The sequence below is a fragment of the Acinetobacter sp. YH12227 genome, assembly GCF_013417785.1.
In the GTDB taxonomy this organism is placed as follows: domain Bacteria; phylum Pseudomonadota; class Gammaproteobacteria; order Pseudomonadales; family Moraxellaceae; genus Acinetobacter; species Acinetobacter gandensis.
The window spans coordinates 1-57,671 of the sequence record NZ_VPDH01000004.1; the positions used below are offsets into that span (position 1 = coordinate 1).

Consider the following 57,671-nt stretch of genomic DNA (forward strand, 5'->3'; position numbering starts at 1 on the left):
GTTTATTTCGCTACGGTTTGGACTATGTTCAAATGGCTATTCTACGTTTGATTGGTTTTGGAAAAAAAGAAGAATTTAAGAAAGTGCTAGCAATTTTAAGAAAGAAAAAGCCTGATAGGACAAGGATCCTATGAAATTTGTCGTGTACAGAGACTTTTTTTATAAAATTGATTAATCGTATGTAAATTAATTGGTAACGAATATACTTCATTATTATATGTTGTTTTCACACGATTAATGTAAGGGACAAATTCACCAAACTTATTAATATATTTCCATACTAGTTCATCACTTGTATGGAAAATATGTGGCCCATAGACATGCTCCATGATCCCTGTATTCTCGTCTCGTAAAGTATGACAATTTCCAGCAATATGAGAACGCTGATCAATCACCGTGATTTGATGTCCGTGTTGGGCCAACTCTCTGGCAATAACAGCACCTGTAAAACCAGCTCCAACTATAAGAAAATTCATTATTTACTCTATCAATCTAAAGGTTTACGCAACTCTATATTTAAAAAACAGTTGAAATTTAAGACTTTGCTCTTAAACTATTAAAATACTCAACCACTTCTGAAATAAACTTATTATGCTCTTTCGCAATTTGTTCAAAGCAATAAATATTTAATGCTTCTTGTTTTGCATTTTGTGCAATTTCTAATGCTTCATCTGGATGATTTATCAGATATTCAATACCATTAGCCAAGTCTTCAGGATCTCCAACTTTACTAACCCAAGCATTTTCACGATGCTTACATACTTGCATAGGTCCAATATGATCACTACTCAATACGATCTTTCCCCAGCCAAATGCATCTAAAATACCGAGTGGTTGAATATCAGTTAATGAGGTAATCGCCATCATATCTACTTGATGATAAATCTCGACTTTTTGTTGAGCATCTACCCAGCCAGGAAATTTTACTAGATGTTCAATTCCGAAGCTCTTTACCATTTCTTGATATTCTTGTTTATTCTCGCCATCACCAGCAAGAATAGCATTTATAGATATTCCTTTTTTATTAAGTATATGAATAGCTTCAATTACAACATGAACTCCCTTATTTGGAATCATTCGTGTCAGCATGCCAATAGTTGGTGGAGATTTCAAAGGAGATGGAAGTGCTGGCTCATCAGGTAAATGCATAAGATTTGAAATGACACGATGCATTTTATGTTCATCTTGCTCCTTAGTGAGCCTTGATTTAACTAAATCCTGAATATAAGGAGTAATATGAATAAATGCATCTGCACGCACTGTCCGTTTCACATTATGACTATGATTAACTGCAATAACAGGAATTTTCTTTTCCATACCAATCATAGCATTCTTGAAAAGCCATACCGCTTTTCCACTATGAGCGATTACAGCATCCGGTTGTTGCTGTTGGATAAAATTTCGAACCTTCATGGCAGCAATAATGCTATAGAATCCAGTATTTGGAATTACATGAATAGGACGTTGACCACTGCTTAAATGTTTATTTTCCTCACCACGCAATAGAACAACTTCATGTCCTCCTATCTGCTCTAAGGTATCGGCAATATTCAACATAGCTTGCCATCTACCGCCAGTTGCATCACCATATACAGTATTAATAATCTTCATTTTTTTCAAAATATAACCTTAAAACAATTTAAGCAGTGACCCTTTATCTCAATATTCTAATATTTTAAACTTATTTAATCTATTCCCCTTTCTTAAATTCCACACCCTTAGCTCATAACTAGCAGTTCTGACAAATTTAATGAATTTTGCTACTATACCAAATAGATAGATCAAACTTTCAAATATTATGAAAAGCAAACCTAGCCTTGCAGTTCTCCTGATTCATGACCAACGTGCTGGACATTTAAATCCTAGCCTTGGCGTATATGACTGCCTAGAAACAGCTTATGCAACAACTTTAAAAAATGCAGAAACTCCTGATATAAAAAAATGGCAGATCAGCCTGTTAAAAAAACTGACTTGGTATCCTTATTTATTCGATCTTTGCTCACGTATTCTTTTTAATGATTTGTCACTCAAGCAAAATATTGACTGTATTATTTGTTCAGGCATGCCGAATTTGCTCTATGGCATTTTTGTCAGTCGCAGATTAAAAGTTCCATTGTTTTACGCAGGTGATTTACGCAAAGTAAATGGACAACTGGTGAACTGTACAATTACAGCACTAAAACAAAATACTGCGTCGGACCAAGTAGTGCTAACTACCCCTCCAGTAAAAAAAGACTTTTTTACCTTACAGTATGATCAGCTTGATCAAACTACGGCTTTATTAATTTTAGGTGGTCCGACAGATGAGCATCCTTTTTCAACTGAAGATTTTGAAAAAATGATTAAAAAATTTATTGCTTTTTGTGCTCAAAATCAGTTGAAAGGATTAATTACCAATTCTCGCCGCACACCTAATTTAGAAGGCTATTTTCAAAAGACCTCTATTCCCTCAAATATTCAATTACATTTAGTTCAAACTAAAAATGCTTTATCTTTAGTGCAGCTTATTCAACAGTCCAGCTATATTTTTGTCACAGAAGATAGCACGTCTATGCTAGCTGAAACCATTCAAAGTGGGCGCTTTATCTGTTCAATTTATAGCTCCAAATCTGTTTTAGAACCTTTAAATCAGAAATACCTTCAACATAAACTCATGCAACGACAAAACTTAGCAGAAGATTTTCAATGTCCAAAATATAAAAATACCCAAGACTTAGATTTAACTGGACCGATTGGTCAAGCTTTTAAACGTAATTTAGGATATTAAAATGATTTCCGTCATCCTCACTCACTACAATAAGGGTTTATTGCTCAATAGAACAATCGACTCACTACAACCCGAAGATGAAAATTTACATGAAATTATCGTGGTGGATGACTGTTCTACAGATCCAGAATGGCCGACTAATTATCAATACTTATTGACCAATTATCCCAAAGTCAAAATTATCCAAAATACGAATAATAAAGGTCCTGCTGTTCGCCTAAACCAAGGCGCATTTACTGCAGCTGGTGATTATCTCTTTTTCATGGATTCTGATGATATTCTGGCTCCAGATCGCTTAAATATGTTTTTACAAGAGATGCAAAAACAGCAAGCGGATTTGTGCTATGCAGAAAAAGTAAAGATTCACGATGTCAATGAAATTCAAAAACATACTACTGGAATCTGGGAATCTAGTACGACTCCCTTAAGCTATGTACTTGAAAATAATATTATGCAGATGTGCGTCATGTGTACGCGAGAATTATTTTTAAAGTCTAGAGGCTGCAATGAAAATATATTTATTCAAGATGAATCTCTAGCTTTAAACTTAGCTAAATATTCAAAAAAAATAATTTCTAGTGGCTTACATAGTGTTTTTGTTATTTTAGATGAAGCCGAAACAAAATCTATCCGTGGAGAAAACCGTCTATCTCGCCATCTAGAGCAACAACACCATGATATGTTCTTCACAATTGATGATTTTATCCAAGATTACCCAGATATTACTGAACAAAATAAAAAACTACTGATCAAAAAAGCGATTTCAACCTATTGGAAAAGTATACGCCATACACCACAGAAAAATTTTACAGACTTTCTTATTTATTTAGCTGCGCACATTGATCCAATTCAGACGTGGGACAAACATCATATGAAACTCACTAGCTATTTCAATCAATTAAATCATGTAAGGAAAATTAATAGCAGGGAGAGCAATTAAGCTCTTTTCCCTAATTTCATCCGCAACTTCACCGCAAACATTGAGTCCTTACCACTAACTTTAATCCGTTGTAATTGCATAAAGTTGGGACTTAGGCCATCAATGCCCTCTTTGGTGGTCACAGCATTGCTATAACCTGCCTGCTCTGCTAAACACACATCGCGCTCAGAATAAATACCAAAAGGATAGGCAAAACTACTCACAGACATACCAATTAATTGCTCTAATTGTTTTTTCGATTCTCTAAGTTCAAACAAGCATGCTGCATCATCCAATTTATCCAAATTGGCATGTGTCAAAGTATGCGAACCAATTTCAACAAGACCACTATGTGCCAGATACTGAACTTGCTCATCATTCAGTTTAGGTTCTCGGGCTAACTCACCGCTATTGTGATGGGCTTTTTTATAGGTTGACCAATCACGGTTATGGCGATCAACCACTACATAAATCGTCGCCTTGGCTTGGTATTTTTCTAAAATTGGATAAGCATTTTCCAAGTTATCTAAATAGCCGTCATCAAAGGTAATTGCTACCGTTTTTTTAGGATGCTGCCCCCAATTTTGTTGCAACTCATGCATTGTGACAAAATGAAAACCCTCAGCTTTCATCCAAGCCACTTGCTTCTCAAACTCTTCAGGTTTAACCCGCAACTTATTAAATTTTGCACCATCGATATGCTCAGACACCATATGATACATTAAAATACGCGGTCTTTTCCAATCTACAGCGGGCTTCCACCAAGCATATTTATAACTCCACGCGAGTAAAATCATGAGTGTAAAAATACAAATATAAATCACAATATGGACCAAACCAAAGTTCCTTTCCAAATAGTGCCACAGTCCTCTTCATAAGAAAAGAAAAGTTCTCAAATTGAGCGAGCCGTATTGTGTATTTAAAATTCCATTAAAAAACTGAATTCTATATTGAATAGAAATCAGTTTTTAAGTCTCTTTTAAATTGAGTGCTGCCTTATTGTGAACATAAGGCTTTGGCTTCTTTAGCATTTACTTCTGTAAATTTACTAGAGCTATCCAGCGGTAAATTAATATTAATAAAAATTTGATCGTTATTTTCATTTGGATTAATAATTTTACGTCCAAATGAAGCAGCAACAATTTTACCCAATTCATAATTTGTCATATAACAATTTGAATATTGAAGATCATCTACCCATTTTTCAGCACCGTTGACCCCAAACATCAGAATTGGCACAGCAGCGGACTGCAAAATTGGAGTTCCATGCCCCCATAAACTATTCTCACCAAATAACTCACCATGATCTGATGTATAGAAAATAAGCGTTGGCTTAGAACTCACTCTTTGAGCTGAGGCTCTCAAGGCTTTAAAGAAGTCATCTTGAAAATGCATTGAGTTGTCATAAGTGTCGACCAATTTCGCAAACTCATCTTTACTGCCTGTATAAAAATTATAAGCTTTCGGATAGTTTTCTTCATAAGCAAAATGACTATTACGCTGATGTAAAACCATAAAATATGGTGTTTTCCCCAATGCCTCTTTTTTCTTTTCAATCAATTCGATTAATCGCATATCTGTTGTATTCTCTGGCATTTCTTTAGAGAACACATCATGGAATTGATCAATATCTTTCATGTTTACTAAAGAAGCGAGAACGCCAGACTTTTGATTAGAAAGATATAAGGTATTGCGACCAGTTTCTTTAGCAAGCGTAAATAAATTTGTTTGCATGGATAATAACTGCTCAGCATTATCTGGTTCATAAATAACATTAAGCAAAAGTGGAACACCTATACGTGTAGAAAAACCTCGACTGATGCCATAAAAATATTTAAACCCTGATTGCCCATTAAGTGAGCTCAAAAATGGAGTTGTTTGCCTTTCATAACCATATAAGCCCAAATGTTTAAATGCAGTACTTTCACCAACAACCACAATCACATTAAAGTCTTGCACTGTATCAATATTTTCAACACTGTATTTTGAATATACTTTTTTAGCTTCAGGTTCTGAAAATAAAGATTTACTGCTTCCAATTAAAAAGCTGGAAATACAATTAATGGTATTTCTCACAACTGGGTAATGTAGATTATTTTCAAAGACTTTTCCCTTTAAGGCTGGAACCATAAGTCCCATTAAACCTAATACGGCAACCATAAAAAAGAGGTATTTTTTATATCCTGCTTCTTTATTGTTTACATATTTCAAAATATAAATAGTATTTAAAACAATCAGCAGTAAATATAGACAGAGCGGAATAAGGAAAATTTTTATTCCACCAGACAATCCTCCCATAATATCGGCAAATTCATAAAAAAATTGACTAATATCATAAGGCATTAATAAACGGCCAAAATAGGTCAAAAAAACAATATTGGAACCAATAATGTAAATAATAAAGTTAGTTACAATTAAGGAAAAAGTTTTATACCCAGATAATAAACAGAGATAAAATAAAATGAAAACTAATAAGTAACTTTCAACATATTTTGAGAACTCAATACTTACTACGCCATTCTTTGTTAAAAAGTATTCTGCCCCCCCCAAAAAAAGCACTAAAAAAAATGTATAAAAAAAGTGAATTACACTCTTTTTATGTAGAAGCAATGTCATTCTTATCTCCAATAATGTTCTTGTATCAGGACTTGCTGCTATTTTCCTTAGATACAAATTTTGAACGCCACTGTACTTAAGTTTCGGCTTTTTTTCCATCATTTATTTTATTGATATTGTTCAAAAAAAGCGTAAGCGTTAGTCATTGCATTTTAGTATCTTAATTTATCTAGATGTTTATATTAAAGAATCTGTTCATTATTTGAATATTTCAACTGCAACTCGAGTTGCTTCAGCAAAATATTGTGGTTGAGCTAATTGAGACAAGGTAGTAAAACGAGTAATATACTGTTGATGAAAAAGGTGATCGACAGATGTTGTAATCCGATCTTCCTTCAACCGATCCACTTCAATCACCCCGACTTTACAACCCGCGGTGAGAGCCTCGTAAATCATTGAAACACTATCTTCAGTTACCCAAACCGCTTCGGCTTTTTGCATTTCTTCGAAAATCCAACCTTGCGGAGTGACTTCAACTGGGAAAATCTGTACTTTTTCAATATTTTTTAACTGTTTTAATTCTGCTAAAAACGCTTTTGGTGTGCGCCGTGAAGTGGTCAAAATGATTTCTGAATTTGGATTCAGCTCGACTATCTGTTGAATTGCATGAAGTACTTTAGCTGCATTCCACTGATGGCGTTTTGAAGAGCCACCCAAAGCGATTAGGATTCGACCATGCTGATGCCGTTCTTCATTTACAATAGGATTTAACGCACCTTGTGTCGTTAGTACTTTATTTGATGCTTGAATACCATCGTGCTGTGGAATCACAGCATAATCAAACCATGCAAACGGCAAGCTTGGCTTCATTAAAATAATGGTTTTGGCTTTGTTATACACTTTGCCTAACAGCCATACTCGAAAATGTGTGTGGCTACCGACGCCAAAAATATAGGTTGGCTCGTGTTCTACGGCATGAACTTGATGGCTAAACAGTACAGAAATAAGTGTCGCTATAGGCAAATCATCAATTGAAATTTCTTGAAATGTGACTGCTTCCTGAGATTGGCGCTGCATGGCCTTAAATAAACCTAGAGCCTGTGAGCGATGTCCTGCTTTACCATCACTGACATAAACAATATGCATAGTCTCGTTCCAAAAAATTCAATATCTTCAAGCCAATAAAAAAAGGCGAAACCTAGTTTCGCCTTTTCATCTTAACCGATCAGCTTATTTTACGTAAGTTAACCAGTGTGCATATTTAGGGTCTTTACCCTGAACCGCATTAAAGAATGCAGTTTGGATTTGCTCAGTGATTGGACCACGACAACCTTCACCAATTTGACGGTCATCATATTCACGGATTGGTGTTACTTCAGCTGCTGTACCTGTGAAGAATGCTTCATCTGCAATGTAGAATTCATCACGTGTAATACGACGTTCAACCACTTCAAAGCCAAGGTCTTTAGCAATTGTAATGATTGTTTGACGTGTAATACCATCAAGTGCACCACCCGCAATATCAGGGGTATGAATCACACCATCACGTACAAGGAATACGTTTTCACCTGAACCTTGGCATACATAGCCTTGCGGATCTAAAAGCATTGCTTCGTCATAACCCGCATGTGCTACTTCTTGATGTGCAAGAATCGACAAAGTGTAGTTACCAGATGCTTTTGCTTTACACATCGTCACGTTTGGATGGTGATGCGTAAATGACGATGTTTTAACGCGAATACCCTTCGCCATCGCTTCTTCGCCAAGGTATGCACCCCAGCTCCAAGCCGCAACCACTGCATGAATTGTATTATCTGTCGCAGCGATACCTAATTTTTCAGAACCGATGAAAATAATTGGACGCAAGTAACAAGACGCTAATTTATTTTCACGAACAACATCAATTTGTGCTTGTTCTAATGCTGCGTGATCAAATGGAACATTCATTTGATAGATTTTTGCAGAATTTAGAAGACGCTTAGTGTGTTCTTTTAAACGGAAAATAGCCGTTCCATTCGGAGTTTCATAGGCACGGACACCTTCAAACACACCCATGCTGTAATGCAAAGTATGTGTTAATACGTGAGTTTTCGCTTCACGCCAGTCAACCAATTGTCCATCTTGCCAAATAAAACCATCACGATCAGCCAAGTTCATGGCACACACTCCAAATTTTTATACACAGTCATTTTTATCCAGTGCCGAAATAGCAGCTGGATCAATTAATCTTTGCCATAGCTTGCAAACGACCACTCGGGTATCGTGCCAATCATCAGCTGAAACTTGCATGGATTGATTCGCAAGTGCTAGACGATGGCTCTCGGCTCGTTCACGGAGATAAGCTTGAATCAATGCTGTCGCATCGGCGCTGGATAAGCAATCCGTTCTTGCGGCATCCTCAAGGATTCGTACGTTGTCAGAGTAATGGGCGAGATCGGGATTCGACCCACTCCATGCTAATACTGCATACTGTGCCATAAATTCGATGTCAACGATACCACCTGCATCTTGTTTTAAATGAAAAATTCCATCTTTTTGCTGTTCTTTAGAAGAGCCTAAATGGTCTTTCATTTTTTGACGCATTTTCAGCACTTCTGCACGAACATTCGCCTCATCACGCGTTTGGGTCAAAATATTACAACGCAGATTTTCAATTTCAACGCGTAAACTATGTTCTCCCGCAATTGTTCTTGCACGAACTAGAGCTTGATGCTCCCATACCCAAGCATTTTTTTGTTGATATTGTTCAAAGGCTTTTAAGCTTGTGACCAATAAACCAGCTTCACCTGAAGGACGTAAGCGAGTATCCACTTCATATACACGACCATCTAAAGTTTGTGTGGTCATCAAGGACATAAATTTTTGCGCAACCCGCATAGCAAACTCAAATCCACTGATTGGCTTCTGCCCATCTGTATCTGCTTGTTCATCCATAAAGTGAATAAACACCAAATCTAAGTCTGAGCCATAACCAAGCTCAATACCACCTACCTTGCCATAGCCAATAACAGCAAAAGCGGTACGGTCGTTTGAACAGCGTTGACCTTGTGCATCGACAGGAAAGCCATGCTTTTTAGCCACAATTTGATAGGCTAAATGCAATGCCGCATTCACAGATACTTCTGCAATATCGGTCAAAGCATCAGACACTTTCATTAAAGGGCTTTCTGCCAATACGTCACTTGCAGCCACAGCCAAAACATTGGATTTTTTAAATAACCGCAGTACACGCATTTGATCTTCAACTTGATCAATCTCAATGCGCAGCAATTGTTGACGCAGTGAGTCTTCTAAGTCTTTGCGCTTGGGTAACTCAAAATCCATGGACAGGAACTCATCCAATAAAACTGGATAATGTGTTAACTCCTCGCAAATCCATGGGCTGACTGTTGCCATTTTGACTAAACGTTGCAACGCACCTTTACTTTCAATCAACATGACCAAATAAACAGTACGACGCATGACCGACTCCACCAAAGGCATCAAACGTAGCAAAGCCGTTTGTGGCTTATCTGACTGTAAAATGGCTTCAATGAGATGCGGCCAAAAGGTTTTTAACCGCTGTACCGCTTTTGCTGGCAATTTTTTTAAGGCATGGCCATACCAAAACTCATGAATTAGATTCTTAGCATCATCATCAAGGACTTCATTCAATTGTGTTTCAAGCTGGCTAAAACTCTCAACCAATGGGTCTGGTTCTTTTTCTTTAATCAAATGCTCAAATTGATAGATAACTTTTGAGCGTTTTTGATTGAGCACCTCTAAAAACTCATCCCATGTTGCAAAACCAAGTGTATCCAAGATTCGTTGACGTGGTTCATCTTCATGCGGCAAGGACTGAGTTTGCTGATCATTTAAGGCTTGAATGGCATGTTCTATCCGACGCAAGAATAAGTAGGCATCTTCCAGTTCATTGACAGCCGTTTTCTCCAGCAACCCCACTTCGCCTAGGTGATGCAAACTCACTAAACATTGGCGATCTTGTAACTCTAGTTTTGAGCCACCGTAAATTAACTGAAAGACTTGTACGATAAATTCAACTTCACGAATCCCGCCTGCCCCTAATTTAATATCATCTTCAATATTACGGCGCAGAACCTCACGTTCAATCATTGCTTTCATTTCACGCATGGCTTCAAAAGCAGTGTAATCAACGTACTTTCGGAATACAAAAGGACGTGTCATTTCAAGAAGCTCATCTCCTTCTTTACCACCCGTCACGATACGAGCTTTAATCCAAGCATAGCGTTCCCATTCGCGACCATGTTGGCTGAGATACTTTTCTAATGCAGCATGACTAATCGCTAAAGCAGAACCATCCCCCCACGGACGAAGACGCATATCCACACGGAAAACAAAACCATCAGCGGTAATGTGATCCAGTAAATAAATCAGTTTTTGTCCCCATAAAATACAGAACTGCTGTACATCAATACATTTTCGCCCATTGGTTTCGCCTTGTTCATCAAAAGCAAAAATCAGGTCAATATCACTGGACAGATTTAACTCTTGTGCACCAAGCTTACCCATCGCAACGACAATTAAATCTTGCACATTGCCTTTATAACCCACAGGTTCACCATGTTTGGCAACCAATGGAATACGCGCAAAATCTTTGGCAGCGCAAATCGATACATCCGCAAAATCAGAAAGCTCACGAGTTAAAGTAACAACATCGGTTAATTGATTGGCATCTTGCCAAATCCAACGAAACATTAAACGCGCTCGAAGTACACGAAGTTCGCGCATCCACATGGTTTCATCAGTAATTTGATCTAATGTTTGGGAAACATAATCTTGAATTTGCTGGGTACTCAATGATGTTAAGTACTGATCAATTGCATAGTCTTGTTCTAAACTTTTTTGATGGATGCCTAACACCTGTTCAGCATATTGACTGGCACGTAATGTTTTCTGCAATTGCTGCACATTCATTCCACAAACCCTAGCATGATTTTTTTCTAGTTATAACAGCTACAAATGCTCAGGGAAAAGTGTTTTTAGACTTTTATCTCATGCAAACTAACCATTCACTTGAGTTGCCAGGCATTCTTGCTCATGACAGGCCACATCCACATTCAAAACATGATGACTACTTGTTGCAGCAGGTAATAGTACTTTAAAAGTTGTCCCTTCGCCCTCTTTAGAAGTCACCGAGATTTCACCTTGATTTAAATCAACAAAACGTTTACACAGCACCAAACCAAGTCCAGTCCCACGCTCTCCAGCCGTTCCCTTAATACTTACCGTTAATTTTTGCTGGAATAAATCATCAATTTGAGCTTGAGACATACCTAAACCGGTATCTTGAATGGTCAATAAAATTTGCTGTCCAATTTGCTCTGTTGCCAAACGAACTGAGCCGCGACCATCTGTATGTGTAAATTTCAATGCATTGGAGACCAAATTTTGAATTACCGAAGTCATCATATTGATGTCCGCATTCACTTTCGTGCCAATTGCCACATCATTAATTAAGCGAATATTTTTTTTCACGGCTAAACCATTGAGTACATCACAGACAATTTTCGCCGATTGATTTAAATCGAAATTAATAGGGTGATAAACAAAACGTCCGCCTTCCGCCATGGCCCAATTCAACAGACTTTCAAGTAAGTTATAAGTCGATTGCGTGGTGTCATGTAAATAATCTGCAATATTTTGAATACTAGAATCATCTAAAGTACCACGCTCTTGTGCCAGCACTTCTGAAAAGCCCAATAGCCCATGAAACGGAGCACGTAAATCATGCGCAATAATTTGAAAAAATTTGGTTTTACTAAAATTCAGAGCTGATTGCTGTTCATACAATTCTTTTAATTCTGCATTTTCCACACGAAGTTGAATAATATTAACTAAGCTTTGCACAAACTCTTCGACAATTTTTAATTGTTTTTCCTCAAACTGTTCTGTCTGATCATCAAATAGCATGACCTTACCAATTGAAGCTTGATTATATTTCAAATCAAAAGCCACCATCCTGCGATGACCGACCCCAAGCTGCTTTAAATAAGCACTATAAGCTGGATAATTCTCTGAACAAGAGTCTATACGTGAATGGTTTTCAAAAAACGTATCAAGATAATCATCATCGGTTTGAGCAAGGAATGCTTTAAGCCCATTTTCTGAGGCATACCAAATATAAGGCTCATCTTTAAATGCCAAAATTGCGCTATCCGTACCTATCATGCCACGCGCAAATTTTAAAAAATCTTCGACACGATTATCGTCAGTGTAGACCCCCATGAGCAAAGACAAGCGGCAGGCAGCTAACAATTCAGTTTGTGATCCAATCTCAAGTAATTGAAGTACCATTCATTTGTTCTCCTAGGCTGATCTTTCAAATAAAAACCAACGACCGTGCTCAAGATTATTAGCAAAATTTATCATTCGACTCAATAACAAAAGCTAACAAAAAGACTAATGTCACTTACTTAATTTAATTCCACTTTAAAATATACCAAACGTTAAAATAATTTAATAGAAATATATCCAATATTCATTGTTAATATATTTTTTTATTCATACTAATCAATAGTATAATAAACCAAGTTAAGATGTGTTCACAATATCAAAATTGACTAGATTTTAATATCATTCAATTAACACAATCTAAATAGAAACATTCACTTACAGAACACTCAAAAAAACACATACAGAACTTTAGAGATGTATCACAAATTTTGGTGATATTTTCAAAGCATTTTTAGCCTAATGGGACAAAATCCGCCCATTTTTTATTTCTTGTAGGTTAAACACATTCTTTTAATTTGATTATTTTTTCTTAAAAATACCAATCACGACGATTTATATAAATCATTTTTTTGACATGGCATACAGAGCTAGCACAGCGATCGCTTTTACGGAGTCAATCTAATTTATTTTTCATCCATAGTATTTTTTGGATACCACGCCTAACGTCCCAAATTTCCAAATGAAGTTTTTTTACAGTGATTTATCCAGACTTCACAAAAACTGGTGAAGTTATGAACAATTGCGACGAAATGCAGGCAGCAATTAGGCATTATTTATTTGACGCTATAGCCATATTGTTTTACAAATAAATAAAGCCTGATGAGAAAACCGTATAAATACCAATAAAACTAATCACAATCTAATTGCTCAATAGTTTAAAACTATGAATGAGCCTTGATTATTCTTAATTTTCAAAATATTGCCCCATTATTGGGCAACGAGTATTTATTTTCGTGTTGTATCATTTTTCTACGAAATGTCCACATCACTGTATCTTGCGTTGACTGAAAAGCCCTGAACACCGATACTTTCAATGTTTTATTTAAGCAAATCGGTTCGTAGGGGCTGTGCCATAAGCTCGGCCCTCAAAAACATAATCCAAAGCAAGGGGCTATATATGGCTGGTGGAAAGTCAACTATCATTTACACACTGACCGACGAGGCGCCATTATTGGCGACTTACTCTCTGCTGCCGATCATTGAGACCTTTACTAAGCCTGCTGGCGTTGAAATCGTTAAACGCGACATCTCTGTAGCAGCACGCGTACTCGCTGAATTTACAGATTACTTAAGCGACGAACAAAAGGTGCCAAATACTTTGGCAGAGCTTGGACAATTAACTCAAGATCCAAGCACAAACATCATCAAACTCCCAAATATCAGTGCTTCAGTTGGCCAATTGACTGCTTGTATTAAAGAGCTTCAATCTAAAGGCTTCGCAATTCCTGACTACCCGGAAAACCCAGCGACTGAAGAAGAAAAAGCAATCAAGGTGCGTTATAGCAAATGTTTAGGTTCTGCTGTGAACCCTGTACTTCGTGAAGGTAACTCTGACCGTCGTGCGCCTGCTGCTGTTAAAAACTACGCGAAAAAACACCCGCACTCTATGAGCGAATGGAAACAGTGGTCTCAAACTCACGTTTCTCACATGGACGAAGGTGACTTCTACCACGGCGAAAAGTCGATGACTTTAGACCGCGCGCGTAACGTAAAAATGGAATTGATCACTAAGTCTGGTGAAACTGTTGTTCTTAAGCCAAAAGTTGCGCTTCAAGAAGGCGAAATCATCGACTCAATGTTCATGAGCAAAAAAGCGCTTTGCGACTTCTATGAAAAAGAGTTAGAAGATTGCCGCGAAGCTGGTATTTTGTTCTCTCTACACGTTAAAGCAACTATGATGAAGGTGTCTCACCCGATCGTATTTGGTCACTGCGTTAAGATTTACTACAAAGAAGCGTTTGAAAAACACGGCAAATTGTTTGATGAGTTAGGTATTAACATCAACAACGGTATGTCTGGTCTTTACGAAAAAATCGAAACACTTCCGACTTCTTTACGTGAAGAAATCATCCGTGATTTACACGCATGCCAAGAACACCGTCCTGCGCTTGCAATGGTTGATTCTGCTAAAGGCATCACAAACTTCCACTCACCTAACGACGTAATTGTAGATGCTTCTATGCCTGCAATGATCCGTGGTGGCGGTAAAATGTGGGGTGCTGACGGCAAACCTTACGACTGTAAAGCTGTAATGCCTGAATCTACTTTCGCACGTATTTACCAAGAAATGATCAATTTCTGTAAATGGAATGGTAACTTCGATCCACGTACGATGGGTACTGTACCTAACGTTGGTTTGATGGCGCAAAAAGCTGAAGAATACGGTTCACACGACAAAACTTTCGAAATTGCTGAAGCTGGTATTGCCAACATCACTGATATAGAAACTGGCGAAGTGTTAATGACTCAAAACGTTGAGGAAGGCGATATCTGGCGTATGTGCCAGGTGAAAGACGCACCGATCCGTGACTGGGTAAAACTTGCTGTGACTCGTGCTCGTAACTCTGGCATGCCTGCAATCTTCTGGTTAGACCCGTACCGTCCACACGAAAACGAATTAATCAAGAAAGTTGAAAAATACTTGAAAGATCACGACACTGCTGGCTTAGACATTCAAATCATGTCTCAAGTACGTGCAATGCGTTACACACTTGAACGTGTCGCTCGTGGCCTAGATACTATTTCTGTGACTGGTAACATTCTACGTGACTACCTAACAGACTTGTTCCCAATTATGGAATTGGGTACTTCAGCGAAAATGCTTTCTATCGTGCCATTAATGGCTGGTGGCGGCATGTACGAAACTGGTGCTGGTGGTTCTGCGCCTAAACACGTACAACAATTAGTTGAAGAAAACCACTTACGTTGGGATTCTCTAGGTGAGTTCTTAGCACTTGCTGTTTCTTTAGAAGAAATGGGCATCAAAGAAAATAACCCTCAAGCGAAATTACTTGCTCAAACACTTGATCAAGCAACTGGTAAACTTTTGGACAACGACAAATCTCCTTCACGCCGTACGGGTGAATTAGATAACCGTGGCAGCCATTTCTACCTCGCTAAATTCTGGGCTGAAGCGCTTGCCGCTCAAGACGAAGATGCTGCTCTTAAAGCTAAATTCGCTCCACTTGCTAAAGCACTTGCTGAAAACGAAGAAAAAATCGTTGCTGAACTTGCTGAAGTTCAAGGTCAAGCAGCTGACATCGGTGGTTACTACGCAATTGATACTGCTAAAGTAAATGCTGTAATGCGTCCAAGTGCAACTTTAAATGCTGCTCTTGAAGCTGCTCAATAAGTTGATGCCGAACTAACGCAAGTTAGTGACGTAAAAAACCAGCGCGAAAGCGCTGGTTTTTTATTTCTTAGAATATGAAATGCTATTCCATATATGCATCGCATTTTATAGATATGAATTTATAGTTTTAAAGAAAGCTTATACAAAGAAATAGCCAAATTTATAAATAGAATTATCCATTCTATTTTTATTACGCTATAAAAAACCCCAAGTCTTAATAAGCTTGGGGTTTTTAGAATTTTGGTCCCGAGGGTCGGACTCGAACCGACACATCATCTCTGATAGTGGATTTTGAATCCACCGCGTCTACCAATTTCACCACCTCGGGTAGGTGTTGAAACGTATAATAAACTTTTTCAGAGACTTGTCAACGCAAGAAATTCCCAATTGATTAAAAATAAAGCGTACAGGTTTTTTTCGATGGATAATCCATCAATTTCAACGTTAAAACCCAAAAAAGTTTATACTAAGCCAAATTTCTTTTGCTTCTTTATCAGATTTCTTGACATGCAACTCTCTGACTTTAATTTCAATCTCCCCGATGAACTCATAGCCCGCTACCCGCTTGAAACACGAAGTGCGTCTCGCCTGCTACACCTTGATCGCCAAGGCCAATATCATGATCAACATTTCACAGATATTTTAGACCTGCTTGAACCGGGTGATTTATTGGTATTGAACGATACCAAAGTGATGAAAGCACGCCTCAAAGGTAAACGTGCAACAGGTGGTGCAATTGAAGTTCTTGTTGAGCGAATTTTAGACCCACAAACAGCACATTGCCACATAAAAGCCAGTAATACACCCAAAGAAGGTGCTGAACTGTTTATTGGCCCAGATGAAGTCAAAGTTACAGTAAAAGGTCGTCATGAAAACTTATTCGTAGTTGAGTTTTCACAACCTATTTTACAAGTTTTGGATTTGTATGGTGCATTGCCTATTCCACCTTATTTTAACCGTGAAGCTGAAAGTATTGATACTGAACGCTACCAAACTGTATTTAACGACCCAACAAAATTAGCATCTGTAGCTGCGCCAACTGCAAGTTTGCATTTTGATGAAGCACTACTAGAAAAATTAGCCGCAAAAGGCATTAACAAAACATTTGTGACCCTACACGTAGGTGCTGGAACGTTCTTGCCTGTACGTACCAATGACATTGAAAATCATATCATGCACAGCGAATGGTGTGATGTATCAGAAGATTCAATGGCTTTAATTCGCGAGACCAAAGCTCGTGGCAATAAAGTCATTGCAGTCGGCACCACTGCGACTCGTGCAACAGAAAGCGCGGCGCAAGCGAATGGTGGCGAATTAAAAGCATGGACAGGTGATACTCAAATCTTTATCTATCCAGGATATGAATTCAAAGTGGTCGACCGCTTAATCACTAACTTCCACCTTCCAGAATCTACTCTTTTAATGTTGGTTTCTGCCCTTTCAAATCGCGACAATATTTTAAATGCGTATCACCATGCGGTTGAAAGTAAATATCGTTTCTTCAGTTATGGTGATGCCATGCTGATTGATAATATCAACGTAAAATAATTCGCTTATAGAAGCCACGCCCATGCCGATTGATAGTGTGAAACATTCCATCCACATTCGTCGTAAGAAAAATGAAGTGGTTTTTCGCAATATTGCTCGGTTATGGGATACTGGTCGTAACGCTGAAACACAGCAAGACATCCTTGATGGATTGCATCCTTGGAATGCACCTATCACACTCAAATTTGAAAATTTATTGCCCTTAGCTTTAGGGTTTATAGGCGCCTGCTTTGCCCTATTTATTGTGATACAACCTGACCACGCTTGGGCACAACTTTGCTTTGTAGCGGGCTTAATCATGCTGTTTTGGGCATATATCAGTTATGAAAAAGATGATCCGCTTGAAGATGTCATTGAATACTTAGAAACGCAATGTATCGCCAAAAAATATCATTTGGCCTTTAATCAACAACCTCAACATATTTCCATTCAACTGAATCATTTGCAGTTTCTTGGTCATCTCAAACGTATGTTTCCAGTATTTAATCAAGGTAGCGTGTCCAATGAGATTAGCTCTTATGCAAGTACCGTCTGGGAAGATGAAAATCAGCAGCAACATCAGGTGATGGTATTTCAATATCACTATGTCCATGAAATCCGTGTACGTGATAAAGATGGTGATGAAGTTAAAGTCAAAGAAATTCACAAAGACCTTTGGGGCGTTTTTGTGTTTGATGTCGCTATTCACGGGCTAGCTGTTTCAGCTTCAGGTAAAGATTATGCTTATCCATACAGCTTTCCATGGCATAGCAGCGATATACAAACCAATCGTAAATTAAAGTTCTTTTGCAGCGATGAATTGGCGTCGGCAAAGCTACTCACACCAAGCTTTGTACTGAAACTTTCGGATTTTTTTCAGCAACGACAAGGTGACCTGCTATTTCATCCGAACAATCAAATAATGTGCTATCTTGGTTCTCAAGATTTATTTAAAGTCAGCAGCAAAGCCAAACAGATAAACGACGTTTCGGCATTACGTGGACATTTAAGAACTTTTAAATTGGTTGCATTAGAAAACTTAAAAAGCGACCTGATACAATTTTTAAAGTGATCATGTTTTAGAACTTTAAAAATGATCAACGATATTAATGACCTTTTATCTTGAGGATAAAATTTTATGGGGCTTTTGATTTTTTTATTGCTAATTGTTGCGCTGATAATTGGGGCAATCATCATTCGCAATAATATTGTCCGCCATCACAATGCAACTATTCGCGCATGGTCTGATGTTGCCAGTTATGAACGGCAAAAAATTAAAATTTTGGATGGATTACAACCGCTTGTTGAACAGTATTCCAGTTTTGAACAAGGTACTTTGGCAAAAGTCACGGAGCTACGTCAGAACATCATGAATTTGAACATCAATTCTACCGATGTCTCACAGCTACAGCATATTGAGGCTTTAAACAAAGAGCTTATGCGCAGCTTAAATGTTGTGGTTGAAAATTATCCTGAGCTTAAAGCCAATGAAATTTATCTAAAAATGATGAATGAAATTGAAGAGCAAAATGAAAATGTCGGTGCCGCAATTACCATCTTTAACCGCAATGTAGAGTTGTTCAATAACCATATTCAGATTTTTCCGAATAATATTATTAACACCTTGTTATTAAGTAAAAAAGCGATTCGCCCTTTCCGCGACCAAGCTGCAAGTCAAAGCTTTGATTACCGTCCAAACTTTTAAGTTTGGGCAGTAATCAAAAATATTAAAAAAATAATGATGAGGTGTTTAACACCTCCATATACAAAGAATGAAAATAAAATATGCAAAACCAAACGATATATAAAGATGCGTTCGTCGCAGCATTTATGAATCTGTACCAACTGTATCAGACGGATCAAATCTATGCTTGCGCACTAGTTTTGAATAAATTCTTATTGATTGATAATTTAGCCATTTCTACACAGCGCAGTATTTTTGCCGAAGATGAAGATAGCGCTCAGTATCTTGCGGAAAATGACCGTTGGAATACTTCAAAGTGGCGGTATCGCGCAACACATATGCTTGAAAATAGCTTGAATCAGACCAAATCCATATTGTCTGACCATTTGAAGACGCCATACATGATTGATTCAGCCATACAACACGCACATTCAATCACACAGCAAAACAATCTAGCGATGCTGTTAAGTGCATTTCAGCAAGTTATAATCACATTAAAAAAGAATTTTGCCATCGAAGTAGAGCGTATTTTATTTTTTATCAGCCTACCGACACAGCCTGAAATCGAAATTTCTTCTGCACGCTATCTGAATACAACATCCCCATTGCTGCAAAACTTTTTAGATTCAAAACAACAATCCAATATCAACAGTTTGCCCAAACGTATGAAACTGACGCAAAGCGATAAAGATATGCTGATCGATTTAGCGCAAATTATCGAAATTCAGCCCTACCACTATTTGCAAGTTGCAAATGACGCTTATTTACTGACGCTAGACCGAAACTACCATGCAACCAATCCTTACATTCAAAAACTAATCGAAAGCATTGTTGCGATGACGTCAGCCCCTGATGGAACATTTGCAATGGAAAAGGATGAAATTTTACAAAGGATTAATCAGTTCTATCACAATGCCGAAGTTTCAACCGATGCCCTATTGAATTAAACATCCAATAAATTTACAGACATAACACCCGACAATGCTAGCGTTTAACAGCAGAATCAAGGAAAATAGTGCACTTTTAGCACTCTTACCATCAGCGAACTGTTTTTTCGCCTTGATCTGGATCTTGTATGAAGTTTGAAAAATTAGCACAGTCGGGGCGTGCTCGCCGCGGCCGTCTGACTTTAGAACATGGTGTTGTTGAGACACCAATGTTCATGCCTGTCGGTACTTACGGTACTGTCAAAGGTATGCTCCCGCGCGACATCAAAGAAATTAAATCCCAAGTGATTTTGGGTAATACTTTCCATCTTTACCTACGCCCAGGCCTCGATGTCATTCGTGAACACGGTGGCTTACACCAATTCATGAAATGGAATAACCCTATTCTGACTGACTCAGGTGGCTTCCAAGTTTTCAGCCTTGGTGCGATGCGTAAAATTAAAGAAGATGGCGTGACTTTCCGTTCTCCAATTGACGGTTCTAAAGTCTTTTTATCTCCTGAAATTTCGATGGATATTCAGCACACACTGAACTCTGACATCGTGATGATTTTCGATGAATGCACACCATACCCTGCAACACACGAAGAAGCACAAAAATCTTTACAGCTTTCTTTACGCTGGGCGAAGCGTTGTAAAACACAGCACCATGATGTGCTCAAAAACCGTAATGCGCTGTTTGGTATTATCCAAGGCGGCATGTATGAAGATTTACGTGATGAATCTTTAAACGGTTTAAAAGAAATTGATTTTGATGGTTATGCCATTGGCGGCTTGTCTGTCGGTGAACCAAAAGAAGAAATGATCAAAGTTTTAGATTATCTTCCTGCCAAAATGCCTGAAGATAAACCACGTTACTTAATGGGCGTGGGTAAACCTGAAGATATCGTTGAAGCGGTGCGCCGCGGTGTCGATATGTTTGACTGTGTGATGCCAACTCGAAATGCACGTAATGGTCATTATTTTGTGACCGATGGTTTGGTACGTATTCGTAATGCGAAATATCGTCACGATCAAAGTCCGTTAGACCCACATTGCGACTGTTATACCTGTACCAATTTTACAAAATCGTATCTGTTCCATCTTGAAAAATGTGGCGAGATGCTAGGTTCAATGCTCGGTACGATTCATAACTTACGTTACTACCTACGTTTGACCGAAGCGATGCGTGATGCACTCGACAACGGTACATTTGATGACTTTGTTGAAGACTTTTATCACCGTCGCGGTATGAAAGTACCACCTTGTCCACAAGATTAATTCTTTCAGTATTTGCGCTGAAGAAAAAGACAAGGTAAATTGCTGAACAAGTCCAATTTACTTATCAATAATTTGATAACCAGTTTTTTAGTTTAGGAAAATAAAATGAGCCTTTTTATTTCTACTGCTCACGCAGCAGGTGAAGCTGCACAGCAACCAAGCATGATGGCAAACCTGTTGATGATTGCTGTATTCGTGGCGATTTTCTACTTTTTGATTTGGCGTCCTCAATCAAAACGTGCAAAAGAACATCGCGCACTTGTTGACAGCCTTGGCGTTGGCAGTGAAGTTGTTTTTGCGGGCGGTTTAATGGGTAAAATCACAAAAATTGAAGGTGATTTTGCAGTCGTTGAACTGAACCGTGGCGTAGAAGTAAAAGTACAACGCGCAAGTGTGATTTCAGTTCTTCCTGAAGGCACGCTCAATAACCTTTAATCAAAAAATAAGTCGTGCACTCGCACGACTTTTTTCATTTTAAGAAGAAAACGAATGCGTTACCCAGCATGGAAATATCTGCTGATCCTAGTTGTTCTTGTGATCAGTACATTATATGCCCTGCCAAGTTTGTATCCTGATGAACCTGCTGTTCAAATTTCAGGTGCCAAAGCCGGTACCCAGATTGATCAAAGCATCGTACAAAAAGCAGAGCAAATTTTAAAATCTGAAAATATTGCCAGTCATGACAATAGCTTCACCAACAATGCCGCTTTATTGCGTGTCGATTCTAGCGAAATACAGTTAAAAGCTAAGGAAGCATTACGTCGTGGTCTAGGTGATAATTACGTCGTTGCATTGAACCTTGCCCCTACAACTCCAGAATGGCTACAAAAAATTGGTGCAAAACCAATGAAATTGGGTCTGGATTTACGTGGTGGGGTACATTTCCTACTCGAAGTGGATATGGATAAAGCCATTTCACAACGTATGGAAACCTCTGCAGCGGACTTACGCCGTCAATTACGTGATAACAAAATTAAATTCAACAGCTTAACGTTAAATAACAACACCATTACCATGCAGTTTGCAAATAATGATGATCGTTCTGCTGCTATGGATTTCCTACGTCGTAATGGTAACGAGTTTACGCAGCAAGCCGTTGCAACCACTGATGGTTCGACACTACGTTTAAACTATACTGACGCACGTCGACAAGAAATTCAGTCTTATGCCGTCAACCAAAACTTAACCACTTTACGTAACCGTATTAATGAGTTAGGTGTGGCTGAAGCATTGGTACAAACCCAAGGTAGCAACCGTATTGTGGTTGAACTTCCGGGTGTACAAGATACGGCTGAAGCAAAACGTGTTCTTGGTCGTACAGCAAACCTTGAGTTCCGCTTAGTTTCTGACTTAAGCGATCAATATATTGATCCATACACAGGTCAAGCCAAAGGTTCATTACCTCCTGGTACTGAAGCATTTGCCTATGAATCTTTAGACAGTGGTCGTCAATTACTACTCAATCGTAACCGTATCTTAACCGGTGAACGTGTACAAAACGCTTCAAGTGGTTTTAGCCAAGATACTGGCGGTGCCGAAGTAAATATTACTTTGGATACTGCGGGCGGTAAGCTCATGTCTGAAGCAACACGTAATGCAGTTGGCAAACGCATGGCTGTATTGTTCATTGAGAACAAACAAAAAATTAGCTATGTTGCAGATCCTGCAACAGGTACACAAACTGAAGTACGTACACCGTATACCGAATCTGTCATCATTAATGCAGCAACAATTCAAGCTGTATTGGGTTCTCAGTTCCGTATTACAGGTCTAGATTCACCACAAGAAGCATCTGAACTTGCATTGATGTTACGTGCGGGTGCACTTGCAGCGCCAATGTATTTCGTTGAAGAGCGTGTAATTGGTCCAAGTTTGGGTCAAGAGAACATTGATAAAGGTGTTCTTTCAGTCCAAATTGGTTTCATCTTGGTTGCAATTTGGATGGTGGTATTCTTCCGTCTATTCGGTTTAATTGCCAACTTTGCACTTGTGGTTAACCTTGCCATGATCCTAACGATTATGTCTTGGATTGGTGCTTCTCTTACCCTTCCGGGTATTGCAGGTATCGTGATTACCATTGGTATGGCGGTCGATGCCAACGTACTGATTTGCGAGCGAATACGAGAAGAAATGAAATGGGGGGCCTCACCAAAACAGGCCATTGTTGCGGGTTATGATCGTGCATATAACACCATTTTTGACTCCAACTTAACCACCTTCCTCGTTGCATTCATTCTGTTTGCAATTGGTACAGGCCCGATTAAAGGCTTCGCTGTTACCCTCATGATTGGTATCGTTTGTTCAATGTTCACTGCAATTACAGTAACACGTGCAATCGTACAGCTGATTTACGGTAAAAAGCGTAACCTGAAGAAGTTGAGCATTTAGGAGATCGATGATGACTGAAAATACTCAACCGAAACAATACGGCCGCCCGGACAATGAACGGATTATTCCGTTCATGAAAATTGCCAAGCCGGCAGCAATCATTTCAATCCTTCTAACCATTGCCAGTATCTTTTTTATTAGCACCAAAGGCTTAAACCTCGGTTTGGACTTTACTGGTGGTATTGCGGCGGAATTAAACTACAGCCAACCAGTGAAATCATCTGATGTCACTTCGGCACTGACCCAAGCTGGCTTTAAAGATCCTGTGGTACAAACCTTAGGGTCTGACCGTGACCTAATGGTTCGTATGCCGGTACAAAAAGATGTTGAAGCTGAAGACTTAACCAAGGCGATCACTTCTGCTGCCCAATTACCGGGCAATAAAGCCGAAGTGAGTAAAATGGATGTGGTTGGTGGCCAAGTGGGGAATGAACTGTATGTTCGCTCTGCGGGTGCAGTCGGCCTTGCACTGATTCTGATGCTGGTCTATGTCACCATTCGCTTTGAGTTTAAACTTGCGATGGGTGCAGTACTGTCGTTATTCCACGACATTATCGTGACCATTGGTATTTTTGCCATGATGCAATGGCCATTTGACCTCACCGTATTGGCTGCATTATTGGCAATTATTGGTTTCTCACTCAACGATAACATCGTGGTCTCGGACCGTATCCGTGAAAACTTCCGTAAGATTCGTGGGGCTGAACCACTGGAAGTTGTAAACAGTGCATTGACCGAAACGCTGCGCCGTACCATTCATACTTCGATGACTTTATTACTTGTTGTCGTGGCGATGATGGTTTTAGGTGGCGACGGTCTAAAATGGTTCTCTGTTGCCATGTTCGTCGGTGTATTTGTGGGTACCTATTCATCTATTTACATTGGTACTGCATTTGCTTTATGGCGTGGCTTGAACCGCCAAGACTTTATTGTGCAAGTGAAACCTGAATTTGAAGATGAGCAAGAGATTCCATAAGGAATTTCCCTTTCTCTTTTCCAAATAAAAACCCATCTTCGGATGGGTTCTTTATTGACTCAAATGTGCATTCGGATTCTAACGACAAATCATAAAAGCCCAATAAGTTGAAGGCTAAAGCGTTGAGAGTATACGCAGCAAATAAACTTCTTATTTATTAACCTGCTGACTCAACTCTTATTCAGTTAAAATTTAACAAGATCACCTTTTAATGCAACACCTGCAATCGCTGTACCTTTGGCACATTTGTATGTCGTCGTGCTACGGGTTTCATTTGACTTATAGAAGCTCACTAAGTTAGTGACAGCATTTGCACCATTAGCTTTTGCGGTATTTTGGAATTGAATCAATGCAGAACGTAATACATGATCACATGAAGTTTCTGCAGATTTAGCAAAACCATTAGTTTTCTTATTGGTCACAAGACCTTTTTTAATCACATTTCCACCAGATTTTGTTCCCGCCAAATAAAATTTAACAGAACCATCTAGCGTGCCATCTGCAACGGCACGATCTACAGCTTGTTTAAAATTAAAATCATGCATTTGGTCAGCTGCTTGTGCTGATGTAAATACAGCTAGCCCCAGAATAGCTGTGAAGCCAAATTGTTTAATATTCATAGTAATTGCTCTCTAATTTAATTTAACGTTTTTGAAAGTTGTGTAAATACCGAATTATCTAAACGTGCCTTCCATGCCATCGCATTTTTATGAATTTTGTTACCACGTTGATCTAAATTACGACTACCTGTAATTTGTGAACTGACTTGATTGCCTGAGATGAGATAGGTCACTTGCAAATAATGGCTACGACGGGTTAAACCCGCAACTACCTTTGTCTGATCTGCCTGTTCAACCACCCAACCAGTGCGCGCATTTTGCCCAACACCCAGTCGAATATTGTTCTCAATATCAGCGGCAGTCGCATGTTTTGCTGTCATCAATTGCCGCTGCGGATAATCGGAAATTTTTACAGTACTACAAGCTGTTAATCCCAGCATACTCACTGCTGATAAGATCAATAGTGTTTGTTTAAACCCCATTTTTTACCCTCTGTTTCAGTTATGGTCTATATTATTTTTTAAAATTAATGATGTATTAATGCCACCAAAGGCAAAATTATTCGTCATAATAATTTTTGCCGACATCGGGCGAATATTGCCACAGATATAATCTAATTCCGCACACGCAGGGTCAATGGTATCTAAATTTAAAGTTGGCACGAATTGATTACGTTGCATCATTTCAATACTGAGCCATGCTTCAATTGCACCACATGCACCTAAAGTATGACCAAAATAGCTTTTTAATGAACTGATTGGCTTTTTACCCAATATACGCGCAGTTGCTTGTGATTCAGCAATATCACCCTGATCGGTCGAAGTGCCATGTGCATTGACATAATCAATATCCGCGGCAGTAAGCTGTGCATCTTTCAGTGCCAGTTGCATACAGCGTCCCATCATCTCAGAATCTGGACGTGTTACATGCTGACCATCGGTATTGGTTCCATAACCAATAATTTCTGCATAAATGTTCGCGCCGCGTGCTTTGGCATGTTCATATTCTTCTAAAATCAGACAGCCTGCACCCTCGCCCACGACCAAGCCATCGCGTCCAGCATCAAAAGGACGCGGTGTTTTTTCGGGACTTTCGTTTTTACTACTGGTTGCCAGCAGCACATCAAACACAGCAGAACCTGCTGCACTGAGTTCTTCTGCACCACCCGCAATCATGACGGTTTGCTTCCCGTATTTAATCGCTTCGTATGCCTGACCAATTCCCATTGAGCCAGAAGTACAAGCACTAGATGTCGGTAAAGTCAGCCCTTTCAAACCAAAATACACGGTCATATTAACTGCACTGGTATGTGACATCATACGAATATAAGTCGTTGCATTTAATTGACCCATATTGTTATCTAGCAGCATGGCACCAAACTCTCGAATCGCATCGACACTGCCGGCAGATGAACCAAAAGCCACACCCGCTTCACCGCTTTGCAGAATTTCATGATTGAGTAGGCCTGCATCTTCCAACGCTTTTTCTGCGCAGACCACAGACATTAATGCCACACGGCCCATGCCGCGAGTCACCTTGCGGTTAAAGTGCTTGGGTACGGTAAACTTTTCTACAGGACCACCCAGCTTGCTACGCAAATCGGAGTGTTTTTCCCAATCTTGCATGTAGCGGATACCGCTTTTGCCTGCTGTAAATTGTTCAAAAATTTGATCTGCGGTCTCACCCAATGAAGTGATGCCTGACATACCTGTAACGACTACACGTTTCATCAAATCAGTCCTCCATTTACCGAAATCACTTGGCGGGTAATATAGCTGGCGTCATCACTGCATAAAAACTTAACCGTTTTTGCCACTTCATCCACTTGCCCCATACGTTGCATTGGAATCATTTTTAGCGCATGTTCTTTAACTTCATCTGTAACCATTTCGGTTTCAATTAAACCGGGCGCTACGCAGTTTACGGTAATTTTCCGTTTTGCTAATTCCAGCGCCAGCGCTTTGGTTGCACCAATTAAGCCTGCTTTGGCAGCGCTGTAATTGACTTGTCCACGGTTGCCCATCACGCCAGAAACTGAAGATAAAGTGACAATACGGCCGCCTTGTTTTAAGCGAATCATCGGCATCATTAATGGCTTAAGCACATTGTAAAAACCATTCAGTGAGGTCGATACCACCTCATCCCAATCGTCATCAGTCAAGGCTGGGAAAGCGCCGTCACGGGTTAAGCCCGCATTGAGCACTGCACCATAAAACGCACCATGCTCGGCCATATCCTGTTCTAAAATTGAGGCTATATTTTCACGGTCGTTTACATCAAACATCAAAACATGACTGCTTTGTCCCATGGCCTGAATTTCTTGCGCCACCTGCTCCGCTTCCTGCTGACGAGAACGCGCATGCACTGTGATATCAAAACCTGCTTTTGCCAATTCCAAAGCAATTGCCTTACCTATACCGCGGCTGGATCCTGTTACTAAAATTCTTCTGCTCACGTTCATTTCCCAATCGCGTCATTCATATTTTCTGGTTCAAATACACTCAGCATGGCGCTAAAGCGATGTTCTTTATATTCAATTTCACAATTAAACTGGCCTAGGCCTTCGTGCAGATAGCTCTGCTCAACTCGAATACGCACGGTGCTGCCCAAAGCGAAATATGGACATGGCAACTGCATTTTACGCGTACCCAATAAAAAGCCGACTTTAGGCGGCAAGCCTTTCGTTTGCCCTTTATGCCCCGCATAGGCACTGATGGTTTGCGCCATTAATTCAATGCCGCTCCATGTCGGCAAACCTTCTGCTTCGCAAAACATCAACTCAGGTCGAATCTGCAATTCTGCAATGGCATAGCTGTCATTGGCTTCAATCAAATGATCAACAAAAACCATTGGTTGTTCATGCGGAATAAACTGTACGGCATCCATCATGGCAAAACGGTTCCTAAAATTAAACTGATATTGCTGCCGCCAAAGGCAAAGGAGTTGCTCATTACATAATGCATCGGCTGCACTGCATGGTTATCCAAAACATAATTCTGCTGGGCCAAAGCAGGGTCTAGTTCAGCCGTATGATGCAAAGGCAGCCACGACTGATCCAGCAAAACCTGCTGACAGATAAAGGCTTCAATTGCACCTGCTGCACCTAAGCAGTGACCCGTTTTGTGTTTGGTGCTGCTCAGTGCAACTGGATAATCGTTAAAAACGGTCTGCACCGCTTTAATTTCCATGGCGTCATTTTGCGGAGTGGATGTGCCGTGCAAATTTAAATAACTAATTTCACTGGCTTTCAGGCCTGCACTATTCAAGGCTTTTTGCATCGCTTCTGCCGCACCTTGCCCTTCTGGATGCGGCGCAGAAATATGCCATGCATCCATCGATTCACCGCTAGACAGCAACATCACTGGAGCCAAGTCTTTAGACAATAAAAATAATGCCGCTGCTTCACCAATATTGATACCGTCACGCTGTGCACCGCAAGGCTGACAAATACTGCTGGACAGGCTTTCTAGGCTATCAAAGCCATTTAAAGTTAACTTGCACAATGTATCTACACCGCCCACCAATACAGCATCTGCCAGATCTGCATTCAGCAGGCGCTGCCCTGCTGCCATAGCTTTGGCTGCCGAAGAGCATGCCGTAGAAATGGTATATGCAGGGCCATTCCAGCCCAAATACTGCTGCAATGATTTGGCTATGCAGCCCATTTCCTGTTTCTGATGGCTAATCGGCTCCGCAGAACACTGCTGGAAATGTGCCTTTAATACTGGCTCATTATCAACAATACCTGACGTAGATGTCCCGACAATAACCGCAAGGCGCTGCTTTGCAAATTGCGCGGTATAGGCGCGAATATCTGCCTCTATTTGCCGCAAAGCCGTTAAAGCAAATCGTAAATTACGCGAATCTGCAGACTGTAAATATTCAGGTATGTTTTGCACTAAGGATGCAGCAGAAGCCCCCACCCAAACCGTGCGCTCTGCGATTAAATCTTGACGCTGCGTTAATGTATTGTCTGCTGTGCACAGTGCATTTTTCAATTCACTGGCATTTTCCCCCAAAGCAGACAAAGCCGCGCTGAACTGTATCCCCACAGCAGAATGGCGCATGATATTGTTATTGGTCACTCTCGCCTCGATCATCTTCCAAAGTATTGCTCACCGCGCTGATTACCATTTGATACGGTACTTGCAGGTTATTCAGTTCAACTGCTCCCTCTAGCGGCTGAATGTTTAACACGGGCTGCTGATTGATATATACCACACCATCTTTTTGCGTCACAGCGGTTTGCCCTGCATGTAATGACATAAACTGTGGATAGGTTGCGTACAAAATATCCCGCACGACATAGTCAAATGGCAAGTATTTCATGGCATCAATACGCTGCTCCACCCGAACCTGCTGTCCATCAAAACTCAGTTTAAACAGCTGCTGCCCAGTCAAGCTCAGCGCCAGCATGTCCAATTGCTGACCGCTTTGCTGCTGATACAGTAAAAAACTGAAGCCATGTTCTTTCCATTGCACTTCAATTTGATCTTGGCGCTGATAGCTTTGCGCTGTCCATTGCGGCGTAGATAAGCCTTGCGCCTTAGGCAGAATTTTAGGCGCCAAGCTTTGACAGCCGCTGCACAAGACAGCACCAGCCAAAACTAAAGCAGTGATTTTAGCATTTACATTAAGTGCCATCTGTCATAGTTTCCCGCATTTTCGCTTCGCGGCAATATTCCGCCAATGTACTCAAACGCTGCTTGGCATTGTGATAAATCGGGTTTGTTTCATCCCACGCATAGCCTGCCAAAAGCGAAGCAATCATACAGCGGATTTTTTCATCTTGGTTCTTTGAAAATACCACATCTTGAAATTCGCCTGTATACCAAGACTCCACATAGGCGCGGAACACTTGAATACCTTTGCGAAGTGGTTTTTCATACTGCGCCATCCAATCCACAGGCTGTCCTTGCAATACTTGATCAACCAAAGGAATGGCCAAGCTGGAAGATTTCAGCGCAATGGTCACCCCTGATGAGAACACAGGATCTAAAAACTCGCCCGCATTGCCGAGCAAAGCATAATTATGTGAAGCTAGCTGTTTAACATTGGCAGAATAACCGACCAATGTACGTACAGGCGTATCATGTTTCGCATTGCGCAGCACTTTAGACAAACTCACATCATCCGCCAAAATGCGTTTTTGCAATGCTTCTAAATCATAATCTGGACTGCCGTCATAACCGTATTTTTCAAAAAAGTCTTGTTCTGCAACCACACCAAAAGATGAACGTCCATCAGCAAAAGGAATCAGCCAATACCATGCACGATGATCTTTTTCATGTACCGCAATCAAGATTTTTTCACGGTCAAATTCTGGATCATCCAAAATACCGTCTTCAATATGCGTAAATACGGCGCGGCGTACAGGGAAATCTGACGGGCTTTCTAAATCTAAAAATTTAGGCAAAATTCGGCCAAAGCCGCTGGCATCCAGCAGGAACTTGCCTTGAATTTGATAAGGCTGACCTTGTTCATCTTTAACCGTTAAAATAGGATGAGCGCTGTCTACATCGACAGCGGTCACTTCATGACCAAAGCGGATGTCTGCACCCATTTTGCCAGCTTGCTGCGCCAGCAGATGGTCAAAATTGGCACGGCGCACTTGCCAAGTAGTGCCCGGGCCTTCACTAAATTTTTGAGTAAAATCGTAGAAACTGCACTGCGGGCCTTTTAAGAAAGCGGCGCCGTTTTTAAATTGAAATGCATATTCTTCGACATGCTCACGCACCGTCTCCAGCAAACCAGCTTCCTCTAGAAACACCATAGACTGCGGCAGTAGAGATTCCCCAATTGAAAAGCGCGGAAAATATTGTTTTTCGATCACCGTCACTTGATAGCCTTTTTGACGCAGCAAGGCTGCTGCCGAACTGCCCGAAGGCCCCGCGCCAATAATTAAGACATCTGTGTGCTGTAGTGTGCTCATTGCACTATTACCTTTTTACTCAGCTCTTTGGCTGATATTGCTGAACCACAACATGTTCTGCATCGGAAGATGTAAACAATGTTGCATAAATAAATGAAAAAATGACCCCCAGCAGTACCGTCAAGCCAAAGCTGTGAATGGCATAGGTATGGCTAAAGGACAAAAGTCCAAATCCAAAGAAAGTCGACATCATACAGAGAAACAGCGCCATGCCGACCACTTGCGGATGGTCGTGCCCATGACGGTAGAAAATCGCATAGTCCACGCCAATGCCGATAATCAGGAAGGTACCCATAATGCTGAACAGATTAATTTCTACGCCTAACCAAGCTTGTATGGCAAAGGTCGTCATCAGCGCCATGGTCACCGGCAGCACCAGCGGCAAGATGGATTTTTTCCCATATAGCAGGCCTAAGCCAATGGCTAAAATTGCCAAAGCGCTCAGCAGCAGCCACTGCGCTTGTATACGATGCTGCTGAAATAGCTCAGACAGCTGATTAACTGGCCGCAGCAGTTGCACATTGTGATTGCTTAATTTTTGAAAAGCGGCCACATCTTGTACATTTTGCAGCATGACTAAACGCTGGGTAGAACTCATCTGTAAAAAATGCAGCGGATGATCTTGAAGCACAGCATCACTCAGCAGCGGCTGATGCTTCAAGTTTGCCTGCCAATTCAGAACGTCAGATTCATTCAGCTGCAGCACCTGCGCATAATCACGCAAGGCCTGCTCAGGAATGGCCTGAAGCATAGCCACATTCTGCTTTTGCTGCACCAGAGGCGGCACCCACTGACCCAGCGCCTGTACCGCATCTAATTTCCCAGCCTGCTGCAATACAGATAGCTGATCCAATAAGTGCTGTTCATTGCGTTCTAATTCTGCAGGTGTTTGACCTCGCACTACAAAATAATCACTGCCCTGCTGCTGCATAAAACGTTCACGTACGTACTGATCTTCCTGTTTTAAGCGTTGATCCATACTTTGCAAATTACGGATGTCATCATTGCTTTTTAAGAACAGTAAGCTGCTGCCAGTCACTGCAACAATCAGCGCCATCAAGACATAGCGTAAGCGATTGCGCGCTTGAATGTAGTTGCGCGCATGACCAATAAAACTCAGCATGCGAATTGCAGGCTCGGCATTTAAAGCAGGCAAGCGTGGCAGCAGTAAAATACTGGTAATCCATGCCGCAGTCAGTCCGACCATAGAGAACACTGCGATCTGCTTAAAGCCCGGAAATGGCGTAAAACTCAGCACCACATAAGCCAGCAGCGTTGTCATCAGACCTACAAATAGGCTTGGCAATAATGGCTTTAAAACGGCAAAGCCATCAATTTTACGATGCTGCGACTGCATGGCCATAAAGTAAAATGAAAAATCCACACAGACGCCAATCAAACTGGCGCCAAAGACCAAAGTCATTAAATGAATTTCGCCAAAAATACTGTAAGTCACAGCAAAAGCAACCAAGCTTCCTGTGCCCACAGCAACTATTTCGGTCAGCATGGGGCGGATAGAACGGAAGCCAAACCATACCAATAGCAGAATACCGATGGTTGAACCGACACCAATCGTCGAAATTTCTTCTTTCGCAGAGTTTGTACCAAATTGCGCAAACAGCAGTGTTCCTGTCCAATGCGGTGTGACCTGCAATTGACTCAGCTGTTGATTGATCTGCTGAATAAAAGCATCGGTCTGCTCTTGATAGGCAATGCTGTAAGGACTGTTCTTGAGCTGCAATACCACCAATCTAGAAATGCCCTGCTCATCGCGCTTGGTGGCAAAGCCTTGTTCTAGGCTAATATCCGAATTGTTCTGTAACGCGCTGAGCCCCATTGCATAACGTGGAAACAGCAACAGCGGATCACTTTGCAGCATTTCTGCCGTGACCGGCATGCCCGGACTCATCAATTGCAATAAGCCCTGCTCTGCTAATGCCACATAATCTTTGTGCTGCAGCAGTTCACGGTCGCTCTGGGTTAACAGCCCTGCCTTGTGCTGATACAGCAGTTTGGCAAATTTGTCATAGTCTAGCTGAGGGCGTACAGGCTGAAATAGCTGGCTTTGATTAGCCTGTGTTTTCAGTAATGTTGTGGCTTGATCCAGCTGCTGATCATTTTGAGCATCCAGCACCACAAAGACTTTGTCATTCAGCTGATTGCTGACATAGTTCTGCGCACGCTCCAGATTCGCATCTTGATGTGTTTCTGGCAGCAAGGCAAAAATATTGGTCTGAATTTTAATGCCATTGTTCAGCCATGCCGTAGCTAAAACGACTGCAATGACACAGAGTATGACCAGCCAAATGGCGGTAAATTTATTTTGCCAATTGGAAAAGCGCATTTTCCGCAGCCGTTAAAGTTTGAGGTTGAGCGCTTTGCTGACTAAAACGGATGACCGTACTGTTATTGGCCTGTTCCTGAATCACAATGCGGTTCACATAACGCTGACCTTGAGCATCAACACGGACAAACAGTTTTTTAAATAAACTGCTCTTTGGCGTCAGCACCACATTCCACTGTGCAGGACTGTAATTGGCTGAAACCACATTAAAGTTTTTTGCCAGTGCAGTTTCGTTACCAGACATCAGCTGTAAAAACATGGTCGCAACAGAACCATAAGGCGTTTTATCAACTGCAATTTGACTTGAAGTGCGCTGTGTTTTTTGCACCAGCTTACGCGGTGTCACGATCAAATCTGCTTTCACTGGGCTTTGAATTTGCCAAAGTACGCCCTGATTTTTACTGAACAGCACTTCGCCTTTCGAGACATAGGTTTTATTCAGCGAAGCCAATTTTTTCTGTTGTTCAAAATTGGCGCGTACCATTGGTGTAGCCGCCAATTGCGAAAATACCTGCTTCAATTCAGTATTCTGCGCATGACCTGCAGATGTCATCACAGCAGAAGCTGTAATCAAACACAGCGGCAATGCTGCTTTAAAAATAGGAGATCGAATATTCATCCTACTACTCCGCTTTAAATTCAGACCATGCATTTAAACAGTCCAATAAAATTTGAGGCGACTGGTAACACATTTCACGTGTTGCAATCTGCACTGCCACTTGCGTGGTATAACCTTTGGTCAGTCGTCTGCCCGAAACTGCGTCAAAAATCTGATACTCAATTTTCAGACGGTTTTCCCATTCTTTTAAAATTGCGCGTACACGGATTTTTTGTTCAAATTCGATGCCCTGCACATAGCGCACATGGCTTTCAATCACTGGCCATGCGTAGCCTGAATCACGCATTTGCGTATAGTTATAATGAAACTGATCCAGCAGCTTGCAGCGGGCAATTTCAAAATATTTTAAATAATGCCCATGCCAAACCACATTCATGGTGTCTACATCATGAAAAGGCACATCAATAATCACATCTGCATGCATCGCTTTATCCTTGGCTTATACAGCAATGCTGTTCAAAAGTTCTAAATCTTCAAAACGGTTGACCAACGCCTGCAGCTCGTTCTGTAAAGGGCGATCTTCCTCTACATAGTTGAAGCTGTGAAGCACCCACTGTTGAAATGCTGTTAATACTGGACTGAGTTCTGTATCTAAGCCTTTCAATTTCACCGCCTGAACCGCAGCACAGCTCAATGCCGCCATCACTTGTTCAGTCAGCGTAATCACACGGCTTGCATCACGCGCTGCAATGGTTCCCATGCTGACTTTGTCCTGATTATGACATTCAGTTGAACGAGAAAAAATGGATGCCGACAAAGTCTGTTTCAGCGCTTCTGCTGTCCATGCCGACACCCCAATTTGCACGGCTTTAAAACCATGATTCAGCGGCAGGCGTTCTGGGCTTGAACCCGTCAAGTTGCGTGGCAGGCCGTTATTCATTTTGTAATCGACCAATTGCGCAAGCTGACGGTCCATCAAGTCTGCAATATTGGCAATCATGATTTTTAAACTGTCCATAGCCTGTGCAATATGACCGCCATAGAAATGTCCACCATGCAGTACACGCAAATTCACCGGATCAATCAATGGATTGTCACTGCTGGAATTCAGCTCATTTTCAATAAACTGGCGCAGCCACACTTTTGAGTCTTCAAACACACCAATAATATGAGGCGCACAGCGTAATGAATAGCGGTCCTGCAGGCGTGAACTTTGGTGCTCGGTTTGCACTTGGCTGTTCAGCCATACACGTAATTGCGCGGCAATCTGCTGCTGACCAGGATGCGGCTTTTGCGCAAACAGTACTTCATCAAAATGGCTCGGATTACCTTCCAGCGCCAAGACATTCAATGCTGTCACCATGGTGCTGGCCAAAGCAATCTGTTCTGCTTTTTTATAGTTCAGGCAAGCAATGGCGGTCATCACAGCTGTACCATTCATCAAGGCCAAACCTTCTTTGGGACGCATCACCAAAGGCTGCATGCCTTTTTCGGCATAGATCTCTGCAATGGGTACAATCTTGCCTTGGTAATACACATCACGCTCACCTACCAGCGCACCCGCAATATAAGACAATGGCGTTAAATCACCGCTTGCGCCGACAGAGCCTTCAGATGGAATAACTGGAATCACATCTTCATTCAGCATCCACGCCAGACGCTGCAGCAAGGCGTGCGATACACCTGAATAGCCACGTGCCAGCGAACATAAACGGACTGCAACCACTGCGCGTGCCGTGATTAAATCCAAATTTTGGCCCATGCCACATCCATGAAAGCGAGACAAATGCAAAGGCAGTTCATTCACTTGATGCGGTGGAATTTCCACAAGGCAAGAATCGCCATAGCCTGTGGTTACGCCATAAATAACACCTTCATCCTGCAATAACTGATCGAGAAAATCTGCGCCGCGCTGAATCAATGCATTCCACTCATCTGAAGCAGGCAGTGCTACTTGATGTTCTTTACGCGCAACAGCCACAATATCTTCAATGCTGAGAGCGAATTCCCCAATCGTTAACACAAGACTTATCCTTTATTCCAAAAATTATAAAAATTAAACCATTGATACGGCGCACGCATGCAATGCTGTTCCAGCAGCTGCACATATTGCCGTGTGGTCTGCTGCATAGCTTGCATGCGCTCTTTACGTGGCCAGTTCAGCTGATCTGCTACTTTATGAATATGCACTTCAAAATGTGCTTGCACCCGATAGCAAAACACCGCCAATACAGGTGCTTTCAATAAACTTGCCAAAATCCACGCGCCTTGCGGCCACAGCGCCTGCTCACCTAAAAACTCAACAGGCTGAACACGGCCAGACTGCACAGGCACACGGTCTGCAGCCACAATCACCCACTCGCCTTGATCCAGCTTATCTTGTAAAATCAATGCGGTTTCTATACCCAATTCATCTACCGAAACCAAATTCACATCGGCATGCTCATTCAGCTTCTTTAAAAATTCATTAAATTTTGTCGCATGCTTTTGATAGACCAGCACATTAATTTTTTGCGTATGTTCAGACTTCACCGCACGCAGCAGCTCAATATTGCCAAAATGTGAAACAACAATCACTGCGCCTTTTTGGTAATGCGCACGGAAATGTTCATGCCCATGCAATTGCAGTTCCTGCTCAGCCACATTGCCCAACCAGCCTTCAATTTTGTCTAAGATGCATTCGCCAAACTGCATTAAATGCGTATAGGTCTGCCCCATATGCGGATCAGATGCAAAAGGTGATTGACTGCCTGCAAAATGATGCAGCTTTTTTAAATACAGTAAAGAAGCTTGGCGTGCTGTGTTTGAAAATAGCCAATACCACAAGATCACAAAATACAGCACCAATCTGCACAGCCAGCGTCCGCCCAAGCGGTAAAAGCCCAGCATCAGCATCAGTGGTAACATGCCGCCACGCTCTTTGATGCTGCTCCATTTGGGAGTGCTTTTTTCTGTCTTTTTTTGCTCTGACACGCTTAGCCTTTCACTTTGTAATACAGCAATTTGGGTAAGCGCAGCAGCATGCCGCCCAATAAACGGCTATGCGCGCGAGCCATCCCTAAATTATCTCGCCAGACATTAAAATGCGAAATACCGTCTTCAGGATAGATGACCCGAGTAGGCACATTCACAAAATGTACATTTTCCCATTTCAAGCGCACCAAAATTTCTGAGTCAAAGCCCATACGCGGCTGAAATTTAGCACTATTCAATATTTTCACTGTCTGCGCCAAGGGATAAACTCGAAAACCGCACATACTATCTTTAATTTCAAAAGATAGGCTGTTTATCCAAACCCAAATATGTGTTGCATAACGACCATATAAGCGTTTTTTCGGAACAGTCGCATCAAATACAGGCTGACCAATGACCATCGCTTCTGGATGCTGCGTCGAGACATCTAAAAAGTGCTGAATATCATTCCAGTCGTGCTGACCATCCGAGTCTAATTGCAAGGCGTGACTATAACCCTGCTTATATGCATGCTGCAGCCCCGTCATGACTGCCCCGCCTTTGCCTTGATTGACTTCATGCTCAACCAAATCCAGTAAAGGGTTGTCTGCAGCCAATGACCGCAGCACCGCTGTACATTCAGCATCACTGCCATCATTCACCATAATAATAGGCAGCTGAAAAACGTTTAGATGTGCAGTTAAGGCCGCCAAATAATGCGGATGGTTATAAACTGGAATTACAAAGCAATGCTGCATTCTTATATCCTCGGCCTATTCTTTTGCCGCTGAAACAGCAAACAGCAGCCGCCCAGAAGCCAATGTTTTATCTTGTTGTTTCAGCTCAAAACTGACTTTGTGCGCCTTTCGCACTAAGGATAAATCCACACATTGATAAGGACGAATTAAGTCCTGAAATTTTAACTGCTCAAAACCATTACACCATTGCAAATCTGCCCAATGCTGCTTTGCAAAATGCTGAATGAAGCCAATTTGACCAACGCCTGGGTAAATTGAAAAATTCGGGAAATGTCCCTTAAAACATTCTAACTCAGGACTGAATTCCAGCGCTAAATTAAGCTGCTCATCATGTATCTGCTGTGTCAAAACCACAGGCAGCTGCATCGGCTGAAACAAAGACTTTAAATACTGCTTATTGAGTTTAGATTGCGCATTTTGCGGCATCAGGGACAAGAAGCGCCATTGCCGCGGAATGGCAATACTTTCCAGCTTTTCACTTAATTGTTTTTTCAGCTGCGCTACGAATGCCGCTTTGCCCATTTCCTGCACATGCTGACGCGCTTCATCCGTCAGCACAGCCACCGTGGCTAAAATTTGACGGTGCTCTTTTTCATACACCAAAACGTGACATTGCTCTACAGCCGCTAAATCCGCAATTTTAAGTTCAATTGCATCGAGGCTTAAACGCTTTTCTTCCAGTTTCACAATTCGGTCTAAACGGCCCAGCAAACGAAATGGGCTCTTAGAGTTCGTCGTTTCTATCAGTTCGACTTTATCACCCGTCAAAATCCAGTCTGTGCTAAATGCATGATTGGTTTTGACCGCCAATTCTTGCTGTTCCTGAGCCTGAATATCGACATTAGCAAAGGGAGTCCATAAGGCATCATCCTGCTGACGGTGCGCAATTCCGCCTGTTTCAGAACTGCCAAATACTTCTGTAATGGGACTGTTCAGATATGGGCGGACACCCGCATCCAGCTTGCCGCCAGAAGAATATACCGTAATACAGTCTTGCAGCAGTACATCCTTGGTCCAGCGCTTGAGCAAGGCTGGGCTGGAAATTACATAGTTTGGCAGCTGTAAATGCGCGATTTTCTTTTGAATATCGGCCACATCTTCAGGAAAAGCCAATTGCTTTTGATAAAAACTTCGCCCGCTCGCCAAAGGCCACAGCAGTTTAAACAATAAGCCATATATATGCTGATGACTGACTGTTGCAATTGCGACGGCCTGTTCGGGCAAAGCAAAGCTGGCATCTAGGCCGCAAACTTCATTAAACAATTGCTGTAAGGTACGAGGAATTTTTTTCGGTTGGCCTGTAGAGCCTGAGGTATAAAAATACACCTGCGCGTGATTTAAAAAGGCATCATCAAATTGAAAAATTTCTTGATGTTTTTTATCTGAGATTTCACTGCGTTTTAGAAAATAGATCTGCTCGGCAGCCAATTCTTTTTCTAAATCACTGACACGGTTTGGTGGCAGCAAGACCTGTTTTTTTGCCTGCAAGGCTGCAAATAGCAGCACCAAAAATTCATAGCTATCTTGTTCCCACAGCGCCCAGACAGCTTCAGATGACATGCGGATCTGAGTTGCCTGCAATGCAACATCCTGCCAAAAGTCCTGAAATGAAATTTCACGCAGATCGGACTGAATACATAAAGTTCGGGATGAATGCTGATGGTGCTGAAAATGACAAGACATAAATGTTGTTTCTAAACCGTGATTATTTTCTAAATTAAAAAAATGAAAATGACGCTATTTTTGCGCCTGATGCAATCGCTGCTGACGTTTACGCAGCAGGTACTCTCCGAGCAATAAAATACCCATCAACACATAGGAAATAAAACCGTTATACAGCACCCAAATCTTCATTGGCGCAAAATACACCGTCCATAATGCAATCAGCGCATTAACCGCAAAAAAAACGCACCACACTTTGGTGACTTGACGTGTCCAATGCACACCTTCTGGCGGTAAGTCTGGCTCTGCCAACCGCGCAAAGCGCTCAATCATAGATGGCGGTTTGATTAAGGTCATACCGAAAATAATCAAAGCACCCACATTCATGCAGACTGGGTACAGTTTTAGCCAAGCATGATCTTTGAGTATCAGGCTTAGTCCACCGCAGAGTATAGCAAAGCCCGTCAAAGGCCACAGCAAAGCATTGCCCTTGCTGAACATGCGCATCATGCCCAGTGCAATCAACAGCACACTTACCCATGCATAGTGGCCTTTTGCCAAACCATAGCCGACAAAAAAAGGATAGAGAATCAATCCGATTACTGCTATCCCTTTAAAAACTGCATTCATTCAGCTGACATATTCTGAATGACGACTACAACGTCCTGTACGGTGCGGACGTTTTTAAAATCTTCCGGATTCACTTGCTTACCGGTTAATTCTTTAATCTTTACGACCAAATCAATCGCATCGATACTGTCTACATCCAAATCTGTTGCTAGATTGGACTCAAGCTGTACATCTTCAGGCGCGATTTCGAACAATTCGTCCATCCATTCGCGCAATTTTTCTAAAACGGTTTCTTGTGCAAGCATAGCAACCTCTTATGCTGTTTTCTGAGCTTCAACCAAAGCCACCAAGCTTTGAATTGATTTAAAGTGTTCTTTGGTTTCTGCAGACTCTGCATTTAAATGAATACCGTAACGCTTTTTCAATGCCAAGCCCAGCTCCAATGCATCAATTGAATCCAAACCCAGACCGTCGCCAAATAACGGCGCTTCTGTTTCAATGTCTGCAATGGTGATGTCTTCTAGGGCAAGCACATCAATAATCATTTGCTTCAATTCATCAGCAAGATTGTTCATTTAAGGATAACTCTTGGTTAAAAAACCGCTGTAATTGTTGATTTAATTGACGTACATTTTTGGGATTGACACTAACATCATCCAATACGTCTTCCACTTGGATCGCATCCAAAACTTTCACGTGAATATGAAAAGGCTGTTCTGGGATGTGATACCACTTTTCATTTTTGGTCAGGGTCGAAGGTGTACATGTAATCAGTACTGGCCGAATTGGTACACCTGCGCGCAAGGCAATATTGGCAGCGCCGCGCTGAAAGTCATTCAGCAGCGTGTCTTTTTCAGTCCGTGTCCCTTCTGGAAAAATCAGTAACGATGCCGCTTTATCCTGCTGCAGTTTGTTCACGCAATCCTGAATAAATTGTTCTGAACCTGCATTTAGAATATACCCCGCACTCTGCACAGGACCTTTGGTAAATGGGTTAGACCACAGCGCCTGTTTGACCACGCAATTTGCCTGTTCCATTAAACCAATTAAAACCACAACGTCAATCAGTGTCGGATGGTTGGCAATCACCAGCTCCTGCTGGCTGTGCTGCAGCTTTTCCAGCCCTTCAACTTCATAGGTCATAATGCCCAGCTTAACCATCATTTCGGTAAAGCCTTTAAAGCTGTGCTTAATGACTTTTTGCGTGCGCTGTATACGCAGCGCCTCATCTTGCGTACTGAGCTTCACCAAAGGTGCAACCAGACCGCCTATGGCAGCGCCGCCTGCGCCAAAACTGGCAAAACTGAAGCCCGTTGCGCCTACACGCCAAACATAATTGGCTTTTTGCTTAATACTTTTTAAATTTAGCATTTGGTCCACGCAGCGCTTTCAGTTTGGCGCTCATCTTGCCAGAAATGATAAAATTGTAATGCTTGCTGAAAATAAAAAGCATCTTGTGTCATGTGCTCAAGCTTTAAACATAAATTTTCAGGCTTTAATGTCACCATTGCCGCCATCGCGAAAGCAACAAAAGGCTGATGCTCAGCATAAATATCTGGTAGCGGTTCATCATAATACACCACCAACACGCGACCACTAAACTGTGCAGTTTTTAGCCATGCATATGCTTCTGTTAATCCATCATTCCATGAACCCGCCAAACTGGTAGCTGGCGTTGATTCTTTACATAAAATTGAATACAGCCCAGACACGGCATTATGCACCGAAGTCGAAAACTGAGTTGGTGAGGGTGTTTGGTCGTTTAACACATCTTCTAATATTTTCAGTGTTTTATGTTCATCACCATACTGCGATACCCAAACGATATAATCAGCTTGCTGTTCTGACAGCGCCTGTATTGCAGTATTCAGCGCCAACTTTGCAATTGGCGACAGCCGGCGCCGCTGCATCGCGGGAATTTTTTCTAAGGCAGGAAATACCTCATCTGCCCGGCTCATCACTAGCCGAGACACATTCATAAGCACCATGCGCTGTATTTCCTTACCCTTTAAAACTTATATTTCAGAATGTTGCGGATTATAGCATTGACATTATTTTTTTTGCATAAAATATAATAAACATTCCTATTATCATATACTTGTACATATATTACAGCTTTATGACAGCAATTTTTAGACATAAAAAAAACCTGCATCACGCAGGTTTTTTTTCAATTTATCAAACTGGAAGTCATTAACTTCCTTGCACCAAACGGCGTGCACTGATAATGCCTGGTTGCTGTTCAAGACGTGCTAACAACTTAGACAACTGTGCCAAACCTTTTACTTCAATCAACAGCTTCATATTAGCAATACCATCACTTTCAGAGATTGTATTCACCTGACGAATATTGATTTGATCAGAGAAAATCACTTGGGTTAAGTCTTTTAACAAACCACGGCGGTCATAAGCTTCAACCACAATTTGTACACTTTGACCACGGGTTGGCTGCATTTCCCAATCGGCTTCGACAGCACGTTCGGGTTCTTGACCAATCATACGCACATAGTCAGGACAAGCGACTTTATGAATACTCACACCACGATTCAAAGTAATGTATCCCGCAATCGACTCCCCATGTACGGGCTGACAGCACTGTGCAACGTGTAATTCCACGTTATCCAGTCCATCAATCAAAATACCATGCGCAGATAAGGTATGACTCGCACGCGGATTCAATGTTGGTTTAAGCACCAGCTCAGGTTCATCCTGATCCAGATGCATATGACGGTTTACCTGATTGATTAAGGCATGCAGGCTAATATCACCATTCACTAAACCAATTAAGATATCCTCGCCTAATTTCACATTGAAATGGTTGCAGTAATCATTCAAATCAATGCTTTTTGGATGAATCGCAAGACGTGATAATTCTTTATTTAGAATTTCACGCCCCACTTCCAAATTCTTGCTACGGTCTTGCTGACGGAACCAATGGCGTAACTTGTCACGAGCACGTGCTGTCTTGATATAACCCAGTGAATTCACCAACCAATCACGGTTCGGCTCACGGTCTTTCTTGGTTAAAATCTCAACTTGCTCGCCAGTTTTTAGCGTATAAGTCAAAGGAACATAGCGTTGGTTTACACGTGCCGCATAGCACTTGTTACCCACTTCGGTATGTACATGATATGCAAAATCTAGAACTGTCGAGCCACGTGGTAGTTCTTTAATATCACCATCACGACTGAACACATAGATTTTCTCAAAATCTTCGAACTCTTGTATTTGTTCAAAGTTTTCCGAGTCTTCTTCATCCTTATGCGCACTAGCATCATTACGTTCTTGATAATGTTCAAGTACCGCACGAAGCGAGTGTAGACGATGATTAAATGAATAATCGGTCGTCTTCGAACCTTCTTTATAGTTAAAGTGCGAACATACCCCAAGCTCAGCTTCTTCATGCATGTTTTTGGTACGAATCTGCACTTCTAGCGATTTATTTTCTGCAATGACTGCGGTATGAAGCGAACGATAGCCATTAGCTTTAGGGTTAGTAATATAGTCGTCAAACTGATGCGGGATGTGACGCCAAATTTGATGCACAATACCCAATGTGTGATAACACTCAGGTACGCTATCCACTAATACACGAACTGCACGAATATCGTAAAGCTGATCAAAACTCAGGTTCTTACTTTTCATTTTTCGATAAATCGAATAAATGTGTTTCACCCGACCATTAATTTCGGCCACGATGTCATGATCAAGCAATTCTTTGCGTAATTTATCGGTTACAAACTGAATATATTGCTCACGCTCTAGACGTTTTTCATTTAATAAAGATGCAATTTCCTTATAACGTTCAGGCGCTAAATAGCGGAACGCTAAATCTTCCAGTTCCCACTTTAACTGTGCAATGCCAAGTCGATGTGCCAGTGGTGAGTAAATGGTTAAAATTTCTCGTGCTACACGTTCTTGACGCTCTTTTGACGAATGCGCCAATTCACGTAAGGCATAAGTACGTTCAGAAAGTTTGATTAATACAACACGAACATCTTCCGTCACCGAAATCAACATTTTATAAATGCCGGTTAAATGTTCACGCTGGTTATTATTAAAATGATCTTCGAGGCGCTTATTCTGCTCAATCAATTCAGAAAGTTTACCCATTGCAAGCGTGCCTTTCACCAAAGCATGAACTTGCTCACCAAACTGGGTACGTACTTCTTCCAAACTGGTTACACCTTCACGCACCGAACGATATAACATCGCTGCGGATAAAGTATCTTCATCTACATACAGATGCGCCAAAATATCCGCCATTTCAATACCGGTATAAAAGGTGTTGGAACGATGACTCACCGTGGTTTCGAGTTCTTTTTGCAAGGTCAGATTCGCAACTTCTCTGAGTTGCTTCAATGGAGCTCCGTCAAACATACCACTGACACGCTCCAACCATTCGGCTAGATCATGCTGTGCTTGCTCGGCATGTTCTACAGTCGCTTCCTGTGACAACTCATTGAGACGTCCAGGCAGCTGTTCACGTACTGTGACCATACCCTACTCCTACTTTTCTACGCTTCATATCTCTAATCGTTTATCTGATTTTCTTTTTCGAACAAAGCAATCGATTCGACATGCCCTGTATGGGTAAACATGTCCATGACACCCGCTTTTTTCAAACGGTAGCCTTGTTGTACCAACATCCCGGCATCACGCGCAAGGGTTGCTGGATTACATGACACATAAACGATTCTATTTGCACCAAATTTGGGCACATATTGCATAACTTCCTCCGCACCGGAGCGCGGCGGGTCAATCAATAATGCATCAAATCCCTGTTTTGCCCAAGAATGATGCGAAAAATCTTTTGTTAAATCTTGTGAATAAAATTTTACTTGAGAAAGGCCATTGTTTTGTGCATTTTCTGCACCACGTTGCACCATTTCCTCACTACCCTCAACGGCAACAACTGAACCAGCCTCTCCCACAGATTTTGCCAGTGGTAAAGAAAAATTCCCTAAACCACAGAACAGATCAAGAACGCGTTCACCCTGTTGTAACTGAAGCAAATCACATGCCAGTTTCACCATTTGTGGATTAATCGTTGAATTCACTTGCGTGAAGTCTTGAGGATTAAAGCCAAATTCTACATTAAAGTCACTTAGACCATAGTGCAGACGCATCGCTGCCGATGGATCATCAACACGGTGTAGGCTATCAGGGCCTTCAGGTTGTAAGTAAAGCTGCCATCCCTTCTGTAACGCAAATTTCTTAAATTGGTTGACATCTTCTGCACAAAGTTCAGCCGTATGTCGAACCAATAGCGCAATCTCTTGATCGCCCATGGCCAATTCAATATGCCCAATGTCAGCCTTACCAGCTAAACGTTGTAATAACTGTTTAAGTGTCGTCAATGAACCAAATTCACGATCAAGCACCATACAACGATCAATCGAAGTCAGTTTATTGGATTGGCTTTCACGGAAGCCCACCACCAATTTATCTTTCGCAGGTAGGTATCGCACGCCGATACGTGCTTTACGACGGTAATCTTCACGCTGTGAACGTAGTGGCGCTAACCATTCTTCAGGTTGAATACCAGCAAAATGTTCAAGATGTGATTTCAGTACTTCTTGTTTTAAACGAATTTGTTCATCTGGATGAATATGCTGCATGCTACAGCCACCACACACTCCATAATGCGGACAGGCTGGCTCAACACGCATCTCAGAGGCGTCGCTTAATAATTCGAGACTGTCGGCTTCTTCAAGACGTTTTACGACATTGGTAATACGCGCGCGTACGGTTTCACCCGGTAAAGCATAACGAATAAACACTTTTTTACCGTGTTTTTCTATAGGATGCTCAGGATGTGTTCCAAAGTGCGCAATGCCACGCCCCTCATGTGAAAGCGACTCAACCTGAAATGTATAAATGGGCTGTTGGGCTTTTTGGGGCTTGGCTCTATGTTTCATGCGTACCTAATGTGTGTGAGATGGGAAATCTGATTGAGTAAATTCGGTACGTTGCGAAGTTTGCTGCCATACCGATAAAAAGTCAGCGTGTTGCGGCTGAGTATTTAAATATTGAATCGTGCTTTGAATCATGTGCTGATGATCATTCAGCAGTAACTGTCCTTTCAACAATAGCCAGCGCAAATATATCAGCCATGTATTCAACACATCACCTTCACAATAGCTGGTCAGCTCCATCCAGTGTTCATTTTGAACATATGCAGGAACATGATAGCCACCGTCACCACGCTTCCCAGGGAAGCCAAGTAAATGTGCTGTATCATCGAGCTTTTGAAAATGACGGCCATGGAACATTGCCATGACATCCATTAAATCAATATGACGATGATGATAACGATTCTGGTAGTTATTATACCGCTTTTGCGTATCAATCTCGCCCTGATCGAACAAACTTGGTGCAGATAAGCCGTGATACATGGCACGAAATAAAATGACCGGTAAATCAAATTGCGAACCATTCCAACTGACCAGCGTTGGGTGACGCTTTTCAAAAATCGAAACGAATTTTTTTAAAATTTCAGCTTCGCTGTTGTCTTCTCGGCTAAATGAAAACAACTTCATGCCTTTTTCATCAATCCACAGACCTGAAATACAAACAATTTCATGCAGCGCCAAACGTTGAAAATCAGTACCCGCTTCTTGACGGCGTAATTTCGTCAACGCAGCGTCAAGATCTGCCTCAGGCAAATCTAGCCCGTACAAATGCGCCCCAGATTTTAAATCGGTGAGTGTTTCGATATCAAAAATTAAAACAGGTAAACGCATGAGTACTCACCAGTGGAATTGCAATCGCAATTATTCAGGATCTACAACAGAGAACAAACCAGTCGACAAATAACGATCGCCACGGTCACAAACGATACAAACAATTACTGCATCTGGGTTTTCTTCAGCCAGTTTAATCGATGCCCACACTGCACCACCAGACGATGTTCCTGCACTGACACCTTCTTTACGTGCAAGACGACGTGCAGTTTTTTCTGCCTCAATTTGTGGAATATCCATAATACGGTCAACGCGTGATGGATCAAAAATTGTTGGCAAATATTCTTGCGGCCAACGGCGGATACCTGCAATGTTTGAGCCTTCAGAAGGTTGTAAACCAACAATTTGAATCTCTGGGTTTTGTTCTTTTAAATACTTTGAAATCCCCATGATGGTACCCGTTGTACCCATTGAGCTGACAAAGTGCGTAATTTTACCGCCAGTTTGTTTCCAAATTTCTGGGCCAGTAGTTAAATAATGCGCTTCCACATTATCCGGATTACCAAACTGGTTGAGTACCAAACCTTGACCATCTTTTTCCATTTGAAGCGCAAGATCACGTGCCTCTTCCATGTTTTCAGATTCAATCAGCTCAGCACCGTAAGCGCGCATTGCATCTTTACGTTCCTGACTTGAGCTTGCTGGCATAATTAATGTCATTTTATAGCCACGCATTGCAGCAACCATTGCCAAAGCAATACCTGTATTTCCGCTCGTCGCCTCAATTAATGTATCACCCGGTTTGATTTGGCCACGCTTTTCAGCTTGCATAATCATGTTATACGCGGGACGGTCTTTGACCGAACCTGCTGGGTTATTGCCTTCTAACTTGGCTAATACTGTTGCTTGAGTGTGACTTGCCAGACGCTGTAAACGCACTAACGGAGTATTTCCGACGTAATGGTCTAATAAAAAATCATCTGCTTGAAAATCAGGGGTTGTGTTACTCATTATGTGTACCTATATCGAGGTGCGCCTATTGTATGAAAAAATACCTGAGCCTGCACCCATTTGACTGGCTTTTTCGTCAAAGTGATTAAAGCGCAATCAGTTTTAAATAATCCATGCTAATATTCGGTGCATAAGGAATAAACTGCTTAAATCATGTCAAATATCAACAAAAAGCTTTTTAAACGCCTGCACTTAAATCATGCTTATGGACAGCTGATTGCACTGATTTTCGTGCCGATCACGATATTGGCATGTGTAGGTGCCATGTTGGTAATTACTGAAACGTCTAATGCAGCAAAAGCGCAGCAACGTCAAATGGCAATTGCAATTTTGACGCGTTATCAGCAAACCTCTGAATCTGCCGTCGACCTCCTTAACCATTACCCTTGGCAATTTGACCAAGCTCGTAATGCCATGCAAAACATGCTGAATGAAAAGCATCTGATTCGCGCTGCTATTTTAGATGTACAAGGTCATAACCGCCTGAGCATTGGCTTTCAAGACCAAGACCTTTGGCCTAAATTTGATAATAAAAGTTCTTTTGTCGGTCCAATAGCCCATAACGACAATCATGTTTATGCGCTCAAAATTACAGATGCCAACGAAACGCCTGCTTGGTTATCTATTGAATTAGATAATCAACCACTTCAAATTGCACACTACCGTGTTTTGATTGTCTTAATCGCTACAGGTTTACTGACCTTATTGTTGTTATTGCTGTGCCTGAATTTCTATTCACGTCGCTGGATTGCCCCGATGTATGAAATCCGCATGCAATTACAACGCCTGAATGCAGACACCCTCAATCAGCACATGGTAATTAACAGTACCGGTGAATTACGCTTACTTCAGCGTGACATTGCTAACGTCGTAAAACGCCTGCATTTTAGCTTTTTAGAATTACGTGAGCATACTGAACAAACTGAGGATGATCTACGTCGTACCCTCGATACCTTAGAAGTTCAAAACATTACTTATCGCCAAGCACGTGACCAAGCAATTCATGCGAATCAATCCAAATCGGTTTTCTTAGCCAATATTTCACATGAACTACGCACACCACTCAACAGTATTGATGGTTTTATTCATCTGTTATTACGTCAAGGCAACCTCAGTAATGAACAAAATCTCTATCTACAAACGATTCGTAAATCGTCAGCGCATCTACTCGCTTTAATTAATGATGTATTAGATTTCTCAAAAATTGATGCTGGAAAATTAGAACTCGAAACAGCACAGTTTGACTTAGAAGAAGCGGTCTTTGATGTCATGGATATGTTGTCGCCGTTGGCTGCACAGAAACATATTGATATGACCTTCTACTATGCAGACAACGTCCCGAAATATGTGGTCGGCGATGCCCTACGCTTTAAGCAGATTTTGACCAACTTAACCTCAAATGCCATCAAATTCACTCCAGATGGTGAAATTATTGTCCGTGTGCGTATGGAGCATGATGACATCGGTCAATGCTTACTGCACTTTAGCGTTCAAGACAGCGGCATTGGCTTAAGCGGTACGGATCGTAAAAAACTGTTTGAATCCTTCTCGCAAGGTGATGCCTCGGTCACTCGTCAATTTGGTGGAACAGGACTCGGACTGGCAATTTCAAAACAATTGGTAAGCCTTATGCATGGGCAAATTGGCTTTGAAGACAACCAAGAACGTGCACCGACCGAAAAAGGTTCAACCTTCTGGTTCACTGCCCGCTTTAGTGTCGATGATGATATTGAAATTGTTCATCCACAGTTTAGCCATTTGCAAGTAGTGTCCTATTTAGCACACCCTGCCACAGCGAATGTACTTCGTCATTATTTAGAAGATTATGATGTGCAGCACATTGAAACGCAGTCAATTTTAGATTTGTTTAGCCGACTCAATCAACTGCAAAGCAATGAAAACACTTGGCTGATTGTCGATCATAGTGGTGACTCTGAAGCCTTATTGAAAGAAATTCGTAACCGTTATACCGGCAATTTAGCCATGTACGGTTATCAAATGATGCTTGATCCAAACATGTTGAATGAGTACCGAGCTCGTCCATTGCACCAACCGCTCAGTCGTACTGCGTTAGTTCAACTTTTGAGTAATGAACCATGGTTCGATCAAGAACAACATGAAGAATTCAATGGGCAAGGTTTACACATTTTGGCGGTGGATGATCATCTACCCAACTTAATTGTACTTGAAGCCTTACTTTCAGAATTAAATGTCAAAACCACAAAAGTGCTCAGTGGGCAAGAAGCCATTGAAGTTATTCAATCACGACATGAACAAAATTTATCGGCTTTCGATCTGGTCTTTATGGATATTCAAATGCCAGTCATGTCTGGTATTGATACTACACGAGCGATTCGCTCTTTAGAGTCGACATTTGAAGAACATAAACGCTTGCCAATTATTGCGCTTACTGCTCATGCCCTGTCAGATGAAAAACAAAAGCTGCTGCAAAGTGGTATGGATGACTATGTGACGAAGCCAATTCAGATGGATCAGATTATTCAAATATTGACGCAGTGGACAACAGAAAATTTCAAAAAAGCCAAAGGTTTAGAACGTAACTCTGTCATCGAAGCGTTAGAACCAAGCATTTTAGATTGGCAACAAAGCTTACAATTGGCTGCGAATAAAGAAGATCTTGCGATCGATTTACTAAAAATGCTGGTGGACAGTTTTGAGCAAGAAAAAACTGAAATGGCACAGCTCATTGACGATGAAGATTTTCCTCAATTAGAGCATGTACTACATCGTTTATATGGCGCAACACGTTATGTCGGTGCACCAACACTGCAAGAAGTTTCGGGTAATTTTGAACAATTCGTTTCGACATTACGTAAAGAACGTCGTAAAGCAGACGAAAGCTTTATTCAAGAAACCTTGCAACGTTTTGATGAACTCAATGCCGTGATGTTGCAAGTTGAACATGCAGCACAACAAATTTTAGCCAAACAAAACCAATAATTTTTAAACCTGAAAAAACAGTGCAGGCTTCAAACTCAAGTGACTGCACTGTCATCTATCAGACTAAACTGCATGCTATGCTCGGCGCAGAAACAACAAGAGTAAATACCATGGCTTTATTACGTATCGAAAAAAATAATGGCATTGCAACGGTTTATCTCAACCGTCCAGACAAACGTAATGCAATGAGTTTTGCATTGTTAAAGGAATTAGTGAGCACAGCTGAAAAACTAAAAAAAGATCGCAGCTTACGCTGTGTAATTTTAACAGGTGAAGCTCAGGTTTTTAGCGCAGGTATTGATCTAGCTGATCTGAATGACCCTAAAAATCGTGCGTTTGCAGCATGGGAGCTGATTAAACCAGGCCAAAGCTTATTTCAAAAAGCGTTCCTGATTTGGCAACAACTCCCTGTACCAGTAATTGCGGCACTTGAAGGCTTTTGCTTCGGAGCTGGCATGCAATTGGCATTAGCAGCAGATATTCGTATTGCCCATCCTGATACTAAAATGTCGATTATGGAAAGTCGTTGGGGTTTGGTTCCGGACATGGGCTTAACCCGTTCGCTTAAAGGCCTAATTGGGTTGGATTTGGCGAAAGAGTTGACTTTAACTGCTCGAATATTTGATGGTCAATATGCCAAAGAAATTGGATTGGTGACACATTTAAATGAAACACCCTTGGCACAGGCTCAAATTTTGGCTGAAGAACTCTCTCAGCGCTCTCCTGATGCTTTGGCCGCAACCAAACAAGTATTAGACGCGATGGAACATAATCCAAAACGCTCACTGCGCTTAGAAAAAATTTGGCAATTTAAATTATTGATGGGCAAAAACAGTCAGTTAGCCCGTAAAAAGGATAAGAACCCAGAGGTTCAGTTTTTGCCGCGCCAATATAAGTAAACTATGTATGACTGGATAGATTGAGAATAAAAATGGCTTTTGATCGAAATACCAAAATTGCATTCCTTGGCATGGGTCTCATGGGAAGTCGCATGGCAACACGTTTGATTCAAGCAGGTTTTGAAGTTGCAGTCTGGAATCGTAGCGCTGCCGCTTGCGATGAGCTGGTTGCGATAGGTGCGACGCCATTATCCCTTGATCAAATCGCCCACTATCCCGTCATCCTCAGTTGCCTTGCAGATGACTATGCTGTTGCTGCAGTCTATGCACAAATCGCGCCGTACTTAAGTCCGAACCAAGTCATCGTGGATTTTTCAAGCCTATCGGTCAATCAAACATTGGATTTGGCCGCACAAGCAAAAACTAAAAATGTCATTTGGATCGACTCCCCTGTTTCAGGTGGAACGGCTGGTGCAGAGCAAGGAACATTGGTTATCTTCGCTGGTGGTGATGCACAAACCATTGATGATCTCAGCTTAATCTACAATGTTTTATCTCAACGCGTCACCCGAATGGGAGAAACTGGTACAGGACAAGCTACCAAGATTTGCAATCAATTGATTGTTGCTGCAAATAGTACCTTAATTGCTGAAGCCGTTGCCCTTGCATCACAAGCAGGTGTCGATACAACTTTACTTGCACCTGCCCTTGCAGGTGGCTTTGCAGATTCCAAACCGTTTCAAATATTAACGCCACGTATGGCCAGTCATCAATTTGAACCGGTGCAATGGAAAGTGCAGACTTTGTCGAAAGATTTGAACAATGCGGTACAGCTTGCTGCTCAATTTAATCTAGATATACCCGTCGCGACTTTGGCTCTTTCACAGCTCAAAGCACATCAAAATAATGGCTATGCTGAAAAAGATTTAGCCACAGTGATTGAACACGTTGAATGTAAAAAATCATGAGTGAATTGACCGACTACATGGATAAAAGGATCTAAACATGACCAAGCTCGCTGTGAATTTATCAATGATTTTCACTGAAGTTCCGTTATTAGAACGCTTTGTTTTAGCACGTGAACATGGCTTTAAATACATCGAAATTCAGTTCCCTTATGAACTGAGCATTGAGCAAATTCAAACACAATTAACCCTAAATGATTTGAGTTTATGTCTGATCAATGTTCCAGCAGGCGACTTAATGCAAGGTGGTGACGGGCTTGCCGGTGTGCCTGGTCGCGAAAATGAATTTTACCAAGCGTTAGAGCTATGTATTCGTTATGCAACAGCGCTCAATGTCCCAAGTGTAAACATTTTGGCGGGGAAGCAACCACAAGATGCTGACCTATTGCCTTGTTTAAATACCTTATCCACTAATTTAAAATTAGCGTGTCATATGCTGGTCGAACATCAAATTCAGCCAGTTTTTGAAATGATTAATGGTACAGATATGCCGCGTTTCTTGGTGCAAAATATTGCTCAAGCACAAGAAATGCTTGAAGCTGTACAACATCCTGCTTTAAAGATGCAATATGACTGCTACCACATGGCCATGATGGGTGAAGATATTTTAAGTAGTCTGGCTGAAAATATTCAGGACATTGGACATATCCAATTTGCGGATTGCCCAGGCCGTCATGAACCAGACTCTGGACAAATCGTCTATGCACAAATTTTTAAATGGCTCAGTCAAAGTGAATATGCAGGATATGTCGCAGCAGAATATCGTCCACGTTCCAACTCGTCGCACTCTTTTGCATGGAAAGACAAATACTTCCAGAACTGAGCGTTAAATTTGAAGAGGGTTGATTTGAAATTCAGCAACAAAACCGCTATATTAGATCCTGAAAAATTGTCAGGAAATCATACCCTCTATGAATTTAGAACCATCGCCCAGCGCTTCTAATTCTCACGATCTCGCAAACAAGCAAATCAAAGACGTGCAAACTTGCCTAGCTGTTGTACGTGAAGCACTTGAAGATGTAAAAGCCAAAGATATTGTTTCTCTCGATATCAGCACAATCAGCAATGTAGCAGATGCGATTGTTATTGCGAGCGGCACTTCAACTCGTCATATTAAGTCTCTTGCAGACAACGTGGCAGAAGAAGCACGTAAAGCCGGCTTCCGCCCGATTGGCGTTGAAGGTGAACGTGATGCAGAATGGATCCTGATTGATCTCGGTTTTGTAGTGGTACATGTGATGTTACCTACAGCACGTAAATTCTACGATCTTGAAAGCTTATGGCGTACAGCTCCAGAAACTGTAGCTTAAGTTGTCAATAAAAAAAGCGACCGAATTCGGTCGCTTTTTTTATGTCTCATGGGTTGAGTAATGAATGCCTCTCCTGGTTACTAGGACATTAAAGCAACTGATGTAAATCCACTTCTGGGAAATTAGCTTTAATTTTCAGCTTGGTCTGAGCATAAACCTGATCTGCACGCATAGGGCCATAAAACTCGCAAAACACCTCATAGATGCAGGTCAATACTTTTGCATAACTGGTTAGTGGCAGAAACTCCACAAATGATGCCGTATTAATTTGTGCATTGGCTGCAACGGCCAGCCCCATCTGCTCAATTTGTTCAATCACTTCCTGATTAAAGTCATTTACATCTGCCAGCTTGGTACTTTGTAAAACCGCATCTGTAAATGCTAAAAAAGCGTCACTGATGGTATCGGCAACCAATGCCTCAAATTGTTCATTTTCTTTCGGTTTTTCAATCCGTAATAGTGCTTGCTTCTCTAGAGTAGATAACTCATACAAAACTTGCTTAAGCATGTCTTTTCGATAAAAGCGTAATTCTTCCGTCGTACAGATATCATTTAAAAAGCGATTCAATACAAAGGATGGTTTCATGCTGTACTGCTGCTCCCAATGCAGTAATGCACCTTGCAACATATTGCCCTGTAAATATTGTTGTAAGCCTTTTTCCAGTGCTTCACGGCGCTGTGCCAAATTTAACAGTTCAGTACTCATTTACTTCACTCCTAATCAGTGACGTCTAGTCATATCATCAGTTTCGAAAGTGACATCTTTTTGAAACTCTGGATAAGACAATTCAGCATGTTCGGTATAGTCCAAACCACGTTGCTCATGTTGCTTACTGACACGCAGCCCACCCATCAATTTATCCAAGACTTTAAATACAATAAATGCCACGCCAAAGCCCCAAGCAAAAGCCACCAACACCCCTAGCCCTTGTATTGCAATGACATTGCTATTGAACATGTTATTTTCAAGAAATAGCCCTGCTGCTAATGTGCCCCATGCGCCGCAAAATCCATGGACAGTCACAGCATCAACCACATCATCCAGTTTAAGTTTCTCCATCAGCATAGGTAAAAAGGTCACTAGCACACCAGCGCATAAACCTGTGACTACTGCATAAATTGGCGACATAGTGGCACAGCCTGCGGTAATTGCGACCAAACCACCCAGTGAAGAATTAATCGTGCTACGAATCAAAATCGCTTTCGAACGAATTAGGCTCAGCAACATATAAGTAACCGCAGCGGCACATGCAGCAAGATGTGTATTTAAGGCGATACGACCCACACTTACACCGGCATTGATTGTCGAGCCAGCATTAAAACCGAACCAAGCCAACCACAAAATAAAACCACCTAAAGCGACTAATGGTAAATTATGGCCTGGCAAGTAATGGCTTTGACCATTGCGACCAAAACGTCCTAATCGCGGCCCCAATACAATAATTCCAGCTAGTGCAACCCAACCACCCATAGAGTGCACAACGGTTGAACCGGCAAAGTCAATAAACCCCAAAGCCTTTAACCAACCATCGCCACCAAAAAGTCCGCCCCAAGCCCAACTACCAAAAATTGGATATATCACACCAGAAACCACTGCCGCACTGACCACATAGGCCACGAAGTGAATACGCTCCGCCATTGCACCACTCGCAATGGTGGTTGCTGTTGCTGCAAACATCATTTGGAAGAACAGTAGATTCCAGTGCCAGTCATCCATTTGGTCAGGTGCGAAATGACTTAAACCGAACCACCCCGTACTGTTTACACCAAACATCAAACCAAAACCGACTAACCAGAACACCAAGCCCCCCAAGCATGCGTCCATATAATTCTTCATGAGCACATTCACGGTATTTTTACTGCGGACAGAGCCGCTTTCAATCATGGCAAAACCCGCTTGCATGAAGAACACCAAAATGCCGCCTAGCACCACCCAAATACTATCGAGTGAAATGCGAATTTCTTGAATATTACTGGCTATTTGTGGATCTGCTGACCAAGTTTGTGATGCAGTTAAACTCAACATCAATGCAAGCAAGTATGCTTTTTTCATGATTATTCCCCCAAGAATAATCCTACTTTGCAAAACAGATGCCAAATTTCAGACAAATAAATATATTTCAATCAGTTGCCGAAAAACATAAGCTGCGATGGGACTAACTAACAGCACCTTCTCGCACCATGAGTCAGAACAGCGCATAATAATTGGGTGGTATTTAATCTTTTGCATTCATTTGAAACATCAACTTTTTATGGTGCAATTTAATGCGCCTTTTTAGTGATCAATCACGTGCATATACACTGCTTAAATTTTAAACCCTGCTGAGGTTTAGGATATATAAAAAAAACCACCCGAAGGTGGTTTTAATCTTTCTCAATCCCCTCTTTATAAAAAGAGGATTTAGAGGAATTGTATTAGTGTCCGCCGCCATTAATCGCTTTGGTCATATCTTCCACAACTTTCTTCGCATCACCAAAAATCATCATGGTCTTATCGTTATAGAACAAGTCATTGTCTAGACCCGCATAACCTGTTGCCATAGAACGTTTGATCACCATGATAGTACGTGCTTTATGTGCTTCCAAAATTGGCATGCCATAAATTGGAGAACTTGGGTCATCTTTTGCCGCTGGGTTGACAACGTCGTTTGCACCAATCACGAGCACCACATCTGTTGCTGGAAAGTCAGAGTTAATCTCGTCCATTTCCAAAATATCTTCATACGCAACATCTGCTTCAGCAAGTAATACGTTCATATGACCTGGCATACGACCAGCGACTGGGTGAATGGCAAAACGTACTTTTACACCTTGTTCTTTTAAGATTTCACACAGTTCTTTAACCGCATTTTGTGCACGACCTTGCGCCATACCATAACCTGGTACAATCACAACGCTGTCCGCATTTGACATGAGGAAGCCAGCATCATCAGCAGAACCAGAACGATGATTACGTTGAACTTTTTCACCATTATCAGACGCTGCAACGGCTGTACCACCCATTGCACCACCAAACAATACGTTGATGATTGAACGGTTCATTGCTTTACACATGATGTAAGACAGAATCGCACCTGATGAACCAACCAGCGAACCTGCAACGATCAACATATTGTTTTCAAGCGTGAAACCAATGCCTGCTGCCGCCCAACCTGAGAATGAGTTTAGAAGTGATACCACTACTGGCATATCACCACCACCCACTGGCGCAATCCACACCCAACCAAAAGCAAGTGCAAGTACAGTCATTGCCCAGAATGCATTCATGTTACCTGTGGTGAAAAAATAGATACCACATGCCAACATTGCAAGGAAAATCAGTGCTTGAACTGGTTTAACCCAACCACCTGAAATAGTTTTTGCCCATTTCTTGGCAGCCAATTTACCGTAAGCAAAAACAGATGCTGTAAATGTAATGGCACCAACGAAGCAACCCACAAACAATTCAAATAAATGAACTTTGCTCATGTGTGCATGTTCAACACCAGCAGCCGTTAAAGCTGCTTCGTTTTCAGCAAATAACGCTGTAAGTTGGTTGTTATGTAGAATTGCAGCAATCGCAATCAGTACAGCAGCCAGACCGACCAACGAGTGCATCAGAGCCACAGTTTCAGGCATTTGAGTCATTGGAACCGTACGTGCACGTGCAATACCAACCACAGCGCCCAATACCATTGCACCAACAATCATCCAAATTACAGGATGATCTGCCACAAAGAATGTTGTCAAAACCGCAATTGCCATTGCGATCATACCGTATCGGTTACCCTGAATCGCAGTTTTAGGACCTGACAACCCACGAAGCGTTAAAATAAAAAGAACGGCACCAATCAGGTAGAACCAATCCGCATACTCTCGAATAAATTCCATCAATTAACCCTCTTTTTTCTTTTGCTTAGGTTTGAACATTTCAAGCATACGCGCAGTAACTG

Annotated in this window: 52 protein-coding genes, 1 tRNA gene and 1 pseudogene (1 of these 54 running past the window's edge); 17 read left to right on the forward strand and 37 right to left on the reverse strand. The window is 41.5% G+C overall.

The genetic code is table 11. The features are described 5' to 3' along the window. A pseudogene (locus FTV09_RS01310) lies at positions 1 to 134 on the forward strand (IS4 family transposase); the annotation flags it as partial. Here FTV09_RS01310 and FTV09_RS01315 read toward each other — a convergent pair. Further along, positions 129 to 476, reverse strand: a complete 348-nt coding sequence (locus tag FTV09_RS01315) for an FAD-dependent oxidoreductase (RefSeq protein WP_306669483.1) — start codon at positions 474 to 476, stop codon at positions 129 to 131. The pseudogene FTV09_RS01310 and the gene FTV09_RS01315 sit on opposite strands and share 6 nt — an antisense overlap. Positions 477 to 534: 58 nt before the next feature. Next, positions 535 to 1,611, reverse strand: a complete 1,077-nt coding sequence (locus tag FTV09_RS01320; protein WP_180056471.1) for a glycosyltransferase family 4 protein — start codon at positions 1,609 to 1,611, stop codon at positions 535 to 537. Positions 1,612 to 1,798: 187 nt separating this feature from the next. Between FTV09_RS01320 and FTV09_RS01325 the strand changes: the two genes are divergently transcribed. Together FTV09_RS01325 and FTV09_RS01330 are read left to right on the forward strand one after the other, a co-directional pair. After that, positions 1,799 to 2,767, forward strand: coding sequence for an ELM1/GtrOC1 family putative glycosyltransferase (locus tag FTV09_RS01325; protein ID WP_180056361.1), 969 nt, complete (start codon positions 1,799 to 1,801; stop codon positions 2,765 to 2,767). Position 2,768: 1 nt separating this feature from the next. Beyond that, positions 2,769 to 3,707, forward strand: coding sequence for a glycosyltransferase family 2 protein (locus FTV09_RS01330; protein WP_180056363.1), 939 nt, complete (start codon positions 2,769 to 2,771; stop codon positions 3,705 to 3,707). Here the strand turns inward: FTV09_RS01330 and FTV09_RS01335 are convergent. The 6 genes from FTV09_RS01335 to FTV09_RS01360 all read right to left on the reverse strand — a co-directional run bounded on the left by FTV09_RS01335 (position 3,704) and on the right by FTV09_RS01360 (position 12,557). Then, positions 3,704 to 4,510: a polysaccharide deacetylase family protein gene (locus FTV09_RS01335; protein WP_180056473.1), complete on the reverse strand. Its 807-nt coding sequence runs from the start codon at positions 4,508 to 4,510 to the stop codon at positions 3,704 to 3,706. The two genes, FTV09_RS01330 and FTV09_RS01335, sit on opposite strands and share 4 nt — an antisense overlap. Positions 4,511 to 4,682: 172 nt before the next feature. After that, positions 4,683 to 6,302: a sulfatase-like hydrolase/transferase gene (locus FTV09_RS01340; RefSeq protein ID WP_180056365.1), complete on the reverse strand. Its 1,620-nt coding sequence runs from the start codon at positions 6,300 to 6,302 to the stop codon at positions 4,683 to 4,685. A 198-nt stretch (positions 6,303 to 6,500) separates the two neighbouring features. Further along, a complete protein-coding gene (locus tag FTV09_RS01345) occupies positions 6,501 to 7,388 on the reverse strand; it encodes a mitochondrial fission ELM1 family protein (RefSeq protein ID WP_180056367.1) in 888 nt (295 codons plus the stop codon). An 84-nt stretch (positions 7,389 to 7,472) separates the two neighbouring features. Next, positions 7,473 to 8,399, reverse strand: coding sequence for a branched-chain amino acid transaminase (locus FTV09_RS01350; RefSeq protein WP_180056370.1), 927 nt, complete (start codon positions 8,397 to 8,399; stop codon positions 7,473 to 7,475). Between the two features lie 18 nt (positions 8,400 to 8,417). Next, on the reverse strand, positions 8,418 to 11,177 hold the full coding sequence (gene glnE, locus FTV09_RS01355; RefSeq protein ID WP_180056372.1) for a bifunctional [glutamate--ammonia ligase]-adenylyl-L-tyrosine phosphorylase/[glutamate--ammonia-ligase] adenylyltransferase: 2,760 nt from the start codon (positions 11,175 to 11,177) through the stop codon (positions 8,418 to 8,420). Positions 11,178 to 11,264: 87 nt separating this feature from the next. Further along, positions 11,265 to 12,557 (reverse strand): sensor histidine kinase KdpD, encoded by a 1,293-nt coding sequence (locus FTV09_RS01360; RefSeq protein ID WP_180056374.1) that lies wholly within the window; start codon positions 12,555 to 12,557, stop codon positions 11,265 to 11,267. A gap of 1,057 nt (positions 12,558 to 13,614) precedes the next feature. On the opposite strand from FTV09_RS01360, the gene FTV09_RS01365 reads away from it, so the two are divergent. Then, on the forward strand, positions 13,615 to 15,849 hold the full coding sequence (locus FTV09_RS01365; protein WP_180056376.1) for an NADP-dependent isocitrate dehydrogenase: 2,235 nt from the start codon (positions 13,615 to 13,617) through the stop codon (positions 15,847 to 15,849). 241 nt (positions 15,850 to 16,090) lie between these two features. On the opposite strand, the gene FTV09_RS01370 is transcribed toward FTV09_RS01365, so the two are convergent. After that, a tRNA-Leu gene (locus FTV09_RS01370) sits at positions 16,091 to 16,177 on the reverse strand. Positions 16,178 to 16,356: 179 nt separating this feature from the next. Here FTV09_RS01370 and queA point away from each other — a divergent pair. The 8 genes from queA to secF all read left to right on the forward strand — a co-directional run bounded on the left by queA (position 16,357) and on the right by secF (position 24,630). Then, a complete protein-coding gene (gene queA, locus FTV09_RS01375; RefSeq protein ID WP_067767990.1) occupies positions 16,357 to 17,397 on the forward strand; it encodes a tRNA preQ1(34) S-adenosylmethionine ribosyltransferase-isomerase QueA in 1,041 nt (346 codons plus the stop codon). A gap of 22 nt (positions 17,398 to 17,419) precedes the next feature. Further along, entirely contained in the window at positions 17,420 to 18,448 is a 1,029-nt protein-coding gene (locus FTV09_RS01380; protein ID WP_180056385.1) for a hypothetical protein, read from the forward strand. A 66-nt stretch (positions 18,449 to 18,514) separates the two neighbouring features. Continuing rightward, positions 18,515 to 19,081, forward strand: a complete 567-nt coding sequence (locus tag FTV09_RS01385) for a LemA family protein (protein WP_067767814.1) — start codon at positions 18,515 to 18,517, stop codon at positions 19,079 to 19,081. Positions 19,082 to 19,161: 80 nt separating this feature from the next. Then, positions 19,162 to 20,007 carry a DUF4303 domain-containing protein gene (locus FTV09_RS01390; protein ID WP_180056387.1) on the forward strand — a complete coding sequence of 282 codons (846 nt, stop codon included), beginning with the start codon at positions 19,162 to 19,164 and terminating at the stop codon, positions 20,005 to 20,007. Between the two features lie 128 nt (positions 20,008 to 20,135). Next, positions 20,136 to 21,266: a tRNA guanosine(34) transglycosylase Tgt gene (gene tgt / locus FTV09_RS01395; protein ID WP_067767820.1), complete on the forward strand. Its 1,131-nt coding sequence runs from the start codon at positions 20,136 to 20,138 to the stop codon at positions 21,264 to 21,266. Between the two features lie 105 nt (positions 21,267 to 21,371). Continuing rightward, positions 21,372 to 21,701 (forward strand): preprotein translocase subunit YajC, encoded by a 330-nt coding sequence (gene yajC, locus FTV09_RS01400; RefSeq protein ID WP_067767823.1) that lies wholly within the window; start codon positions 21,372 to 21,374, stop codon positions 21,699 to 21,701. A 54-nt stretch (positions 21,702 to 21,755) separates the two neighbouring features. Then, entirely contained in the window at positions 21,756 to 23,654 is a 1,899-nt protein-coding gene (gene secD, locus FTV09_RS01405; RefSeq protein ID WP_180056389.1) for a protein translocase subunit SecD, read from the forward strand. Between the two features lie 7 nt (positions 23,655 to 23,661). Then, entirely contained in the window at positions 23,662 to 24,630 is a 969-nt protein-coding gene (secF, locus tag FTV09_RS01410) for a protein translocase subunit SecF (RefSeq protein ID WP_180056391.1), read from the forward strand. 185 nt (positions 24,631 to 24,815) lie between these two features. Here secF and FTV09_RS01415 read toward each other — a convergent pair whose 3' ends face one another. The 24 genes from FTV09_RS01415 to cysM all read right to left on the reverse strand — a co-directional run bounded on the left by FTV09_RS01415 (position 24,816) and on the right by cysM (position 47,664). After that, entirely contained in the window at positions 24,816 to 25,250 is a 435-nt protein-coding gene (locus FTV09_RS01415) for an excinuclease (protein WP_180056393.1), read from the reverse strand. A 17-nt stretch (positions 25,251 to 25,267) separates the two neighbouring features. Next, positions 25,268 to 25,672 (reverse strand): hypothetical protein, encoded by a 405-nt coding sequence (locus FTV09_RS01420; RefSeq protein ID WP_180056395.1) that lies wholly within the window; start codon positions 25,670 to 25,672, stop codon positions 25,268 to 25,270. Positions 25,673 to 25,687: 15 nt separating this feature from the next. Beyond that, positions 25,688 to 26,920 carry a beta-ketoacyl-ACP synthase gene (locus tag FTV09_RS01425; protein WP_180056397.1) on the reverse strand — a complete coding sequence of 411 codons (1,233 nt, stop codon included), beginning with the start codon at positions 26,918 to 26,920 and terminating at the stop codon, positions 25,688 to 25,690. Continuing rightward, entirely contained in the window at positions 26,920 to 27,645 is a 726-nt protein-coding gene (locus tag FTV09_RS01430) for a 3-ketoacyl-ACP reductase FabG2 (RefSeq protein ID WP_086178483.1), read from the reverse strand. The genes FTV09_RS01425 and FTV09_RS01430 overlap by 1 nt, the downstream gene beginning before the upstream one ends. A gap of 2 nt (positions 27,646 to 27,647) precedes the next feature. Further along, positions 27,648 to 28,079 carry a 3-hydroxylacyl-ACP dehydratase gene (locus tag FTV09_RS01435; protein WP_180056399.1) on the reverse strand — a complete coding sequence of 144 codons (432 nt, stop codon included), beginning with the start codon at positions 28,077 to 28,079 and terminating at the stop codon, positions 27,648 to 27,650. Then, positions 28,076 to 29,257: a beta-ketoacyl-[acyl-carrier-protein] synthase family protein gene (locus tag FTV09_RS01440; protein ID WP_257222755.1), complete on the reverse strand. Its 1,182-nt coding sequence runs from the start codon at positions 29,255 to 29,257 to the stop codon at positions 28,076 to 28,078. Before FTV09_RS01440 ends, FTV09_RS01435 begins: the two co-directional genes overlap by 4 nt. Positions 29,258 to 29,264: 7 nt before the next feature. Beyond that, positions 29,265 to 29,834 (reverse strand): DUF3261 domain-containing protein, encoded by a 570-nt coding sequence (locus FTV09_RS01445; protein WP_180056404.1) that lies wholly within the window; start codon positions 29,832 to 29,834, stop codon positions 29,265 to 29,267. Further along, entirely contained in the window at positions 29,824 to 31,122 is a 1,299-nt protein-coding gene (locus tag FTV09_RS01450; protein WP_180056406.1) for an NAD(P)/FAD-dependent oxidoreductase, read from the reverse strand. The genes FTV09_RS01445 and FTV09_RS01450 overlap by 11 nt, the downstream gene beginning before the upstream one ends. Before the next feature lie 19 nt (positions 31,123 to 31,141). Then, positions 31,142 to 33,466: an MMPL family transporter gene (locus tag FTV09_RS01455; RefSeq protein ID WP_180056408.1), complete on the reverse strand. Its 2,325-nt coding sequence runs from the start codon at positions 33,464 to 33,466 to the stop codon at positions 31,142 to 31,144. After that, entirely contained in the window at positions 33,441 to 34,019 is a 579-nt protein-coding gene (locus FTV09_RS01460; RefSeq protein WP_257222756.1) for an outer membrane lipoprotein carrier protein LolA, read from the reverse strand. Before FTV09_RS01460 ends, FTV09_RS01455 begins: the two co-directional genes overlap by 26 nt. 70 nt (positions 34,020 to 34,089) lie before the next feature. Then, positions 34,090 to 34,509 (reverse strand): thioesterase family protein, encoded by a 420-nt coding sequence (locus tag FTV09_RS01465; protein WP_086178407.1) that lies wholly within the window; start codon positions 34,507 to 34,509, stop codon positions 34,090 to 34,092. 15 nt (positions 34,510 to 34,524) lie between these two features. Then, positions 34,525 to 36,048 carry an aromatic amino acid ammonia-lyase gene (gene hutH, locus FTV09_RS01470; RefSeq protein WP_180056412.1) on the reverse strand — a complete coding sequence of 508 codons (1,524 nt, stop codon included), beginning with the start codon at positions 36,046 to 36,048 and terminating at the stop codon, positions 34,525 to 34,527. 5 nt (positions 36,049 to 36,053) lie between these two features. Continuing rightward, positions 36,054 to 36,932, reverse strand: coding sequence for an acyltransferase (locus FTV09_RS01475; protein ID WP_180056475.1), 879 nt, complete (start codon positions 36,930 to 36,932; stop codon positions 36,054 to 36,056). 68 nt (positions 36,933 to 37,000) lie between these two features. Next, complete coding sequence (locus tag FTV09_RS01480; RefSeq protein WP_180056414.1) at positions 37,001 to 37,735, reverse strand: glycosyltransferase family 2 protein; 735 nt, start codon at positions 37,733 to 37,735, stop codon at positions 37,001 to 37,003. Between the two features lie 15 nt (positions 37,736 to 37,750). Beyond that, entirely contained in the window at positions 37,751 to 39,418 is a 1,668-nt protein-coding gene (locus FTV09_RS01485; protein ID WP_180056416.1) for an AMP-binding protein, read from the reverse strand. 54 nt (positions 39,419 to 39,472) lie between these two features. Continuing rightward, complete coding sequence (locus tag FTV09_RS01490; RefSeq protein WP_180056418.1) at positions 39,473 to 40,027, reverse strand: septation protein IspZ; 555 nt, start codon at positions 40,025 to 40,027, stop codon at positions 39,473 to 39,475. Next, positions 40,024 to 40,272, reverse strand: coding sequence for an acyl carrier protein (locus FTV09_RS01495; protein WP_086178412.1), 249 nt, complete (start codon positions 40,270 to 40,272; stop codon positions 40,024 to 40,026). Before FTV09_RS01495 ends, FTV09_RS01490 begins: the two co-directional genes overlap by 4 nt. Positions 40,273 to 40,281: 9 nt before the next feature. Beyond that, entirely contained in the window at positions 40,282 to 40,542 is a 261-nt protein-coding gene (locus tag FTV09_RS01500; RefSeq protein ID WP_086178413.1) for a phosphopantetheine-binding protein, read from the reverse strand. Next, complete coding sequence (locus FTV09_RS01505) at positions 40,526 to 41,347, reverse strand: 1-acyl-sn-glycerol-3-phosphate acyltransferase (RefSeq protein ID WP_171263606.1); 822 nt, start codon at positions 41,345 to 41,347, stop codon at positions 40,526 to 40,528. The genes FTV09_RS01500 and FTV09_RS01505 overlap by 17 nt, the downstream gene beginning before the upstream one ends. Further along, positions 41,332 to 41,955, reverse strand: coding sequence for a beta-ketoacyl synthase chain length factor (locus FTV09_RS01510; protein ID WP_180056420.1), 624 nt, complete (start codon positions 41,953 to 41,955; stop codon positions 41,332 to 41,334). The genes FTV09_RS01505 and FTV09_RS01510 overlap by 16 nt, the downstream gene beginning before the upstream one ends. 205 nt (positions 41,956 to 42,160) lie before the next feature. Further along, positions 42,161 to 44,467 carry a bifunctional (p)ppGpp synthetase/guanosine-3',5'-bis(diphosphate) 3'-pyrophosphohydrolase gene (locus tag FTV09_RS01515; protein ID WP_067767831.1) on the reverse strand — a complete coding sequence of 769 codons (2,307 nt, stop codon included), beginning with the start codon at positions 44,465 to 44,467 and terminating at the stop codon, positions 42,161 to 42,163. A gap of 32 nt (positions 44,468 to 44,499) precedes the next feature. Further along, on the reverse strand, positions 44,500 to 45,888 hold the full coding sequence (gene rlmD, locus FTV09_RS01520; RefSeq protein WP_180056429.1) for a 23S rRNA (uracil(1939)-C(5))-methyltransferase RlmD: 1,389 nt from the start codon (positions 45,886 to 45,888) through the stop codon (positions 44,500 to 44,502). Positions 45,889 to 45,894: 6 nt separating this feature from the next. Next, complete coding sequence (locus FTV09_RS01525; protein ID WP_180056430.1) at positions 45,895 to 46,713, reverse strand: 3'-5' exonuclease; 819 nt, start codon at positions 46,711 to 46,713, stop codon at positions 45,895 to 45,897. A 30-nt stretch (positions 46,714 to 46,743) separates the two neighbouring features. Further along, the gene (cysM, locus tag FTV09_RS01530) at positions 46,744 to 47,664 is read right to left on the reverse strand and encodes a cysteine synthase CysM (protein ID WP_067767837.1); all 921 of its coding nucleotides are present in this window, start codon (positions 47,662 to 47,664) and stop codon (positions 46,744 to 46,746) included. Positions 47,665 to 47,817: 153 nt separating this feature from the next. On the opposite strand from cysM, the gene FTV09_RS01535 reads away from it, so the two are divergent. From FTV09_RS01535 to rsfS, 5 genes are all read left to right on the forward strand, one after another. Then, positions 47,818 to 50,625, forward strand: a complete 2,808-nt coding sequence (locus tag FTV09_RS01535) for an ATP-binding protein (protein ID WP_180056432.1) — start codon at positions 47,818 to 47,820, stop codon at positions 50,623 to 50,625. Between the two features lie 110 nt (positions 50,626 to 50,735). Continuing rightward, entirely contained in the window at positions 50,736 to 51,524 is a 789-nt protein-coding gene (locus tag FTV09_RS01540; protein ID WP_180056434.1) for a crotonase/enoyl-CoA hydratase family protein, read from the forward strand. Positions 51,525 to 51,556: 32 nt separating this feature from the next. After that, entirely contained in the window at positions 51,557 to 52,432 is an 876-nt protein-coding gene (locus tag FTV09_RS01545; RefSeq protein WP_180056436.1) for an NAD(P)-dependent oxidoreductase, read from the forward strand. 37 nt (positions 52,433 to 52,469) lie between these two features. After that, entirely contained in the window at positions 52,470 to 53,252 is a 783-nt protein-coding gene (locus tag FTV09_RS01550) for a hydroxypyruvate isomerase family protein (RefSeq protein ID WP_180056438.1), read from the forward strand. Positions 53,253 to 53,340: 88 nt separating this feature from the next. Next, complete coding sequence (gene rsfS, locus FTV09_RS01555) at positions 53,341 to 53,739, forward strand: ribosome silencing factor (protein ID WP_067767854.1); 399 nt, start codon at positions 53,341 to 53,343, stop codon at positions 53,737 to 53,739. 88 nt (positions 53,740 to 53,827) lie between these two features. On the opposite strand, the gene FTV09_RS01560 is transcribed toward rsfS, so the two are convergent. From FTV09_RS01560 to FTV09_RS01575, 4 genes are all read right to left on the reverse strand, one after another. Next, positions 53,828 to 54,445, reverse strand: a complete 618-nt coding sequence (locus FTV09_RS01560; protein WP_180056440.1) for a hypothetical protein — start codon at positions 54,443 to 54,445, stop codon at positions 53,828 to 53,830. 15 nt (positions 54,446 to 54,460) lie between these two features. Beyond that, on the reverse strand, positions 54,461 to 55,765 hold the full coding sequence (locus FTV09_RS01565) for an ammonium transporter (RefSeq protein WP_373687679.1): 1,305 nt from the start codon (positions 55,763 to 55,765) through the stop codon (positions 54,461 to 54,463). A gap of 389 nt (positions 55,766 to 56,154) precedes the next feature. Next, complete coding sequence (locus FTV09_RS01570) at positions 56,155 to 57,609, reverse strand: NAD(P)(+) transhydrogenase (Re/Si-specific) subunit beta (protein ID WP_180056444.1); 1,455 nt, start codon at positions 57,607 to 57,609, stop codon at positions 56,155 to 56,157. Positions 57,610 to 57,612: 3 nt separating this feature from the next. Further along, on the reverse strand, positions 57,613 to 57,671 hold the 3' portion of the coding sequence (locus tag FTV09_RS01575; RefSeq protein ID WP_067767865.1) for a proton-translocating transhydrogenase family protein. Its footprint extends 262 nt past the window's final position; 59 of the gene's 321 nt are visible here — the last part of the coding sequence; its start codon lies off the right edge, out of view; its stop codon occupies positions 57,613 to 57,615.

Coding starts and splice junctions, on each gene's coding strand:
- secD (WP_180056389.1), top strand. CDS start 21,756: ATGCGTTACCCAGCATGGAAATATCTGCTGATCCTAGTTGTTCTTGTG.
- FTV09_RS01485 (WP_180056416.1), bottom strand. CDS start 39,418: ATGTCTTGTCATTTTCAGCACCATCAGCATTCATCCCGAACTTTATGT.
- FTV09_RS01490 (WP_180056418.1), bottom strand. CDS start 40,027: ATGAATGCAGTTTTTAAAGGGATAGCAGTAATCGGATTGATTCTCTAT.
- FTV09_RS01540 (WP_180056434.1), top strand. CDS start 50,736: ATGGCTTTATTACGTATCGAAAAAAATAATGGCATTGCAACGGTTTAT.
- yajC (WP_067767823.1), top strand. CDS start 21,372: ATGAGCCTTTTTATTTCTACTGCTCACGCAGCAGGTGAAGCTGCACAG.
- FTV09_RS01390 (WP_180056387.1), top strand. CDS start 19,162: ATGCAAAACCAAACGATATATAAAGATGCGTTCGTCGCAGCATTTATG.
- FTV09_RS01455 (WP_180056408.1), bottom strand. CDS start 33,466: ATGCGCTTTTCCAATTGGCAAAATAAATTTACCGCCATTTGGCTGGTC.
- queA (WP_067767990.1), top strand. CDS start 16,357: ATGCAACTCTCTGACTTTAATTTCAATCTCCCCGATGAACTCATAGCC.
- FTV09_RS01560 (WP_180056440.1), bottom strand. CDS start 54,445: ATGAGTACTGAACTGTTAAATTTGGCACAGCGCCGTGAAGCACTGGAA.
- FTV09_RS01475 (WP_180056475.1), bottom strand. CDS start 36,932: ATGTTACCACTGATGCTGATGCTGGGCTTTTACCGCTTGGGCGGACGC.
- FTV09_RS01320 (WP_180056471.1), bottom strand. CDS start 1,611: ATGAAGATTATTAATACTGTATATGGTGATGCAACTGGCGGTAGATGG.
- FTV09_RS01565 (WP_373687679.1), bottom strand. CDS start 55,765: ATGTTGAGTTTAACTGCATCACAAACTTGGTCAGCAGATCCACAAATA.
- FTV09_RS01535 (WP_180056432.1), top strand. CDS start 47,818: ATGTCAAATATCAACAAAAAGCTTTTTAAACGCCTGCACTTAAATCAT.
- FTV09_RS01360 (WP_180056374.1), bottom strand. CDS start 12,557: ATGGTACTTCAATTACTTGAGATTGGATCACAAACTGAATTGTTAGCT.
- FTV09_RS01495 (WP_086178412.1), bottom strand. CDS start 40,272: ATGCTTGCACAAGAAACCGTTTTAGAAAAATTGCGCGAATGGATGGAC.
- rlmD (WP_180056429.1), bottom strand. CDS start 45,888: ATGAAACATAGAGCCAAGCCCCAAAAAGCCCAACAGCCCATTTATACA.
- FTV09_RS01515 (WP_067767831.1), bottom strand. CDS start 44,467: ATGGTCACAGTACGTGAACAGCTGCCTGGACGTCTCAATGAGTTGTCA.
- FTV09_RS01525 (WP_180056430.1), bottom strand. CDS start 46,713: ATGCGTTTACCTGTTTTAATTTTTGATATCGAAACACTCACCGATTTA.
- FTV09_RS01380 (WP_180056385.1), top strand. CDS start 17,420: ATGCCGATTGATAGTGTGAAACATTCCATCCACATTCGTCGTAAGAAA.
- FTV09_RS01570 (WP_180056444.1), bottom strand. CDS start 57,609: ATGGAATTTATTCGAGAGTATGCGGATTGGTTCTACCTGATTGGTGCC.
- FTV09_RS01365 (WP_180056376.1), top strand. CDS start 13,615: ATGGCTGGTGGAAAGTCAACTATCATTTACACACTGACCGACGAGGCG.
- FTV09_RS01315 (WP_306669483.1), bottom strand. CDS start 476: ATGAATTTTCTTATAGTTGGAGCTGGTTTTACAGGTGCTGTTATTGCC.
- rsfS (WP_067767854.1), top strand. CDS start 53,341: ATGAATTTAGAACCATCGCCCAGCGCTTCTAATTCTCACGATCTCGCA.
- FTV09_RS01415 (WP_180056393.1), bottom strand. CDS start 25,250: ATGAATATTAAACAATTTGGCTTCACAGCTATTCTGGGGCTAGCTGTA.
- FTV09_RS01325 (WP_180056361.1), top strand. CDS start 1,799: ATGAAAAGCAAACCTAGCCTTGCAGTTCTCCTGATTCATGACCAACGT.
- FTV09_RS01345 (WP_180056367.1), bottom strand. CDS start 7,388: ATGCATATTGTTTATGTCAGTGATGGTAAAGCAGGACATCGCTCACAG.
- FTV09_RS01545 (WP_180056436.1), top strand. CDS start 51,557: ATGGCTTTTGATCGAAATACCAAAATTGCATTCCTTGGCATGGGTCTC.
- FTV09_RS01425 (WP_180056397.1), bottom strand. CDS start 26,920: ATGAAACGTGTAGTCGTTACAGGTATGTCAGGCATCACTTCATTGGGT.
- FTV09_RS01385 (WP_067767814.1), top strand. CDS start 18,515: ATGGGGCTTTTGATTTTTTTATTGCTAATTGTTGCGCTGATAATTGGG.
- FTV09_RS01420 (WP_180056395.1), bottom strand. CDS start 25,672: ATGGGGTTTAAACAAACACTATTGATCTTATCAGCAGTGAGTATGCTG.
- FTV09_RS01550 (WP_180056438.1), top strand. CDS start 52,470: ATGACCAAGCTCGCTGTGAATTTATCAATGATTTTCACTGAAGTTCCG.
- FTV09_RS01460 (WP_257222756.1), bottom strand. CDS start 34,019: ATGACATCTGCAGGTCATGCGCAGAATACTGAATTGAAGCAGGTATTT.
- FTV09_RS01450 (WP_180056406.1), bottom strand. CDS start 31,122: ATGAGCACACTACAGCACACAGATGTCTTAATTATTGGCGCGGGGCCT.
- FTV09_RS01340 (WP_180056365.1), bottom strand. CDS start 6,302: ATGACATTGCTTCTACATAAAAAGAGTGTAATTCACTTTTTTTATACA.
- FTV09_RS01350 (WP_180056370.1), bottom strand. CDS start 8,399: ATGAACTTGGCTGATCGTGATGGTTTTATTTGGCAAGATGGACAATTG.
- tgt (WP_067767820.1), top strand. CDS start 20,136: ATGAAGTTTGAAAAATTAGCACAGTCGGGGCGTGCTCGCCGCGGCCGT.
- FTV09_RS01500 (WP_086178413.1), bottom strand. CDS start 40,542: ATGAACAATCTTGCTGATGAATTGAAGCAAATGATTATTGATGTGCTT.
- secF (WP_180056391.1), top strand. CDS start 23,662: ATGATGACTGAAAATACTCAACCGAAACAATACGGCCGCCCGGACAAT.
- FTV09_RS01440 (WP_257222755.1), bottom strand. CDS start 29,257: ATGCGCCATTCTGCTGTGGGGATACAGTTCAGCGCGGCTTTGTCTGCT.
- FTV09_RS01435 (WP_180056399.1), bottom strand. CDS start 28,079: ATGATGGATGCCGTACAGTTTATTCCGCATGAACAACCAATGGTTTTT.
- glnE (WP_180056372.1), bottom strand. CDS start 11,177: ATGAATGTGCAGCAATTGCAGAAAACATTACGTGCCAGTCAATATGCT.
- cysM (WP_067767837.1), bottom strand. CDS start 47,664: ATGAGTAACACAACCCCTGATTTTCAAGCAGATGATTTTTTATTAGAC.
- FTV09_RS01330 (WP_180056363.1), top strand. CDS start 2,769: ATGATTTCCGTCATCCTCACTCACTACAATAAGGGTTTATTGCTCAAT.
- FTV09_RS01510 (WP_180056420.1), bottom strand. CDS start 41,955: ATGGTGCTTATGAATGTGTCTCGGCTAGTGATGAGCCGGGCAGATGAG.
- FTV09_RS01445 (WP_180056404.1), bottom strand. CDS start 29,834: ATGGCACTTAATGTAAATGCTAAAATCACTGCTTTAGTTTTGGCTGGT.
- FTV09_RS01480 (WP_180056414.1), bottom strand. CDS start 37,735: ATGCAGCATTGCTTTGTAATTCCAGTTTATAACCATCCGCATTATTTG.
- FTV09_RS01465 (WP_086178407.1), bottom strand. CDS start 34,509: ATGCATGCAGATGTGATTATTGATGTGCCTTTTCATGATGTAGACACC.